The sequence below is a fragment of the uncultured Lacinutrix sp. genome (genome assembly GCF_947500605.1).
GTDB lineage: Bacteria > Bacteroidota > Bacteroidia > Flavobacteriales > Flavobacteriaceae > Lacinutrix.
The window spans coordinates 57,672-101,841 of the sequence record NZ_CANMSJ010000012.1 but is presented as its reverse complement, the minus strand read 5'-3'; the positions used below and the strand labels follow the sequence as shown (position 1 = coordinate 101,841).

Here is a 44,170-nt window from a genome sequence, read left to right as displayed (position 1 = left end):
TCAACAATAGCAACCGATTGTGCAACATTTGTAGACTTGGTACTTATTGTCAATCCAACACCACAAATCACAACAGCAGCAGTATTAACACCACTAGAAGTTTGTGATGATAATGCCGATGGTTTTGCAACGTTCGATTTACCAACCAAAGAACCAGAAATTCTAAACCTATTAGATGCAGATGCCACTAACGATTTGGATCCTACATTATATACAATTAGCTATTACACATCTGAAGCTAATGCAGAAACAGCAACCAATGCAATTGCAACACCAAATGCTTATGTAAATACCACAGCAGATGCACAAACCATTTGGGTACTAGTAGAAGATAATGCTACAGCGTGTTACAAAACGGTAGCCTTAGATTTAATTGTAAATCCATTACCAGTATTAGTACAACCAACAGCACTAAATTTATGTGATGTTAATAATCCTGGCGATGAAGTAGAAGCCTTCAACTTAGAAGATGCTAATGCCGAAATACTAGCCGGACAAACAGGAATTACTTTAACTTACTTTAGCACACAAGCTGGAGCAGATACAAACGACGGATCAGTAGAGATTTTCAGTCCATACCTTAATACAAGTAATGCACAAACAGTTTACGTAAGAGCAACAAACAATGTTACAGGTTGTGTAAGCACAATCACGTTAGACTTAAGAGTAAATCCATTACCATCACCAATAGCTTCACCAATGCCATTAGTAGCTTGTGATGATGATAATGATGGTTTCTTTGATATGTTCGATTTAGACAGTCAATCTACAATTATCGAAAATGGAGAACCAAATGTAAGTACAGCATATTACGAAACACAAGCCGATGCTATGAGTGGTACTAACCCATTAGTTAGTCCATATGCAAATATTGTAGAAGACCTACAAACTATTTATGCAGTAGTCACTAACGATTTAACAGGTTGTAGTACAACGGTAACTTTAGATTTAGAAGTATTACCATCACCAGTAGTCCCAATCGCAATCGACGATTATATTATTTGTGATGATGATAATGATGGTATTAATCAGTTTGATTTTGATGCCGTAATCGCACCTCAAATTTTTACAGGAGGACAAACAGCAGCAGATTTTGTATTAACATACCACACCACACAAGCATTAGCCGATTCAGGAAACAATCCAATAGTAAACACCAGTAACTATACTAATGTTTCTAATCCACAAACCATTTACATTCGTTTAGTAAGCGTTGCTAATGGTTGTGTAACAACAGGAAGTTTTGTTATTCGTGTAGAATTTCCACCGGTAATTGATGCTAATTACGATAACATATTAACACAATGTGACGATTTAGATGCCAATTACATGGAAGCTAACGATGGTTTTACATTCTTCGATTTAACAGTTGAAGACATCGAAATCACAGGTGTAACTAATGTGAGCTGGATTGTTACTTATTACGAAACATTCGCCGATGCTCAAGCAGATACTAATGCAATACCAGACCCAACAGCGTATGAAAATACAATGACAGGTCCACAAACACTTTTTGTAAGAGTTACCGATAGTGATACAGGATGCTTTAGTTTTACAACAGTAACTATTAGAGTGATACCAAATCCATCACCAAGTCCAGATCCAGTAGATTTAGAACTGTGTGACGATATAAACATTGTAGGACCAAACGATTTATTAGAAACCTTCGATTTAACACAAAACGAAGCTTTCATTATCAATGGAGAAGTTGGCGTAACAGCAAGTTACTACATTACGCAAGACGATGCTATTATGGGTAACAATGCGATAGTAGATCCAACAATGCATGTTAACGAAGATCCAGCAACACCAGGCGTAGCAGTAACACCGCAAACTATTTTTGTACGTCTTACCAATGGTAGCGATGCTACAGGATTAAATGGTACAGGATGTTACAGTTTAGTAAGTTTCGATGTTATTGTAAACCCACTACCAGTGGTTACACCAGTAAACGATTATGTTATTTGTGAGCTGAATACAGACAACGTTGCAGACTTCGATTTAACAACAATGACTGCAGGAATATTAAACGGACAAGACCCAGCAATATTCACCGTAACCTACCATGAAACGCAAGCAGAAGCAGATGCTTCAATGAACGACTTAGCAGCAAGTGGCGATTACACCAATACTAGCGACCCACAAACTATTTACGTAAACATTACAAACACAATAACAGGATGTGATACCACTGCATTAACCTTCAACTTAGTTGTAGACGAAGCAGCACAAGCAAATCCAGATGGTGTAGCAATCGTTTACGAAGTATGTGATGATACGATGGAGTTTGATAACGATACCACAAACGATATGGTTGAGTTTGATTTAGCAACACAAAATCCAGATGTATTAGATGGTCAAGACCCATTAAATTACACAGTAACGTATTACGGTAATCAAGTAGATGCAGATGCAGGTACAAACCCATTACCATTTATTTATACAAACACTGTAAACCCACAAGTAATAATAGTAAGAGTAGATAATGATATTCCAGGGACATTAAATTTAGATCTTACTACATTAACTGCCGGATTAGATGTTAATGGCGATGGTACAATAGATACTATCGATACAAGTACACCAGCAGATGGCATCTTTGATATTGTAGATATCGATGGTGATGGTGTAGCAGAAGGATTTGATGCTGATGCAGATGGTATTATCGATTATATCGACTTAGATGGCGATGGAAATGGAGATTTAGTAGATTTAGACAATGATGGAGAAGTAGATAATGATACTTCAGCATGTTATGAAACAACAACAATCACATTACAAGTAAACCCAATGCCATCATTTACATTAGATGCAGAATATTTATTATGTATCAATACTAATGGAAGTGAAATTGTAAACTCACCAGTTGTAAACACAGGCTTAGATCCTGCATTATATACTTTTGAATGGAACTTAAACGGTACCGTTCTTCCAGGAGAAACGGCAGAGTTTATAGAACCAACCGAAGGTGGTACTTATGGTGTTGTAGCAACGGATATTGCAACAGGATGTTCAAGTATTGAAGTGAATACTTTAGTAACAGTAAGCGAGCCACCAGTAGTAACATCAGAAATAACAACATTAGCCTTTGCAGACCAACACGATGTCGTAATTACAGCAACAGGAACAACAAGTACTTCAATAGCAGTATACGAGTTTAGTATTGACGGTGGAAGCTGGGAACTAGGAACGTTAAATGCAGCAGGAGAATACACGTATACCTTTACAGATATTGCAGCAGGCGAACATATTGTAACCGTAAGAGACACGGTAGGTTGTGGAGAAACAACACTTCCAGTAATGATTATGGATTACCCATTATACTTTACACCAAATGGAGATGGTTACCACGACACTTGGAATGTTTACGATATTGGAACACAGCCAGACGCAGTGATTTACATCTTCGATCGTTACGGTAAACTATTAAAACAATTAAGTCCATCAGGTGCAGGATGGGATGGTACTTACAACGGTAACCCAATGCCAACAAGTGACTATTGGTTTACTGTAGAATACAGAGAGCCAAGTACGGACGAAAAGAAATCGATACGTGCGCACTTTACTCTTAAGAGATAGATAAAGAGTAATACTTATTAAATAGAAAAAGCCTGAACGAAAGTTCAGGCTTTTTTATGTTTTAATGTAATGGTTGAAATAATTTTGAAAGCTATATAGATGTAATTGTATTTCTTTTAAAGGATTCTGTTTGTTTTGTAACTAAGTAATGGATTACTTGTTTAATATGTCTTTATTATTGAAGTAGGAGTGTGCAATTTGAGTAAGCCCGCGTTAAGGATGGAAACAGCATCCTTTTTTAGTTTTAAGTAAGAACTAAATAAATAAAGAGGCGTTTTCCTGTTTAGAAATATAGCAATAAGGTAATGTGCTATAAAAAAGATATAGTGTACAGCCTGACCAAGACAATGCTTTTTTAAGCATGTCTTGGTAACGCCATTATAATAAGATTATTTAAAAGAAAAATATAAGAATAAGCAATAACCTAAAACAAGTAGTAAGCCTTTGTATCTGCTTATTTGCATGAATTTAGGTATTAGTATTAATACAATAAGAATAGCAGAGAACCCAATCATCCAGAAGATGTCGTTATCTAATATTTTTGCATCCGTTATTGGTATGTCTTTAATTATAGAGGTTAGGCCTAGTACAGAACCAATATTAAAGATGTTTGAACCGATTAAGTTTCCTAATGATAATGCTTTTTCTTGTTTTGCTGCAGCAATAATTGATGCTGCTAATTCTGGTACACTTGTTCCAATGGCAATTACGGTTACTGCTATAACAGCATCGCTAACACCGAGTGATGTTGCTAAGCTTTTTGCGCCATCGACTAACCATACAGATCCAAAGTATAATGCTGTTGCACCAATAAGTAGCCAAATTAGAATTTTGTAATTTGCTACTGTTGCAAGTGTATCGCTAACATCTTCTTGTTCGGCATCTGATTTAGAGTTTTTTATTAATACAATAATAAATACTACTAAGCAGATAAATAGGATTATTCCTTCTATACGTGTTAGGACATTATCGTTTGCTAGAAAATAATAGAGTAGGAATGAAAAGAATAACATTACAGGCCAATTAAGCTTGTAGAAAGATTTATCTACAGCTATTGGTCCTAATAGAGCGGTAATGCCTAGAACGAGTCCTATATTGGCAATATTAGAGCCTACAACGTTGTTAATAGCAATTGCAGGTGATGCATTTAGTGCAGCTTGTAAACTTACTAATAATTCTGGTGCTGAAGTTGCAAAGGATACAACCGTCATACCAATTACCATTTTAGAAATATTTAGTTTAAAAGATAAAGCTATTGATGCTTTTACTAAAAAATCTCCGCCTACTACTAAAAGTATAAGTCCTAAAATAACCCAAAGTATACTCATGAAATAATTTTTTTGTTAAGATACTATTTAACTACAAACTTTTTTGTTTCTGTTTTATCTTGAGAAGTGATTTTTGCAAAATAAACACCGGTTGACAAATCTAAATTAAAAGGTGAATTGTTTTTAAGTGTTTTAGAATCAAGTTTTCTACCTTCGGAAGAATAAATTACAACTTTATACTCGTTATTTTTTCCGGAAATAAAGAGTTGATTATTTACTGGGTTTGGGTAAAGTTTTATAGTTTCTTTTTCAAAATCTGTAACACTTAAGGTATTAGTCCAAGTATCACCAACGTTATCTCCCCAAATGTATTCTACTAAGTCTGGTTGATCTATAAATGGATTTCTATTTATTTGCCATTCGTATACAACGTTGTTTCTATTCATTTCAAAATCATCTGGAGGATCGTTTCTGTGCCAGTCTAATAAAGTAGCTAAATCTCCCATTTGTCCTGTTGTAGTCGGGAATCCGTTTTCAATGCTTAAACCATTATATCTTATTTGCATGTATAAAACACTTCTTGCTACATCTCCTTTAAAGCTTCCTGCTGTTCCTGTTGGTCCATTGTATTGTCCGTAATGGCTATTGTTTCTTGAGCTGTTTTCTGGTCCGTCTGCAGCTCTTAATGCGTGGCCATCACTATTACCATGTCTTAATGAATCGGCTTTTGTTGTCCAGAAAATATCTTTTCCATCTCTTTCATCATCTAAATCAATACTATTATATCCAGCTAAAGATCTTGGGAATGTGTGTTCTCTGTTCCATGTCCCTATATTATTAGAGGTTGTTTGGTAATCTAATTTGGCACGACCTTGCTCTGTGTATACTAACCAAACTTGATTACTATTTGCTGGGTTTTGATCTGCTTCTTGTAAAATATCGATAATATCTGAATAGGTTTGCGCTCTAACAATTGTTGGATCCGCAATAATATCTTGTAAGGCTTGCTCTAATGCTGCTCCAGATAAATTGTTTATGCTATCGTAATAGTCTGCAGGTTGAGTACCTGTTACTATTCCAAAAGTTGGTGATAATGGTGTGCCAAATGGCGCTACAACAAAATCGTTATCTATTACTCTACGCTCTAAATTATTATTTAGAGGTAAATAACTAGTTGGTAAAGGCGATAATACTAATTTAAAGATTTCGTCACCTTCATCGTTAGTATCATCAATAATGGTTATCGATGTTGTTATTGTATTTTGTCCTGTAGGAATTGTAACTTGAGTACTACCTGTAAAATCTGAAGTATCAAATCCTCCATTATTTAATGAGAAATCTAAAACTAAATCTGAATCTACATTTTGTTCTGTTGTAAATGTAACATCAAAAGAATCTCCTTCACTAAAATGAATATCGTTAACCGTAGTTAAAACGCCATTTAAAACCACTCCTGAGCCATCATTTAATGCTCTAGGTGTTGGAGTTGTAGATGTATAGGTTATACTATCAGCATTGCCTAAACCATCATCAAAACGTTGAATTGAGTTCGAGTTATTACCTGACCCTTCATTATATTGTGTAGTTAAACCTAATAAAGCCATTAATCCAGTATCGTCTGAGTCACTAGTGTCATATGCTAAAGCATCAACTAAGTTTGTTTGTGTAGCTAAAGTTCCTTCAGGAAAATCTGTATAGTCACCTAAATATAAAGCAACTGCATCTGCTCCGTTTTGAATAGAATTAGGAGATATTATTAACTGTGGAAAAGGTGTTAGGTTGTTGCTACCTATTAATAATAGTCCATTAATATCTGTAGTATATCCGTCTAAATCTAATGTTAAATAACTAGAGTCATTACCCGAAGTTGAACCATTAAAAAAGACTAATACGTAACCATCTAAATTAAAATTTGGAGTTTCAGATTTCAATTCTACAAACTCATGGTTGTCAATGTTGTTTCCATCAAAAGTTGTATCACAATCTAATTCGTTTATTACAACTGTCTGCGAAAAACAAACTGAAATAAATAAAAAGGACATTAAAACTAATGTTGATTTAATTTTCATATTATATTTTTTTTGCAAATATACGACTATAAGCTAATCAAAATTTGATAGTACAATTAATTAACTATTAAGAATTAATAATAATGGAAACGTAGTTTTTAATGTTTTTTATAACAAAAAGCCTCTTGCTTTTCTTCTTTTACATAAAAAAGACTCTACAGTTGTTTTAAATTGAAATGTTAATTTGGTTTTTGTATTTTAAATTGAAGTTTGTTTTAAGGGAACATGTTTTAAAATGAAATGTTTTTAATCTGTTTAGTTATACAAGTAAAGCGAATAACATTAATTTAGATAGTATTGTTTGGTAGATAGTATTGAAAAAATATATATTCAACAAACAATCATGAAAATGACTGTTTTTATTAACCCTTAAACCAAACTATTATGCTAACACTTGCTGAAATTATTATTGATATTATATTATCAATATTCCTGTAACCATAAAATGTAAAACTTAGTCTAGAATAAGTTTTACTATTTTACAAAGTATTAGGCAAGCATTAATTAATAGTATAATTTTGAGGTCTCAAATAATAATAGATTATTTTTATTGTATTATGAAGAAACAAGTATTTAAAATACTAGCTAGAATTAATAAGGTTGTTTTACCAAGTTATACCAAAAAGAGACTAGACTTATCTAAAGCCACTAAATTACAGATGGCTATTTTTGGTTGGAAACTATACATCACCAAAAATGCATTAGGATAACTATTTGAGTGTTTTTTTGAAATAAAATTATAATTTTCTCTTTTTCCTTTGTCTGTTCTATAAAAAGATATATATTTGCACCCACAAAAAAGGCCTCGTGGCGCAACTGAATAGCGCACTTGATTACGGCTCAAGAGGTTACTGGTTTGAATCCAGTCGAGGTCACGAAAAAAAACCACTTCAATCGAAGTGGTTTTTTTATGCTTAATATTTAAATAATTCTTTTTAGATGATTTCTAGTGCTATTAATACAGTATCGAACAAATAATAGTTTATAAACGAAGATTGTATAAGGCCTAAATTTACTTTTGCTAAATATGTAAATTAGATTCAATTTGTGTTAGCAATCAAAAGCGACATAAAACCAAAGTGTTGTTATAAATATACTAGTATCACTTATTTTTGCATGCTATATGGATTCATTAACACAAATAGTATTAGGAGCAGCTGTAGGAGAAGCTGTTTTAGGTCGAAAGGTTGGGAATAAAGCAATGCTTTATGGAGCTATTGCAGGAACAATTCCTGATTTAGACGTTTTTGCATCATTTTTCACAGACAATGTTACTGCGCTTTATATGCATCGTGGATTTACACATTCTATTGTGTTTTCTGTACTTTTTGCTCCCATATTTTCATGGATTGTTACGCGGTACGAAAATTATAAAAACTTTAAAAACTGGACTTGGTTATTCTTTTTAGCATTTGTAACACATCCTATTTTAGACGCGCATACTACTTGGGGAACACAACTATTTTGGCCTTTTGATTTACGATTAGCCTTCAAAAACATATTTGTAGTCGATCCATTTTACACCGTGCCTTTTCTCGTGTTTTTAATTTTGGCAATGCGCCAGAAACGAACCACAACAAAACGACGTTTTTATAACAAAATGGGATTAATAGTAAGTACCTCTTATTTGGCACTAACCTTATTATTAAAGTGGGCTGCTTACACAAAATTCGAATCTGCTTTAGCAACTCAAAACATAGCTTATTTAGACCTTGACACTAGGCCTTCTGCATTAAATACCATACTTTGGAGTGCTAATGTGCAAACAGAAGATGCTTATTTACTCGGTAATTATTCTTTTTTTGATAGTCAACCTATCACTTTTGAAAGCTACCCGAAAAACCACGACTTATTAAGTAATCTAACTGAAGATGAAAGTGTAAAACGAATGATTGCTATTACTGAAGGTTGGTACACAATAAATAAAAAGAATGATACGCTTTATTTTAATGATTTACGTTTCGGACTTTTAAGTTTAAAACCAAAATCTGATAGTTTTGTTTTTAAATACAGACTAGATGTGGATGCTTCTGGTAAAGTTATATTTACTGAAGAGCCTAAAGATAATAATGATGGTAAAAAACTATTATCAGAATTATGGCAACGATTAAAAGGGAATTAAAATCGATATTAAATTTCAATTCATTATTAGCTTCTATTGAGCTTGAAACAAGAAATCTTTCAAATTTTGAATATCTTGTAAACTAAACTTATAAATTTATGGACATTACTGCAGCATATACGGATCTATATCAAATTACAATGGCGCAAGTCTATTTTGTTACTAAACCAAATGGCAAAGCTGTATTCGACTATTATTACCGTCGTAATCCTTTTGATAATGGGTATGCCATATTTGCAGGGTTAGAAGATGTTTTAGATATACTAGAGTCGCTTAAATTCTCAGAGTCTGATATTTCTTATTTAAAGCAAAAAGGATTTGAGAACGAGTTTTTAGAGTATTTAAAAAACTTTAGCTTTAAAGGTAGTATTCGTTCTAGTAAAGAAGGTGATATTGTTTTTCCTTACCGTCCAATTTTACAGGTTGAAGCCAATATTATAGAAGCACAAATTATAGAAACCCTTTTACTAAATATTCTTAATTTTCAAACCTTAATAGCAACCAAAGCTAGCAGAATACGCTATAGTGCAAAAGATGCCATACTATTAGATATGGGATTACGTCGTGCCCATGCTACAGGTGGTTATTATGCATCAAGAGCTGCTGCTATTGGTGGTTTTGACAGTACTAGTAATGTGAAAGCTGCGGAAGATTACAACATCGCATCAACAGGAACAATGGCACATTCGTTTATACAGAGTTATGATAATGAATTGGACGCTTTTCGTGATTTTGCGCAAGTACGACCTAAAAACTGTGTGCTTTTAATTGATACTTATAATACCCTAAAATTAGGACTTCCAAATGCGATTATTGTTGCAAAAGAAATGGAAGACAAAGGTGAAAAATTATTCGGAATCCGATTGGACAGTGGTGATTTAGCGTATCTATCTAAAAAAGCAAGAGCCATTTTGGATGCTGCTGATTTAAATTATGTAAAAATTGTAGTCTCTAATCAGTTAGATGAATTTGTTATAAAAAGTTTAAAAGAACAACATGCGCCTATTGATGTTTTTGGTGTAGGAACTAATCTGGTTACTGGAAGACCAGATGCAGCGTTAGATGGTGTTTATAAATTATCTGAATACAATGGTGACCCAAGAATTAAACTCTCTGAAAACATTATAAAAGTATCGTTGCCTTTTAAAAAGCAAGTGTACAGAATGACTGATGCCGACGGACAATTTTATGGTGCAGATGCTGTGGCTATTTATGCCGAAGGTGAGATTGATAAAATGGAACACCCTTTTGATATTACCAAGCAAATAGATATTAGTGCACTAAAAAAGGAACCGTTATTGGAGTTAGTCATGGAAGATGGTAAACGTGTCGTTCCGATTAGAACTGTTACCGAAATTGCAGAATATTCGCAATCGCGTTTAGCACAACTTCCGAATGAATATAAACGTTTTCAAAATCCACACACCTATAAAGTTGGATTGAGTAGTCAACTTAAAAAGGAACGAAACGATCTAATTAACAAACATAAAAGCTAAAGTAATACTGCAGATGGTTGGATAGACCGTAGTCTAATTCATTAAAAAATAGTCAAACTATGAAAACACTTTTAGTCATTGATGTACAAAACGATTTTATGCCTAGCGGATCTCTTGCAGTGCCTGAAGGTGACAACATTGTGTCTGTAATAAATAACATACAAGATAAATTCGATTTGATTGTAGCTACGCAAGATTGGCATCCTAAAACGCATTCTAGTTTTGCTATAAACCATGATAATAAATCTGATTTTGATAGCATAGAATGGCGAGGGCAAAGGCAAACGTTATGGCCGGAACATTGTGTACAAGGCAGTAAAGGAGCTGAATTACATCCAGAATTAGATACTACAAAGTATGAGGCTATTTTTAGAAAAGGAACAGATATAAATATTGATAGTTATAGCGCCTTTTATGACAATAACTATTTAAAAGCTACAGGTTTATCAGGTTATCTAAAAGAGAAGAAAGTATCGCAATTGTATTTTTGCGGACTAGCTTCAGATATTTGTGTTTACTTTTCTGTTCGTGATGCTATTAAAGAAGGTTTTGAATGCTATTTTATTGAAGATGCAGCTAAACCTTTAGATACAGAAGCATTTGAAGTTGTTAAGGCCAAGATGATTGCTATGGGTGTACATATTATAACTTCAGAATCTGTATAGTTTTAATAAAGTACAAGACGATAGAGAAGAAGTTCGGGCATAAAAAAAAAGCGCATACATTGCGTTTTTTTTATTTATTCTCTTTTTTTAGAGTTATTAATATGTTGCTGTAATTATATTAATTAAATCATTTTTTTGAAATACACCAGATTGCCTCCACTCTTGTTTTCCTTTTTTGAATAATAATAGTGTTGGTACTCCTCTTACTTGGTATTTTGAGGCTAACTCTTGATTTTTCTCAACGTCAATTTTTATAATAGAAACGCGTTCTTTTAAATTGTCTTTAACGTCTTTTAAAATTGGACTCATAGTTTTACAAGGTCCACACCATTCTGCATAAAAGTCTACTAATACTGGTACATCTTGATTTATTATTTCTGAAAATTTACTCATTTTTATTTTTTTTTTATCAAAAAAGAAATCTAAAAACTCTAACCTTATTAGCTTGTAGTTTTATTTTTAGGATAGAGTATTACTATTTTTTTAGAAACCTTTTTGATGTTTTTTTTTAACAAAATTTGATGCTGAGATTATATAATCTCAGCATCAATTCCTGCTTCTAAAATGCTAGAACAGATAGGTTTTAAGTCTTTTAAATCACCTGTTTTAACTGTGCATTGTCCTTTGTAATGTACTAAAATTGTACATTGTTCTGCTTGTTCCGGAGTGTGTTTACAAGCCTTAATAAGTGTATCTATAACGTGATCGAAAGTATTATAGTCGTCGTTATAAACAACAATTTCGTTGTTTGGTTTTTCTTTTGTAGCAGTATCAAATTGCTCTAATACTTTTTCTTGGGTATTCATTTTTAATATTTTATACTAAAATAAATTATTTAAATATAAATTAAAACAAAAAGAGCATCAAAATTGATGCTCTCATTAGAATTTAACTTTTGGTAAGATTAGTACATGTACTGCAAACCAATAACATCATCATTATCAAATTCGCCATCTTCGTTTGAGCTAAAGCACGCTACCATTATTGAATTAGGATTGTATGCTGAAGAAGTTCCAGGGATTGCATTTGCTCCTACACCTGCGGTTCCTTCATTTGAATTTTGACCACAACTTTGTCTAGTTTGCCAATCTGTGTGCCTAAAACCAACAGAATGCCCTATCTCATGAGTAATTACATGTTCTACTACATTTGTGTCATAATTATCAAGTCCATAAATCTGTACAAATTTATTTGGTAATCCATTTGACGGGAATCCAGCAGATCCACCTGCTCCACTTTGATTTGGATTATGATAAACTACCATGTCTTTACTTTGGTAATCTGTTCCATAAGTAAGCGTGAAAGAAATTGAAACACCACTTAAACGATTAAAATTATTTACTGCCCACTGTAAACCAGTTTGTTCATTTTGAGATAAACCAAATCCACCACCGCCTGTGTAACCAATAATAGAAATATTACTTCCTTGTGAAACTAAACTGTTAGTACTGTAGTTTCGTTCTGCAATGTTTTCAAGGAGATTTAAATCCATAATTTGCTTCTCACTCAATATTATGTCTTCTTCTACTTGGTATCTTTCTATAGTAGAACCGTCTGGTAGCATAAAATCTATTTTCTTAACACCATCTGTATTAATGTAGAAGTCTGCTAGTTTATTAAGTAAAATTTCGGGAACGTCATTTGTTTTGGCTTCTTGAACTTGTTCTAATTCTTCCTTTTGACAAGACTGAATGAAGAAGGATACTGAAAGAATTGCTATTAAAAATATTCTAAATTTTTTCATCTTAAATTTTAGTGTTAGTATTAATATTTAATTAATGTTTACGTAAACTAATGCACAACTTTTTACATCCAGTTTTAAGTGGTTGATAGTTGTAAAATTGTGTTTTAAAATAAATTAATTTATTACTTCAAAGATAAATACTTTAAAATAAGATTTTTACGGTTTTTACCGTAAATCTCATTTATTTAGTGATTTATTGAGATATGTTTATTTTTTTTGCCAAAAAGATGAATATAGTTAATTTTTAAATTGAAGTGCTACCCAGTTATTTCTTTCAAATTTAGAACTAAAAGTAAGGTTGTTCTTGTTGCATTCTTCTTCTATTATTGCAATGTCTTCTTGGTAAAATCCGCTTAAAAATAGAGAACCATTTTCGTTTAAACAGTTAGCATAAGTCTTAATATCGTTTAAAAGAATATTACGGTTTATGTTTGCAATTATAGTGTCGTACTTTTTATTTACTAATAAACTAGCGTCTCCTTCGTAAACAGTAATGTTTTTAGCATTATTACGTTCTGCATTTTCTATACTATTTAAATAGCACCAGTTGTCTATATCTATAGCATCTATTGGGTTTGCTCCTTTCATTTCGGCTAAGATTGCTAAAACGGCTGTACCACATCCCATATCTAAAACAGATTTTCCTTGAAAATCGTTTGCCATTATATGTTGTATCATCATGTGTGTTGTTTCATGATGTCCTGTACCAAAACTCATTTTTGGCTCTATAATAATATCGTATTGCGTGTCTGGCTTTTCGTGAAATGGAGCACGAACAGAGCAAAGGTTATCCACTATAATTGGATTAAAGTTTTTCTCCCATTCGCTATTCCAATTTACTTGTTCTATCTCGTCGAAAGTGTAAGAGATTTCGAATTCATCGCTTGTTAATACGTAAATATCTTGTAAGATATCTTCTCTCCATTCTTCTTTTTGAATGTATGCTGTAACTCCGGTTTCGGTTTCTACAAAGCTTTCGAATCCTGCGTAACCAAGTTCTGCAATTAGAATTTCGGTTGCTGGTTGTAATGGTTTTACTGTAAAATAATAACCTATGTATATTGTATTTGACATTGAATAGTCTTTGTTTCTGGCAGGTAATCCTGCGTTAGCGATTGTAATGGCATCCTTTTTTGCGAATTATTTTAATTTACACTTCTTTTTAAAGGAAGATATAATTTTAAAAAGATCCTAAAGCAAGTTTAGGACTACTTCGCAGAAAAGATATAATGGAAAGCGCGACCCTTGTGGTAACGCCCAAATTATTTAATTAAAATGCGTTAATTATGGCGTAAAAATCTTCGGCTTTTAAAGCTGCACCTCCTATAAGTCCTCCGTCTACGTCTGGCTTACTAAAGATTTCTTTTGCGTTTGCAGGTTTTACACTACCACCATAAAGAATGGTCATGTCTTGAGATATTTGCTCGCCATATTTGCTGTTTAATGTCTCTCTAATAAATTGGTGCATGTCTTGTGCTTGCTCTGGACTAGCTGTTTCTCCAGTTCCAATTGCCCAAACAGGTTCGTAGGCTAAAACGATGTTTTTAAATGCTGAAGTTTCTAAATGAAATAGTGCGTTTTTAATTTGATCACCTACTATTTTTTCTTCGTTACCTGCTTTTCTGTCGGCTAATTCTTCACCAAAACAAAAGATTACTCTCATGTCGTTTTTTAAAGCAGCGTCTACTTTTTTCGCTAGAAGCTCGTCTGTTTCGTTAAAATAAGCACGACGCTCACTATGTCCTAAAATTACAGTTTTTACACCAACGCTTTTTAACATTGAAGCACTAATTTCTCCTGTATAAGCACCATTGTCTGCAAAGTGCATGTTTTGTGCTACAACTTCTATGTTCGAGTTTTTTGTAGAATTGAAGGCTTGAAAAAGATTTACAGATGTTGGTGCAATCATTACTTCGGCATTAGACGTTTGCTTTTGTTTTAAAAGCTCGGTGATTAATACTTCGGTTTGCGATAAATCGTTATTCATTTTCCAGTTTCCGGCTACTATATTTTTTCTCATAATAAATGTTGTTTTATTCTAGTTTTACTTTTGGATCTAACCAAGCGTAGATAATATCTACAAAAATATTAATAATTATAAAGAGTAAGGCTATGATTAACACAGAACCCATAATTACGGGTAAATCTAACGTATTTAATGCGTTTACTATTTCTTTACCAAGTCCGTTCCATCCAAAAATATATTCTACAAAAACGGCTCCGGCTAACATAGAGGCAAACCAGCCAGATATTGCAGTTACTACTGGATTTAATGCGTTTTTTATAGCATGTTTTTTTATAATTTGAAATTCGCTCAAGCCTTTTGCACGTGCTGTACGAATGTAATCTTGATTAAAGACTTCTAATAATGAATTTCGCATTAATTGAATAACCACTGCTAGTGGTCTTATACCTAAAACTAATGCGGGAAGGATTAAGTTTTTAAGTTTGATATTTACGTTTTCGCCAAAGTCGTCAAGTTCGAAAAGACTACCTGTCATTTCTAAATTGGTGTATTTATGAAGCACAAAACCAAAAAACCAAGCGAATAGAATAGCGCTAAAAAACGAAGGAATACTCATGCCAATTGTACTAAGTATTTGTATTGCTTTGTCTAAAAAGGTGTCTTTTTTTAATGCTGAAATTATGCCTAAACTTATACCTAGAAGTAAAGCGATACCTATGGCAGAAATCGCCAATACGAAGGTGTTAGGTAGTGTTTCGGCTAAAACAGTACTTACTTTTTTGCCTTGTTTTGTAAAGGATTCTCTTAAGTATGGAAATTTTAAAACAGTTGTTGTATTACCGATAGTAAAGAGTTTTGCTTCCGAATATTTTTGAGGTCTTAAAAATGTGTAATCGTCTTCTGTATTAGAGTGAAACGAGATAGGAGAGAGATCGTTTAAATAATATAGGTATTGTGTGCCTACAGATTTATCGAAACCATATTTTTTTTTAACTATGGCTAATTGCTCGCTATCTTCGTTTTGTCCCAGCATCATTTGTGCTGGGTCTCCAGGTAAAATATTGAATAAAAAGAATATAACAGTGACTACTCCAAATAAGGTGAGCAGTGCATAAAATGTTTTATTTAAGAGGTAGCTTATCAGGTTATTCTTCTTTTAGTGTTATTTTTATTAACTCCGTATAATTACTTGAGGTCATTGAATTAAGTATTTCTAATTCTGAACCTTCTTTTATAACATTCATGCTTTCAATTGTCTCAGGATCTATAGCTTCAACCTCTTCTTTGGTTACTTCTTCTTCGTTAACAAAGTAAGCAGTACTTACTATAACAACTGGCTCAGGTTTGCGCTCAACTTCAGGTAAGTCTATTTCTTCGGCATCGTTAAAATGCTCTTTTTGCATTACTGTTCCTTTTTCTAATTTTAAAATTCCAGGATTAGAACGCACTACTGTTTTTAATGCTTTTTCATCGCATAAATAGAAGTCGAAATCGAAACCGTATTTTTCTTTTGCATACTGTTTGTCTTCGTCTCCTGAAGATGATAAACCAATTACTGTGTAACCTTTTTCAATAGCTTTATCTGTTACTTTTTTAATGTTTTTTAAACCTTGCTCGTTAGCCTTTTCAAGATTGTAAGCGACTACCATAATAAGGTGATCTTCTGCTAAAAATTTAGTAGTAAAATCTTCATCATCAGTTTCGATAGAAAAATCTTTAACTGGAGGATCGTAAGCTTCTACTAAAATTTTAGTTTCAACACTAACGTATTCTCCATCTACGGTTGGGTAACTTCCATCGGTTACAAAATCTACATTTTCGCCACCAACATTAAAGGTCCAAGTATATTCTTGTTCTGCTTTTTGGGCATCTTCTGGTATAGCCATACCTTCTGCAATGTTTTTACCAACAGCATAGGCTCTAAAATCCCAAGTTGGTAAATGCATTAATACATGGTAACCAAACCATAAACTACCAACAAAGCCTAATAATGCTAGAATAGTAGTTGGGAATTTACCAAATATTGGTTTTATATGTTTTATTCCAGCGACTAAAACAAGTATAAGAATAAGTAGAATTAAATCTTTTGTGAAACTTTCCCATGGTTTTAAAGGAAGGAAATCTCCAAAGCATCCACAGTCTTTTACAACTTCGAAATAAGCTGCGTAGAAAGTTAAGAATGTAAAAAAGACAATCATTCCTAAAAGCATCCAAATGGTGAACTTACGTTTGTAACCAATTAATAGAAAAACGCCTAAAACAACTTCTAGCACAACTACAAATACAGAAATACCCAAAGCGTAAGGATCTAAAGATGGTAGGTTTAATACCTCTGAACTAAAATATTCTTGTAGTTTGTACGAGAAACCTAATGGGTCGTTAAGTTTTATTAATCCCGAAAAGATGAATAATCCTCCAACTAGTAGTCTGCAAATGTGTACTAAGTATTTCATAATCTTCTGTCATTCCAGCGAAAGCAGGAATCTATTTTAATTATTATAGTTTATAAGTGGATTCCTGTTTGGGCAGGAATGACAATTATTTTTCGTTTAAATGAATCATAGCAAAAATGGCATAATTAATCATGTCTTGATAATTAGCGTCTATACCTTCGCTTACAATTGTTTTACCAGCGTTGTCTTCAATTTGTTTAACGCGTAATAGTTTTTGTAAAATTAAATCGGTTAAAGAGCTTACACGCATATCTCGCCAAGCTTCACCATAATCGTGATTTTTGTCTAGCATTAATTGTTTGGTGATGGCTACTTTTTCGTCGTATAAAACGGTAGCGTCTTCTGTAGATAAATCGGGTTGCTCTACAACACCTTTTTCAAGCTGAATAAGTGCCATTAAAGAGTAATTTATAATTCCTATAAATTCACTTTGTTCACCTTCATCAACTTTTCTTACATCGTTTTGTTGCAAACTTCTAATACGTTGTGCTTTTATAAAAATCTGATCTGTTAACGATGGCAATCTTAAAATTCGCCATGCGCTCCCATAGTCACTCATTTTATTAATAAACAGACTGCGACACGTTTCTATAACAGCATCATATTGTTTTGAAGTATCTTGCATATATAATGTACTAATATTGGTTTTTCTTTTCCCTAAAAAATGGCTAAAATGTATTCATTATTTTGTTACTTTTCTTATGCGTAACGTAAGCTATGCCTATTAAAAAGTGCCTCATCTGAATAAATTTTATCTCATTTTCGGTTAAAAACAAAAATCAAGATGAGTACAATGCCAATTTTCCGTAAATTTCGCATAAAATTGTCTAAAAGTCAAGGTTTCACATCTATAGTTTTTAAATGTGTTACAAACAACAAATATAAAGGTATCAATGACCATTAATTGCAGAGGAAAACTTATCGATTTATCTACACCAAAAGTAATGGGTATTCTTAATGTTACTCCCGATTCTTTTTATGATGGCGGAATGTATAAAGAGGAGTCTAATATTATTAATCAAGTACAAAAAATACTTGATGATGGTGCTACTTTTATAGATGTTGGTGCTTATAGCTCTAAGCCAAATGCAAATGAAGTCTCTCAAGAAGAAGAACTCCAACGCATACTTCCAATTATAGAGTTATTGGTTAAACAGTTTCCAGAAATTATTATTTCTGTAGATACGTTTCGTGCAGAAGTCGCTAAGCAATGTATTGAAAAAGGAGCTGCTTTGGTAAACGATATTTCGGCAGGACATTTAGATGATAATATGTTGGAAATAGTTGCTAGCTTAAATGTGCCGTACATAATGATGCATATGCGTGGCACTCCAAAAACAATGCAACAACAAACAGATTATAGTAATATTTTAAAAGATATTATTTTATATTTTTCTGAAAGAATAACAAAAGCTAGAGCTTTAGTAATTAAAGATATTATTATAGATCCAGGTTTTGGATTTGCTAAAACATTAGAACAGAATTTCGAATTATTAAACGTTTTAGAAGGTTTAGGAATAACTGATTTACCTTTGCTAGCTGGACTATCCAGAAAATCTATGATTTACAAAACATTAGAAACTTCTGCATCCGAAGCTCTAAATGGAACAACAGCGTTAAATATGGTTGCCTTGCAAAAAGGAGCTGCTATTTTAAGAGTTCACGATGTTAAAGAAGCAGTAGAATGTGTCACACTTTTTAATCAACTTAAATAAATGAAAAAATTATTAATCGTTTTATCTGTAATCGTTTTATTGGGTTGTAGTGACAAATCTGTATTGCTTCCAGAAATACAAAATGCCACAATTACTGAAATAACAGATGTGTCTCCAGCGTATATTTTTTACGATGAAACCAAACCAGATAGTTTAGAATTAAATAAAGGTAATTTAATAATCTCAACGCATTGGTTAGTAAATGTGGATAAGCGTTTAACACTAAAACAAGTAATTCCGTCAATTATTGAATTGCAAGAGAAAAAGCGAAACTCTAGCCATAAAAATGAAAGTGCTCGTAATTATTATACGTGTAACGATACTAGTATTAAAAATTTAGGGTTTATTGATTTTACAGATGTGGTTTATGTTGGAGGAGATGAAGATGTTGATTTAGAAGTCAATTCAAATTATTATAATGTGTTTGTTTTGGGAAATAATAAAATTGAAATTGTTGATCCTAAAAATAATTCGATTAAAACAAATTTTACAAACTTGATAAGTGAACTTGACAAATTTGAGCCATCAAGCTTACTAGTTTTATCTTTTCTTAATGAAGTTCGTTTTCAAGATTATATAACAATTAAATCAATATTATTAAATGCTGAAATTGATAACTTAAAAATTAGTAATTCAGAATTTATTTCAGATTAACGCAATTTTACTAAATTTACAAAAACCACTTTATATTGGAAATTTTCGACAACATACTAAATTTCGGCATAATAGACTACATAGATGTCTTCTTAGTAGCCTTGCTTTTATATTATATCTATAGATTAGTTAGAGGTACAGTTGCCATTAATATTTTTCTAGGTATTGTAGTTGTCTACTTCATCTATTTAATTGTAGAAGCGCTTAAAATGGTATTGCTAACAAAAATTCTAGGCGGTTTTATTAGTGTCGGGTTTATAGCTTTAATTGTAGTGTTTCAGCAAGAAGTTAGAAAGTTTTTATTAATGATTGGGTCTACAAATTTCGCCTCTAAACGTGGTTTTTTAAAACACATTAAGTTTTTAAAAATGGAAGGTGTCTCTACAGGATCTACAGATATAGAGGTTATTATTGCAGCTTGTAATAAAATGTCGACGTCTAAAACTGGAGCATTAATAGTTTTAGAGCGTGAAAATAATCTCGATTTTTTGGTTACTACAGGAGACGAGATGAATATTAAAGTTACACAACCTATTATTGAGAGTATCTTCTTTAAAAATAGTCCGCTTCATGATGGTGCAATAATTATAGAAAATAATATTGTTAAAGCAACACGTGTAATTTTACCTGTTAATAACGAGAAAACCATTCCGCAACGTTTTGGATTAAGACATAGAGCAGCAGTTGGTATTACAGAACGAACAGATGCTATTGCAATTACAGTTAGTGAAGAAACTGGACAAATTTCTTGTTTTAGAAATGGAACATTTGTTGAATTTAAAGATTCTACAGAGTTAATAGAAATTATAAAAGAAGACTTAATTTAAATATGGTTTGTAAAAATTGTAAACGATTATTGCCACAACAAATTAACTTCTGTAATGGTTGTGGAGGAAAAGTGATAAGGAACAGATTAACAATGCGTAATCTATTAGAAGATTTTGCTTGTCGTTACCTAAACTACGATAATAAGTTTTTTAAAACAATTAAAACCCTATTTACAAAGCCGGAAGAAGTTATAGAAAGCTACATTCATGGTACTAGAAAGAGGTATGTTGATGCAATTGGCTTTTTTACCATTGCACTAACTTTTTCAGGGCTTCAATTATTTATTTTAAATAATTTTTTTCCTAACGCTTTCGATATACCAGATTATATGACAATGTATTCAAATCCTGGAAGTGATGAGGCTCAAAAAGCAACCATGTCTGTTATGCAAAAATATCAATCTTTAGTGATGATGTCTTACATACCTATTTATGCTTTGATGGCAAAAATTGTTTTTTTTAACATAAAGAGATTCAATTTTACAGAATTATTGGTTGTATTTCTCTATACTCAGGGCCAAATATCAATATTTCTAAGTATTATAACAGTTGTGTTAATAGCTATTGGTGTTGACCTCTACATTGTGAGTTTTACAACAATGCCTTTTATGCTTTTATATTTTGCCTATGCCTTAAAACGTTTATATAGAATAAGTACAGCTGGAATAATTTTAAGGTCTATGGGTTTTGCTGCTGTGTTTATAGGTTTAATTATCTTTTTGGGAATAGTTTTCGCTATATGGATGCAGTTTTCTGCTTCAGGTCAAGAAATGATTGAAGCTCAAAAAGCTGCAATTGAGGCTGCAAAAATCAAATACTAAGCCACATCAGCTTTTAGAAACTGAACTTCGTAAAGGTTTCTATAATAACCATCTTTAACTTTAAGTAACTCTTCGTGAGTACCTTGTTCTACAATTTCACCAGCATCCATTACTATAATTTTATCAGCTTTCTGTATCGTCGCTAACCTGTGAGCAATAACAATAGAAGTTCTACCTTTAGTAATTTTATCTGTAGCATTTTGTATTAATTGTTCAGAATACGAATCTACCGAAGAAGTCGCTTCATCTAAAATTAAAATACTAGGATTGGTAACATAAGCTCTCAAGAAAGAGATTAATTGTCTTTGCCCAGAACTTAACATTGCGCCACGTTCTTTTACATTGTAATTGTAGCCATTTGGTAAGCTAGAAATAAAATCGTGTATACCAATATCTTTAGCAGCTTGTATTACTTGTGCTTCAGTAATATCTGGATGATTTAAAGAAATATTTGCCATAATAGTATCGGCAAACAAAAATACATCTTGTAATACTACAGCAATTTGGCTTCTTAACGAAGCTAAAGTAACTGTTTTAATATCTACGTTGTCTACTAAAATTTCTCCACTATTTATTTCGTAAAAACGATTTAGTAAATTTATAATTGTAGATTTTCCAGCTCCAGTAGAGCCTACAATAGCAACAGTTTCTCCTGCCTTTACATCTAGAGAGATCCCTTTTAGTACTTCTTCGTTTTCAACATAACTAAAGTGAACATCTTTAAAGGCAATAGCACCTTTAAAGTTTGAAGCTTCTATAATACCAGTATCATCAATTTGCGATGTAGTATCAATAATTTTAAACACACGTTTAGCAGCTACCATTCCCATTTGTAGTGTGTTAAACTTGTCGGCAATTTGTCTTAAGGGTCTAAACAGTTGAGGAATCATCATAATAAACATAAACAATTCACCAGAAGTTGCTGTGTCACCAACAATAACCATTAATCCTCCAAAATAAACTATCAATCCCGAAGTAATACCCGAAAGGAAATCGGCAATTGGAAAGAAAATAGAGTTATACCATATCGTTTTTAACCATCCTTTTTTATGTCGCTCATTAATAGCTTTAAAGTTTTTGTTCTCGGTATCTTCTCTTGTAAATAATTGCAGAATTTTCATTCCTGTAACACGTTCTTGAACAAAAGAGTTAAGGTTAGAAACTTCTGTTCTTACTTCTTCAAACGCTTTTTTCATATAACGCTGAAAAATCTTTGTAGCATACAAGACAATAGGCATGGTTACAAATACAATTAAGCTTAGCTTAAAATTGGTGTACATCATGAAAACAGAAATAACAAGCATAACCATTAAATCTCGCATAATCATAAATAAACCTTGTCCAAAAATGTCAGCAATACGCTCCATATCTGTAACAGCACGTGTTATCAACATTCCAACCGAAGAATTATCATAATACTTCATCTTGAATTTTAGCATGTGATTAAACAGTAAAACTCTAACATCTTGCACTATATTCTGCCCAAGCCAAGCCGCATAAAACTGAAAGAAAAACTGAAAAACGGTTTGTACTAGAAGTAATGAAATCATTAAAATAATATAATACAAGAAGCCTTCTTCTTGCATTGTTTTTATATGATCGTCAATTACTATTTGTAGTAATTTAGGAGTAGCAATACTTAAGCCTGCAATAATTAAAACGGATAAAAGTACACCGTAAAAAATAGTTTTGTATGGTTTTGTATATTCAAACAAGCGTTTAAATAATGTAATGTCGAATATGTTTTCTTTTTTATTACTCAATGTCTAATTTAATTGTTTGTGGGTATTCAACTTCAGTTAAATATAAAGCGTGAGCAGGAACAGAAAATCCAGCTTCACTTCGGTTTTTAGATTTAATAATATCATGAAGTGTTTCTACTTCAACTTTACCAATACCTATATTAATAAGCGTTCCAACAATAGCGCGAACCATATTTCGTAAAAAACGATCTGCCTTAATTGTAAAATGAAGCTCGTTGTCTATAACCTGCCATTCGGCCTTCATTATATCACAATTATACGTTTTTACATCTGTATTACTTTTAGAAAAGCATTGAAAATCTTTATAGTCTAATAATATTTTGGTAGCTTCTTTTAGCCTTTCAATATCTAATTTCGGCTTTAACAAAAAAGCTTGTTCTGTATTAAATGGGCTTTTTTCTAAAGCGATTCTATATAAATATTGTCTGCTAATGGCATGAAATCTAGCATGCGCATCTTCTTTTACTTTAAAGATATTTTTAATAGCAATATCTACAGGTAAAAACGAATTTAGTTTATAAATAGTTTGCGGAATATCGAAAATTACTTCAGTATTAAAATGTGCAAATAATTGTTTTGCGTGAACTCCAGCATCTGTTCTACCAGCTCCCATTGTAGAAATAGGCTCTCTTAATAAAGTCGACAGTCCTTTTTCTAAAACTTCTTGTACAGAAATAGCATTAGGCTGTATTTGCCATCCGTGATATGCTTTTCCGTTATATGAGAGTTCTATAAAATATCGCAAAGAAACTTGTATTTTTGTTTTCTAAAGAAACAAAGATAATTGTTTTTGTTCCTAAAGAAATGCTAAATAATAATAAAAGCGTAACAATAAAATTAGCGCTTTCGCGGAAGTACTAACAGCTAAAAGCAAGTTCATCATAAATGAAAAAAATCTTACTATTATCAGATACTCATAGTCATATTGATAACGATATACTAAAATACGTTAAGCAAGCAGACGAAGTATGGCATGCAGGAGATATTGGAGATTTAAAAGTAACAGATGAAATTGCAAAACTAAAACCATTAAGAGGTGTTTACGGAAATATTGATGGAGATAAAGTGCGTTTAGAATTCCCAGAAAACAATCGTTTTATGTGCGAAGATGTAGATGTATGGATTACACATATTGGTGGATACCCAAATAAATACAATGTAAGAGTAAGAGAGGAAATATATAAAAACCCACCACGTATTTTTATTTGCGGACATTCACATATTTTAAAAGTGATGCCTGATAAAAAATTAAATTTATTACATATGAATCCTGGAGCAGTAGGAATTCATGGATTTCATAATGTAAGAACGATGCTTCGGTTTACTATAGATGGATCAAAAATTGAGAATTTAGAGGTAATAGAGTTTCCTAAAAAATATTAAGCATAAAAAAGCCCAAGATCTTCACCTTGGGCTCACGCACTAATACTACTAAGATGTTAGGTTTAGCGTAACCTATCTACAGATTTTACAAGATCTTCATCCTTTTTAATCGCTTTGTTGGCCAAAACCAATAATACGATAGACAGAATTGGAAGAAAGATCCCAATACCTTTCTCAGAAACCAAAGCTTCTCCAGATACATTTAGAGATTGATATACAAAAAATCCTAGTAAAATAACGTTCAATATGATGTTAAGTCGTCCCAATACAAATTGCAACTTCCTATTTTTAAACATAAATATAGATAACAAAGATAGAGCTGCTGAACCTAAAAACAGTCCAAAATACAAAAGCTCATCCATTGCAAAGATTTTTACATCTTCGTTAGTTATCCATAAATGAAATACAAAAATCAGTCCAGCCGAAATTCCAGCAGTAAGCAGTAAATAGACAGATTGAATACGTTGTATCATTTATTTTAGTTGAATAATTTCAGCTTCAAAAATATAACTTCTTTTGGTAATTTTAACTAAAAACTTAAAATAAAGTTGTATAATTGCATGAGCGAGTTGCAATAGTCACATTAGCAATACGTTAATTCTTCAGAATCACAATATAATTTTCTCCGGAAATTTTCAACAACATATTTTTCTAAAAATATTCAATTAAACAATTCATGTTTGAAATCTCACAATTAAAAGAAATGAAGCTTCCTGAGTTACAGGACATGGCTAAAAAGCTAAGTATCCCTAAGTTTCGTTCATTAAAAAAATTAGACTTAGTTTATCAAATTTTAGATAAACAAGCAGCTAACCCTAAAGCTGTAGAAGTTGTAAAAGCAGATGTTCCTGCTCCAGCAGTAGAAGAGAAGCCTAAAAGAGAACGTGTTCAACGTCCAAGTGCAAATAAACCAAAACCTAGGCCTAAAGCACAGCCAAAGCCTCAATCTAAAGTAGAAGCAAAAGCGCAACCTAAAGCTGCACAAGAAACTATAGCTTTTAAAGAAGAGGCTAGCAAGGAAGTAAAAGACAATAAAAAAGTAAAAGAGCAGGCTCCGGCTAAGGCACAGCAGCCAAAACCACAACATAAGAAACCTGTTCACAATCATCAAAATAAAAAAGACGACAAAAAGGATAATAATCCAAACCGTCAGAATAAAAACCAAAATAAAAATCAGAATAACCAACGTAATCAAGGTAAAAACGGAAATACGCACGGAAGCAGTGAGACTCGTAACCGTTACCGTGAGCCAGATTTCGAATTTGATGCTATTATTGAAAGCGAAGGTGTGCTAGATGTAATGCAAGATGGTTATGGTTTTTTAAGATCTTCAGATTATAACTACTTATCATCTCCAGATGATATTTATGTATCGCAATCTCAAATTCGTTTATTCGGATTAAAAGTAGGAGATACAGTATTAGGAAATGTAAGGCCTCCAAAAGAAGGTGAAAAATATTTTCCACTTATTAAAGTAAATAAAATTAACGGTCAAAGTCCAGATGTGGTTAGAGACCGTGTGTCTTTCGAGCATTTAACACCATTATTTCCACAAGAGAAATTTAATATTGCTGGAAAGCAGGCTACAATTTCTACTCGTATTATGGATTTGTTTGCTCCTATAGGAAAAGGACAACGTGGTATGATTGTTTCTCAACCAAAAACAGGAAAAACAATGTTACTTAAGGATGTTGCAAATGCAATTGCAGCTAACCATCCAGAAGTATATCAAATGATTTTACTTATCGATGAGCGTCCTGAGGAAGTAACAGATATGCAACGTAATGTACGTGGTGAGGTTATTGCTTCTACTTTTGATAAAGAAGCTCATGAGCACGTAAAAATCGCTAATATAGTATTAGAAAAAGCAAAACGTTTAGTAGAATGTGGACACGATGTAGTAATCTTATTAGATTCTATTACGCGTTTAGCTAGAGCTTACAACTCTGTACAGCCTGCATCTGGGAAAATACTTTCTGGTGGTGTAGATGCAAATGCATTACACAAACCAAAACGTTTCTTTGGTGCTGCTCGTAACATCGAAAATGGAGGTTCGCTTACCATTATTGCAACAGCTTTAACCGAAACAGGTTCTAAAATGGACGAAGTAATTTTCGAAGAATTTAAAGGAACAGGTAACATGGAGCTTCAATTAGATCGTAAGATCTCTAATCGTAGAATATTCCCAGCTATCGATTTAACATCTTCAAGCACACGTCGTGATGATATTTTATTAGATAAGGTTACTATACAAAGAATGTGGGTTATGCGTAAATACCTCGCCGATATGAATCCTGTAGAAGCGATGGAGTTTATTAATGAGCGTTTTAAACAAACAAGAAATAACGAAGAGTTTTTAATTTCAATGAACGGTTAGGTTTATCCTGATTTAGTTTTTAGAACTAATTGTATATAAATAAAAAAGCCTTGATTTTATAATCAAGGCTTTTTTATTTTATAAAGCAAAATTTATATTAAGACAAAAAAAACAAGCATCGACTAAAAAAAAGTCAATGCTTGTTTTTATGATTTAGTTTTTATAAAAAAAACTAATGGAAATTATATAGCTGTAATTATTAATAAGCTAATAATAGCTCTTTGTATTCTTTTAAGTCAGAGATATTATCTTTGTTATTAAGATTTCTTGTAAGCGCTATTAAATATTTAAGACTTTCTACAGGAGATACATCAGCTATGTCATTGTCTTCTTCGGTAAGTTCTTCTTCGTCTTGTTCTAAAGGCTCGTCTTGAGGAATAGGAAGAAGAAACGCTTCATGTTCTTCTATGTGCTCATAGGCAAGTCTAAGTACTTTTACCACTAAAGGAACTTCCTCTTCTATAGCATAAACTCGTAATGCTTTTATGTCATCAATTAGTGTATCTGTATTGATTCCAGATTTATCAAGGTTATTAAGAATTTTATCAATTACTTTAATTGCGTTTGTGTTTTCCAAAAGAGTAAGATTTATGTGAATGGTTGATTTTTGATAATTGCAAATTTATACTTTTAGAAATTAAATCATAGACCTTATTTCGAGTAAATTTACATACTCACTAAAAGAATTTTTATAAAACAAAAAAGCCTATCGAAATTTCGATAGGCTTTTGTTTCTTGTAGAATTAATTCGACTATATCGCAGAAACGAATTTAGTTAAACCAGACTTTAAGTTAGCAGCTTTGTTAAAATGAATAACATTTTTCTTAGCTAATTTATCTAACATAGAGTGTACTGATGGTAATAATGCTTCAGCTTCTTTTTTGTCAGTTAACTCACGTAATTTTTTTATAGCATTACGTGTAGTTTTATGCTGGTACTTATTTCTTAAGCGTTTAGTTTCGTTACTTCTAATTCTTTTTAACGCTGACTTATGATTTGCCATTTGTTTATTTTTTCTTTATTAAAAAATTGTAGCCCGTAGGGGAGTCGAACCCCTCTTACATGGATGAAAACCATGCGTCCTAGCCGATAGACGAACGGGCCATTTATTTTTGAGTTTGCAAATATAAAACCTTTTTATGTTATTGCAAAACTTTTTTGCAATAATTTTAAAATATTTTTTTGTTGCTGCTAAACTTTTCAAATAACTTACACAACGTTTCCATTGCGGGTGCAAAAATACAACTATTTTCTACTTTTGCAAGACCAAACTAATTTTTTTTTCAAAAAAAAATTAATTAATATGCTTTTGCGAACAATACTCTGCGTTTTGAAGGCTTTCCAGAATAGACGCAAATACCATTTTCTATCTTCCCTTCTAATGGAAGACATCTAATAGTCGCTTTTGTAATTTCTTTTATCTTGTCTTCAGTTTCTGCTGTACCGTCCCAGTGTGCAGATATAAACCCTCCTTTTTCTTCTAAAACAGTTTTGAATTCCTCAAAATCTTCAACTTCTGTTGTATGGGTGTCTCTATGATTTAAAGCTTTGTTGAATAAAGATTCTTGAATCTCCACCATTAAGCCTTCAATTTTTTCAGTTAAAGTGTCTAACGAAACTGTTTCTTTAGTCAATGTATCTCTACGTGCTAATTCTACTGTGCCGTTTTCTAGATCTCTTGCTCCAATTGCAATACGAAGAGGAACACCTTGTAGTTCGTGTTGTGCAAATTTTGCGCCTGGACGATAGGTTGTTCTATTATCGTATTTAACAGTAATGTGTTTCGATCTTAAATCCTTTATTATTCCGTTTACAACAGTTGTAATTTCTTCTAGTTGTTCATCAGTTTTATGAATAGGAACTATTACTACTTGATTAGGTGCTAAGTTTGGAGGTAGTACAAGTCCTTTATCATCACTATGTGTCATGATTAAAGCTCCCATTAATCGAGTTGAAACTCCCCAAGAGGTAGCCCAAACATAATCCTGTTTTCCTTCTTTGTTAGTGTACTTAACATCGAAAGCTTTAGCGAAATTTTGTCCTAAAAAGTGAGATGTTCCTGCTTGTAAGGCTTTTCCATCTTGCATTAATGCCTCAATACAGTACGTGGCATCTGCTCCTGCAAAACGTTCGCTTTCCGTTTTTAGACCTTGTACAACTGGTATTGCCATAAAGTTCTCTACAAATGTGGCGTATACGTTGTTCATTGTCTCTGCTTCTGTAATAGCTTCAGCCTTTGTTTCGTGAGCGGTATGTCCTTCCTGCCAAAGAAACTCTGCAGTTCTTAGAAATAAACGAGTACGCATTTCCCAACGAACAACATTAGCCCATTGGTTTATTAGTAATGGTAAATCTCTGTAAGATTGAATCCATCCTTTAAATGTGCTCCAGATAATAGCTTCACTTGTAGGTCTAACAACAAGTTCTTCTTCCAGCTTAGCTTCAGGATCTACTCTTAGTTTTCCTGGATTGTCAGGATCGTTTTGTAATCTGTAATGAGTTACAACTGCACATTCTTTAGCGAAGCCTTCTGCATTTTTTTCTTCAGCTTCAAACAGGCTTTTAGGGACGAATAGTGGAAAATAAGCATTTTGATGTCCTGTTTCTTTAAACATTCTATCTAATTCTGCTTGCATTTTCTCCCATATAGCATAGCCGTATGGTTTTATTACCATGCAACCTCTAACTGCCGAGTTTTCAGCTAGATCAGCCTTTACGACTAGTTCGTTATACCATTTTGAATAGTCTTCTGCTCTCGTTGTGAGTTTTTTGCTCATATATAGTATTTTGGCACAAATTTTGTGATTATGTTAAAAAAAGAAATAGTTTGACAAAACTAACTATTTTTGTTATGTTCAACAATAAAAAACAAACAGTTATGCAATTAAAAAAATACTTATTAAAAAAATTACCAGCTTTTGTTGTCGTTTTATTTGCTTTGGGACTTACATCTTGCGGTTCTTACCAATATGTAGGGCAAGAAAGTGATGGTGTGTATGGAGAAGAAGATATTGTGCAAGCTGATGTTCAGGATAATGCTGATAACACTTATTATAAGAGTTATTTTAAAGAGAAATCCATACAAATGGAGTCTGATATTAGTAATGATGTTTTTGTAGACGTTGATTCTTATCAAGGCAACTATTCGGATGAGGTTGTTCAAGTGGATAATAATAATAATAATTCTGGTTATGGAGCTTGGGGCGAAAATAGTTCTAATGTAACGGTTAATTTGTATTCTGGTTTTAGCTATAGTTTTTTTGATTGGAATAACCCTTTTATTGGTAATGGTTGGTATGGAAATAGAGGTTGGGCATATGGCTATGGTGGTTTTTATAGTAATCTATGGGGGCCTTCTCATGGTGGTTTTTACAATCCTTTTGGATATTCATCATATGGCTACGGCTATGGTTACGGAGGTTATCCGTATTATTCTGGTTACTATGGAAGAAACGGTTATGGAAGAAACGGTGTGGTATACAGTTCTAGAAGAAGAGGAAGTACTTATGGTAGAAGCTCTGCTTTAGGTAGGAGAGTTGAAGCTTCAAGAAGAAGTAATACAACATCTACTCGTACGAGAACATCTTCGACGCCTAGAGTTAGGACTTCGACTCCAAGAACAAGAAGTAGTAATTCTACTCCGCGAGTGAGAACTACAACACCAAGAACGAGAACGTCTACACCACGAGTGAGAACTACTACGCCAAGAACAAGAACATCTACTCCTAAGACATCTTCACCAAGTCGATCTTCTACTAGAAGTTCTTCTGGTTCGTCATCAAGGTCGTCTTCAGGTAGTAGGAGAAGAGGTTAGTACTAAGTTTTAAAGGAAAGTAGAATTAAAAAAATAATATGAAAAAAGGAATATTTTTATTCATAGGTGTTATGTCTATGTTTACAATTAATGCTCAGAATATAAATGATGCCTTGCGTTATAGTAATGGTGAGGTGATTGGTTCTGCTAGATATAGGGCGCTTAGTGGAGCATTTGGAGCTCTTGGAGGAGATTTAAGTGCTGTAAGTGTTAATCCAGCAGGTTCAGCTGTTTATACAAATAGTTTCGGCTCAGTGTCTTTAAATGTTAGTGATGTAGATAATGAAACGGTGTATTTTGGAAAGGAAAAAGCTTCGTCAGATTCAGATATTTCCTTAAATCAAGGAGGTGGTGTTTTTGTTTTTAAGAATACCGGTAATAATTCGCCTTGGAGAAAATTTGCTTTAAGTGTAGCTTTTGATAATACTAAAAACTATGATGATAATTGGGAATCTAGAGGTGTTGGTGACGTATCTATAGGTCAATATTTTTTAAATAATGCACAAGGACTGCGTTTAGATGAGATTTCTGCATTAAGTGGAGAGTCTACGGCAGGTGCTTATTCGGGAATAGGAAGTGCTTACGGTTATGCGAACCAACAAGCTTATTTAGGTTACGACTCTTATATATTAGAGCCAGATAGTGACGCAGATGATAATACAATTTATACTTCAAATATTGCAGATGGTAATTTTGATCAAGAATACGCATATGCTGCAACAGGATATAATGGTAAGTTAGCATTTAATATAGGAGCTCAATATGGTGATGATTTATATTTAGGATTAAATTTGAACTCTCACTTTTTAAATTATGAGCGTTCTACTTTTTTATATGAACAAAATAACAATACCGGTTCTGTTGTAAATCAAGTAGGTTTCGAGAATAATATTATAACGAATGGTTCTGGTTTTTCATTTCAATTAGGAACAATTTATAAGCTCTCTAATGAGTTTAGAGTTGGATTTACGTATGATTCACCTATGTGGATGACAATTACGGAGGAAACAACTCAGTACATTGAAACTGTTAGAGAGGATGGAGGTGAAAACGTTTTGCAAATAGTAGATCCACGAGTAGTTAATTTGTTTCCAGATTATAGTATACAATCTCCTTCTAAAGTAACGGGTAGTTTAGCTTATATTTTTGGTAAACAAGGGTTGATTAGTTTCGATTATTCTAGAAAAGATTATGGTAATACAAAGTTTAAACCGAAGTCTGATGCTTATTTTAGTACACAGAATAATATTATTGCTAATAATTTAACAGCAGCTTCAACATATAAATTGGGTGGAGAGTATAAGGTGAATCAATTTAGTTTTAGAGGAGGTTATCGTTTTGAGGAGAGTCCATATAAAAACGGAGAAACTGTTGGTGATTTAAACGGTTATTCTTTTGGTTTAGGGTATAATTTTGGAAATACAAAGTTAGATTTAACTTACGATGCATATAGTCAATCAAGAGAATATCAATTATATAATACAGGATTAACAAGTGCTACGTCAATAGATTCTAATAATTCTAATGTAACATTAACTTTAGGGTTTTTGTTATAGAGGTTTTAATATTCGTTATTTAAAAGATAAAACAATTCATAAAAAAAAACTCCTTTACGCTAGTAAAGGAGTTTTTTTTATGTTAGAATCTTAGTAAGATTATTTAACAGGTTTAACCGTTTTTATAATTCTTGCTGCAATTTTATATGGGTCTCCATTTGAAGAAGGACGACGATCTTCTAGCCAGCCTTTATATCCCTTTTCTACAGCGATAATTGGAATACGAATAGAAGCTCCTCTGTCTGAAACTCCCCAAGAGAAATCGTTGATAGATGCCGTTTCGTGATCTCCAGTTAAACGTTGTTCGTTATGTTCACCATAAACCTCTATGTGTTCTTTTACTAGTGGGCGGAAAGCTTCACAGATTTCTGCATATTTTTCTTTTGAACCACAAGTTCTTAGGATTGTGTTAGAGAAATTAGCGTGCATACCAGATCCATTCCAATCAGTATTTCCTAATGGTTTTGGATGGTATTCAATATACATACCTTTTCCTTCAGTTAAGCGATCTAATAAATATCTTGATATCCAGATTTCATCTCCGGCTTTTTTAGCTCCTTTAGCAAATAATTGGTATTCCCATTGTCCAGAGGCAACTTCTTGGTTTATACCTTCAAAGTTTAAGCCAGCATCAATACATAAATCGGCATGTTCTTCAACTAAATCACGCCCATGAGTATGTTTTCCACCAACTGAACAGTAATACATTCCTTGTGGAGCTGGGTAGCCGCCTCTTGGAAAGCCTAGAGGTAACTCAGTACTTGTATTCATTATAAAGTATTCTTGTTCGAAACCAAACCAGAAATCATTATCATCATCTTCAATGGTAGCACGTGCATTAGATTTATGCGGTGTTCCGTCAGCATTCATAACTTCGGTCATTACTAAGTATCCATTTCTTCTTGTAGGATCAGGATAGATTGCAACTGGTTTTAAAATACAGTCAGACGCTCCTCCAGAAGCTTGTTTTGTAGAAGAGCCATCAAAAGACCAAAGGCCTAATTCTTCAACTGTTCCTTGGAAATTTTCGTGTTCCTCAACTTTGGTTTTACTTCTCATGTTTTGAGTTGGGTAATAACCATCTAGCCAAATGTATTCTAATTTTATTTTTGCCATAATACTTACAGATTATATTAATAATATGTCTGCAAATATAAAATGAATTTTAATTTACCTCTATAAAAACAGAGGTAAATTTTTAATTTTTATTAATTTGATGTTAAGAGCCCTGTTTTTTTAAGGGTGATTGATTTTTTAAGAGTAAAATGACTTGAAATTAATATATTTGTAAAAAAAAGTCAGAAATATGTCCACTCTAAGATTTTTCGCCATAAAAGAAACATTAAACAGAAAACCAGTTGTTATAACAGAAGAGAAGCGCCGTTCGGAAATTTTTGGACAAAACGTTTACGATTCTAAAAAAATGCGTCAAACACTTACAAGTGGTGCATTTGTAAGTTTAACAAATGCTATTGAAAAAGGTGGTAAGATAGATAGAGCAATTGCAGACCAAATAGCTTCGGCAATGAAAGATTGGGCTTTGTCTAAAGGTGTGACACATTATACGCATTGGTTTCAACCATTAACTGGGGCTACAGCAGAAAAGCATGATGCTTTTTTTGAAACTATTGAAAATAATGGAGCAATAGAAAAATTTGGAGGTACTCAATTAGTGCAGCAAGAGCCAGATGCATCTAGTTTCCCAAATGGAGGTATTCGTAATACATTCGAAGCTAGAGGTTATACTGCTTGGGATCCAACATCTCCAGCCTTTGTATACGGTACAACATTATGTATACCAACAGTATTTGTTGCTTATACAGGAGAGGCTTTAGATTATAAAACACCTTTGTTAAGAGCATTACAAGCTGTGGATAATGCAGCAGTTGCTGTTTGTAAATATTTCGATAAAAATGTAAAAAAGGTAAATGCGTCTTTGGGTTGGGAGCAGGAGTATTTTTTGATAGACAGTGCTTTAGTGTCTTCTCGTCCAGATATTCAATTAACAGGTAGAACGCTATTAGGTCATGCCTCTGCTAAAGGTCAGCAATTAGACGATCATTATTTTGGTACCATCCCAAACCGTGCAATGTCTTACATGCGAGACCTGGAAACCGAATGTATGTTATTAGGTATTCCTGTTAAAACAAGACATAACGAAGTTGCTCCAAATCAATTTGAGCTTGCTCCTATATATGAAGAAGCTAATTTAGCTGTCGACCATAATGCATTACTAATGGATGTTATGGATAAGGTGGCGGAGCGTCATAATTTTAAAGTATTGTTTCATGAAAAGCCTTTTAAAGGTATTAATGGCTCTGGAAAGCATAATAATTGGAGTTTAAGTACAGATACAGGTGTTAATTTATTAAGTCCCGGAAAGACGCCAATGAGTAACCTTCAGTTTCTTACTTTCTTTATAAATACAATAAAAGCGGTTAATGATAATGAAGAGTTACTTCGTGCAGCAATAGCATCTGCAAGTAATGACCATAGGTTGGGAGCAAATGAAGCGCCACCTGCAATTATCTCAGTGTTTATTGGGGAGCAGCTAACTCATGTTTTAAATGAATTAGAAAACGTAACCAACGGAAAATTATCACCTCAAGAAAAAACCGACTTAAAACTTAATGTTGTTGGGAAAATTCCAGAGATATTATTAGATAATACAGATAGAAACAGAACATCACCTTTTGCATTTACAGGAAATAAATTTGAATTTAGAGCAGTAGGTTCTAAAGCTAATTGTGCAAACCCAATGACGTTGCTAAATTCTATTGTTGCAAAGCAATTAATTGATTTTAAAGTTGAGGTAGATGCTTTAATAGCTAAAAAAGATCTTAAAAAGGATGAAGCTGTCTTTAATATATTAAGAGAATATATTAAAAAGAGTAAAGCTGTTTTGTTTGAAGGTAATGGCTATGGAGAGGCTTGGGAGAAAGAAGCTAAAAAAAGAGGGTTAAGCAATAATAAGTCTACACCAGAAGCTTTAAAGGCTAAAGTGTCTAAAAAAGCATTGTCTTTATATAAAGACTTAGGTGTAATGAATGCAACAGAGGTGGAGGCGCGTTACGAAATAGAGTTAGAAGATTATATTATGCGTATTCAAATTGAAGGACGTGTGCTTGGAGATCTGGCTAGAAATCATGTTGTGCCGACTGCAGTTAAGTATCAAAATATATTAATTGAAAATGTAAAAGGCTTAAAGGAGATTTATGAAAAAGACTTTAAAAGGGTTTCTAAAGCACAGTTAGAATTAATAGAGGAGATTTCAAAGCATATAGAGTCAATAAATAAGCTAGTAACTAATATGACGGATGCTAGAAGGAAATCTAACTTAATAAAGTCTCTTGAAGATAAATCTGTAGCCTATTGTGATAAGGTTAAGCCATTATTCGAAGAGATAAGATACCATTGTGATAAGTTAGAGTTATTGGTTGATGATGAGCTTTGGCCGCTTACTAAATATAGAGAGTTGTTGTTTACTACGTAATTGTACGTAGTTACGTGTACGTAGTTCTACGTAGTTAAAAAACAAGTAGTTGAAAGAGGTTGGTAGTTTTTTTCTTACTTATTATTGCATTTCATCGGAGTAAATCAAGTACTAATCGAAAAATCAGTTAATTAGGTCTTTTTTTGCATGTATGTTGAAATTTGTATTGAAATATTTCTCTATATTTACAATGCTATTAATCAATATATATTTAACATGAAAAAAGTAATTTTCGGTGCTACGGCACTATTATTCACAGGCGCAATGTTTGCGCAAGTCGCTCAAAGTGACTTAAAAGATGTAAACGGTACTAATTCTCAAGATGCTAGTTTAGCAACAAGTTTTTCTTCTGGAGGTAATTTTGGAGAAGCCGATCAACAAGGTAACGGAAATCAATTGCAAGTACGTCAAGCAGGAGCATGGCAATCTACTTATTCTGAGCAAGGTGATGGACTTGGTACAGGAGGTAACAAAGCTAGAATATGGCAAACTGGAGAAGTTACTCCTCCACCAAGTGGATTTGCTAACGTTTCAGATGTAAGACAATTAGGTACAGAAAACGAATCTACAACTTATCAAGAAGGAGATTTTAACGAAGCAGTTACTCGTCAAGGTCTTAAAGACGGAGGATTAAGTGGAGGTAACAGAGCTTTAATTCAGCATGGTACAGCTGGGCAAGGTGAGTATAATTTTGCTATGGTAGAGCAAGATGGTCAAGATAACCGTTCTAAAACTATTCAGTCTTTCGATAATAATGAAGCTAGAACAGTACAATTGGGTGATAATAACAGAATGAGTATCAGACAAAAATCTGGACCTAATGGTACATCTGGGAACTCTGCGTTAGCTGAGCAATATGGTGATGATAACCACGCTACTACATATCAAGATGGACATGATCAAGAAGCTCATTTAGTTCAGACAGGAGATGATAATAGAGCGAATCAAATTCAAGAAGGAAATAATAATAGAGGCGTAGTAGATCAAGGTCAAGGTTTAATTGATGATACTATAGCTGGTCTTTCTGGACAAGTTTATTTAGATGTTTTTGCTGATTCTGATTATAGTGTTGGTGCTGGAGGATCAGATTCTCAGGCAGGTAAAGCATTGCAAATACAAGATGGTGATGATAACCAAGCTTATTTAGGTCAATTTGGATCTGATGGTGAAGCTAGCAATTACGGTGAACAAAATCAAGTTGGTGATTCTAACTCTGCATCTATGAACCAAAATGCTTTTGGTACTGCTGCAGGTGGTGCTAACTATGGTCGTCAAGATCAAGATGGTGACGGAAACTTTGCTATATTAGGTCAAAATGGTAGAGATCATAAGGCTTACCAAAGACAGGATGGTGATAGTAACTTTGTTATTTCTTCTCAAAAAGGTAACGCTAACTTAGTAAGTACTTTCCAAGGTGGAGATTTTAATGTTGCAATAACTGGACAAAGAGGTCATGATAACCAAGCTTTAGTTGTACAAATGTCTGATAATGGTGCAGGACACTCTTTTGTGTCTAGACAAAATGTATTAGATGGTGGTATGCCAAATGGAGGTAACACTATCGATGTATTACAATTAGGACCTGATGGAGATTTAAACGGTACATTCCCTGGATGTGATTTCCAACCAGAAGTTGATATTAACAGTCCAACAGGACCAGCATCATTTGATTTAGATGCTCCTTGTGGACCAGGATGTTAATCCTAAAGTAGATATATTATATCAAAATAATATTTAATCAAAACATATTAAAAGGAGGATGTCTATATAGCAAGCATCCTCCTTTTTTTTATTAAATTTAAAATTATTATGAAAACAACACAAAATAAAATTAAAGGTGTAGTGGTAGTAATGTTATTGTGTTTTTCTCTTCAATTAAGCTGGAGTCAAACATATAGTTCAGATGTTAGTTCAGATAGCTCAGAAGCGTCAACAACAGTTAATGGTCAAGAATTCTCGCAAAGTCAGTTTGCTTCATTTTTCGATACAACACCAAATACAAGATTAGAGGTTATACAAAGTAATTCCTTGGTAATTGAGCAAGTTGGTTCTAATAATAATGTTAGTGCTAAAGTAGCTACAAGAGCTAGTGATATTAATGTTTATCAAAATGGATTAAATAATAATATTGGTTTAACTTATAAGGTAGATGCAGTAGTTGCAACACTAGAACAGAATGGAAACGAAAATACTATTCTTGATTATGTTATAGATCCTACAGCAAAAGTGTCTCTAGAATTACAGCAAAATGGAAACAACTTAACCTTCGATAAATTTGGGACAAATAATATTACTAAAAACATTAAATTTAACCAAACAGAAGCTTCTCCTACTATAATTATAAGAAGCTTTAATTAATATTATGCTCCCAAAAAAAAGATTAGTTTTAACTTTGGTTTATGTGCTAACAAGCATGTTTGTCTGTGCTCAGAAATTTTACAATAAAGATGTTAATGCGCTTATTAAATTCGATAAAACAAGTGAGTTTACAATTTTTAGTGCGACAGCAGAAAATCTAACTTATTCAGATCTTAGTTTAAGATATGAATTTATGGTGTTTAAAAAAGACTCTGCTGATAATACAGCTAAGTCTTTACAAGGAAATCGCTTCTTTTTAGAGGCAAATGAAAAAAAAATATTATCTTCCATTACATTAAATAATGTAATAGCAGGGAAAGTAACCTTATTATTACTTGTATATCCTGTTCTTGATGGAGAAGAAAATACTGGAGCAATTAGTAAAGATCGAATAGAAGTAACAAGTAATAAAAATGGTCAATTACAATTAAAACTAGACCCTAATAGAAAAGAATTATTAAGAGAAGAAGCACAGGATGGTATTTTTTTACAAGGTTTAGTTGTTAAGAAAGTATTAACTAAGTCGGGTAGAGATTTTTATAAATATTTTTATGCTGAATACTTTAATAAACAAATAAAAACTGAAAAACATATTGTTATAGAGGAGGTTCCAGGACAGCGACGTAGTACTAGAATATCTGTAAAAGTAGATGGGCAGTTAGTTTGGCAATTTTTTTCGCAACCAAAAAAAGATTATTTAACTAAAATGGCAAATACTGCTTTGGATAGGAGTATTAGATATTTACAACAATTACAAAAACAAAAACAAACCCTAACACGCTATTGATTATGAAATATAAACTTTTTATAGTAATGTTCTTTGGATTACTATCTTACACTTTTGCACAACAATTTAGTTATAAACCATTAAATCCAGCTTTTGGTGGAGATACATTTAATTATAGCTGGTTATTAAGTTCTGCTACGGCTCAAAATGGACTTACGGCAGAAAGAACTGTAACCGAGGAGCAATCAGAATTGGAAAGATTTGGAGATCAATTAAATCAACAAGTGCTTAGTCAAATTTCAAGAACCTTATTGGCTCAACAAGTAGATGCTGTGGGTGATTTTAATCAAGAAGGGACTTTTACTTTTGGATCCTTAAATGTTGAGGTTTTTGAGTCTGATGAAGGCTTGGTGATAAATATATTAGATACCTTAAATGGTGAGCAAACCCAAGTTATAGTTCCAAATCCGTAAATTTTTTTGCCTCTTATGATGAATTTTAAAAAGCTAATAGCCATTTTGGCTATTTATTTGTGTTTAAGTTCCTGTGGAACTTATTTTAACCAGCCTTTCTCTCAGGAGCCTGCAAGAATAGGTGAATTTTCGAAATCTACAAACAAACTATTAGATCTTCCGCCTTCTAAAGTACCAATGGAAGTCGCTGTTTATAATTTTAGTGATCAAACAGGTCAGTATAAGGCAGTTGAGAACGGAAGTACTTTTAGTACAGCAGTTACCCAAGGTGCAACATCAATGTTAATAAAAGCATTAAGTGATTCTGGATATTTTGTTCCGCTTGAAAGAGAAAACTTTGTTAATTTATCTACAGAAAGGAATATTATAAGTAACACTAAACAGCAGTATATTAAAGGATTAAACCCTAATGAGCCGCAAATAGATCCGTTATTATATGCTGGATTAATTCTAGAAGGAGGTATTATTTCTTATGATACTAATATAGTAACAGGTGGAGCAGGAGCGCGTTATTTTGGTGTTGGAGGATCAGCAAGATATAGGCAAGATCGCATTACTATTTATTTAAGAGCTGTGTCTACTAAAACTGGTGAAATAATTAATAACATATATGTTTCAAAAACCATTTTGTCTCAAGCTGTAGATGTTAGTTTGTTTCGATTTGTGAAATTTCAGAAATTACTTGAAGCTGAAACAGGTTTTACTCAAAATGAGCCTGTGCAGCTAGCTGTAAAAGATGCGATCGAGAAAGCTGTTCACGATTTAATTCTAGAAGGAATTGCAGATGGATATTGGTCAACTAAGGCAGGAGTAGATGTCGATAAAGAGTTGGTTAAGGAATATAATGAAGAAAAGGAAGCAGCAAATGTAACCGAGTTATTTAATAGGTTTACTTTTAAAAGAAGAACAGATAATGTGTTACACGCATCAATTGGTGCAGCCAAAATAAATGGCGATTACATTAATCCTAAATATAAATTGAACTCTAGAGTTGGTTATAAAAGGCATCTTAATTCTCACTTTAATTTAAATCTAAATGCAAATAAATTTAGTTTAGCAAACGAAGATATTTTTGAAAAAAGCTTTGTTTCAATAGATGCAAATGTAGAGTATACAGTGTTGCCATCAGATAAGTTTACACCATTTGTATATGCAGGAGGAGGTACAAATATTTCTAACGATTTTAATAATATTAATCCAAAACTTCAAGTTGGAGGAGGAGTAGAGTATTTAGTTACAGAAAGAATAGGTATTGTTGGTTATCTAGAAAACAGTTTTGTTTTTAGTGATCTTGTAGATGATATTGCTAATGGCTCTAAAGATGATATGTATTTAAGATTAGGAGTTGGTTTAAATTTTTATATCGGTAATTATAATACTAAAAAAGATAAAGAAAGGGAGATTAAGAAAGCAAGGAATAAGGAGTTAAAAGAGATCAGGAAAGAAAATATCAATAAAGAATTATTGCAAAAAAGAACTCTTAAAGAGGCTGAGAAAAATAAAAAAGAAGAGGATCAAAATGAAGAAGGGAATTAATAAAACTACTATAATGAAAACGTTAAATTATATAACAAGTCTAATCGTAGTGATGTTATTCATGACTACGTGTAGCGAGGATCAAATAGACGGAGTGAGAATAGGAACCATTAATGGTAAAGTAGTAGCAGAAGGTACTAATTCTCCTTTGCAAAACGTTAAGGTGTCTACAAATCCTGTTACGAGTACTGTGTTTTCAGATGCAGATGGTAATTTTGTAATTGAGAATGCTTTAGTCGAAACTTATGCCGTTCAAGCAGAGTTAGATGGTTTTGTTACTGCTTTTGAGTCTGTTACTGTATTAGAAAATACAGCAACAGTTGTAGCTTTTGAGTTGATAACATCTAATGCAAACAACCAACCTCCTGCCGTACCTAATTTGGCTTTTCCTGAGGACTTGGCAGAAGCAGTAGATTTGGATGTGCAGTTTACTTGGGAGTCAAGTGATTCAGATGCAAATGACGAATTATCCTATACTTTAGAGTTGAGAAATGGTAATACAAATGAGATTGAATTGTTTGAGACAGCTCAGGATACTTTTTATATTGCTAGTAATCTACAATTATCTACAACCTATTTTTGGCAGGTTACTGTAAGCGATGGTACTAATGACGATGTTAGTTCTGCAATTAGTCAGTTTTCTACAATAACAACACCTAATAATCCGTATGTTTTTGTAAAAGAAGAAAATGGTAATAGTGTTATTTATTCTGGAGATGAAGATCCAGAAGGAGGTTCAGATTCAGAACTAGATTTTAATTTATTAAAGTTAACAAGTGAAACAAATAACAGTTTTAGGCCAAGAACAAATATCGCTCTAAATAAAATAGCATATTTAAGGACAGTAGGAGGTAATGCACAAATTTTTACAATGAATACCGATGGGTCCAGTAAAGTACAAGTAACCAATACTATTCCAGTGGCAGGTTTTAGATTAGAACATATAGATTTTTGTTGGGCGCAAAATGGAAGTAAACTTTATTATCCAAATTTTGATAAATTATATTCAATTAACACAGATGGAAGTGGCCTTAGTAGTCCTCCCATTTTTACAACAGCAGATGGTTCGTTTATTTCTGAAGTAGAAAGTGTTGCTTTCGATAATGATTTGGTTGTATTAAAAACAAACACAGCAAATGGTTATAATGCTAGAATTTTTACAGTAAGGTTATCTACAGCAATGGAAGAGGATGTTATTGTAGAAGGATTGGCAGGCGCATTAGGAGGGATAGATGTCACTGCAAATGGAAACCAAGTTATTTATACACGCGATTTGTCTGGAAACGAAAATTTAAGTTATAGACAATTTCAAAGTAGAGTGTTTGTTTATGATATTAATACTTCTACAAATACACAAATTATTACAGATGCTTTAATTGGACAGAACGATTTAGATGTCAAATTTGCGCCAAATGAAGGTGGTTTTATATTTACAAGAGTAGACAGTAATTTAGAAGCAATACCACGTGTGTTTAAATATCAATTTGGAGCTGCAACTAATGAAACTGAATTATTTACAGAAGCCTCAATGCCAGATTGGGACTAATTATCTAGAAAAACAATACTCAATATCAAAATACTTAAATATATTAAAAGCACATAAATTCGTTTGTGTGCTTTTTTTATTTCAATTTATTTAATATGTTATTTTAATCTTCATTTGGTATAACTACTAATAAAACTATCTTTGTGTTTTAATACAATATTATGAGCTCAGAAATAAGTAAACGTTACAGTCAAAGAGGTGTTTCAGCATCAAAAGAAGATGTGCATAATGCTATAAAAAACATAGACAAAGGCTTGTTTCCTAAAGCGTTTTGCAAAATTGTACCAGATTATCTAACAAATGATGATGATTACTGCTTAATCATGCATGCTGATGGAGCAGGTACAAAAAGTGCTTTAGCATATATGTATTGGAAAGAAACCGGAGATGTTTCAGTTTGGAAAGGCATCGCTCAAGATGCTTTAATAATGAATATCGACGATCTACTTTGTGTTGGTGCTACAGACAATATTATGCTGTCGTCTACTATTGGTAGAAATAAAAATTTAATTACAGGAGAAGTACTTTCTGCAATTATTAATGGAACTGAAGAGCTTATTCAAGATTTAAAAACATTTGGAGTAACCATCCATTCTACTGGAGGAGAAACTGCAGATGTTGGAGATTTAGTAAGAACAATAATTGTAGACTCTACAGTTACTGCTAGAATGAAAAGAAGCGATGTTATAGATAATGCTAACATTAAAGCAGGAGATGTAATTGTTGGATTAGAAAGTTTTGGCCAAGCTACATACGAGAAAGAGTACAATGGAGGTATGGGTAGTAATGGTTTAACATCTGCAAGACATGATGTTTTTAATAACTATTTAGCAAAAAAATACCCAGAAAGTTTTGATGCAGCTGTACCGGAGGATTTAGTGTATTCTGGACAAGTAAAGTTAACAGATGAGGTTGAAGATAGCCCTATAGATGCAGGGAAATTAGTATTGTCTCCAACAAGAACTTATGCTCCAATTATAAAAGAGATTTTATCTAAGTTTACTTCTGAAACTTTACACGGTATGGTACATTGCTCTGGTGGTGCACAAACTAAAATCCTTCATTTTATAGATAATTTGCATATTATAAAAGATAACTTATTTCCAGTGCCACCTTTATTTAAATTAATACAAGAACAATCTAAAACAGATTGGAAAGAAATGTATCAAGTATTTAATTGTGGACATAGAATGGAATTATATGTCTCTCCAGAAATAGCAGAAGATATTATTTCTATTTCTAAATCTTACAATGTTAATGCTCAGATAGTTGGTAAGGTAGAGGATTCTGACGCTAAAAAATTGACAATAAATAGCCCTTTCGGAACGTTTAATTATTAATCATTTTCTAATTCTAAGTTTTAAATTAAAATAATATGAGATTTTGTCTTATAATCCTTACTATACTTTCTTTTCAAATATCTAAAGCACAAGATTCGATTGTAAAAACGCAAGATTCAGTTGTAAAAGTTTTAGATACATTAGCGTGGGTTCAAACAAACAGAGCAGGTTTAGATATTAATGAAGTTACTTTTGTGAATTGGAATGCAGGTGGAAGTAATTCAGTTTCTGCACTTTTTAATATTGTTTCTAGTTTAAGTTATAAAAAAGAAAACCTTATTTGGAAAAGCTCAGTAAGAACACGTTATGGAGTTAATAAACAGGAAAATCAGAAATTAAGAAAAACGGAAGACGAATTAGAGTTAATTTCGACTATAGGTTACAGAAAAGATACTTTAACTAACTGGTATTATTCTGGACGTTT

General features: G+C 32.7%; 39 protein-coding genes and 2 tRNA genes (1 of these 41 running past the window's edge). 23 read left to right on the top strand and 18 right to left on the bottom strand.

Going from position 1 to position 44,170, the window contains the following annotated elements:
- Window positions 1-3,579, top strand: a 3,579-nt coding sequence (locus Q0935_RS14825; protein ID WP_299387869.1) for a T9SS type B sorting domain-containing protein, incomplete at its 5' end; no start/stop codon positions are given.
- Window positions 3,580-3,968: 389 nt separating this feature from the next.
- Here Q0935_RS14825 and Q0935_RS14820 read toward each other — a convergent pair.
- Window positions 3,969-4,907 carry a calcium/sodium antiporter gene (locus Q0935_RS14820; protein WP_299387866.1) on the bottom strand — a complete coding sequence of 313 codons (939 nt, stop codon included), beginning with the start codon at window positions 4,905-4,907 and terminating at the stop codon, window positions 3,969-3,971.
- 23 nt (window positions 4,908-4,930) lie between these two features.
- Window positions 4,931-6,916: an endonuclease gene (locus tag Q0935_RS14815; RefSeq protein ID WP_299387862.1), complete on the bottom strand. Its 1,986-nt coding sequence runs from the start codon at window positions 6,914-6,916 to the stop codon at window positions 4,931-4,933.
- A gap of 557 nt (window positions 6,917-7,473) precedes the next feature.
- Between Q0935_RS14815 and Q0935_RS14810 the strand changes: the two genes are divergently transcribed.
- From Q0935_RS14810 to pncA, 5 genes are all read left to right on the top strand, one after another.
- On the top strand, window positions 7,474-7,626 hold the full coding sequence (locus tag Q0935_RS14810) for an SsrA-binding protein (protein ID WP_299254561.1): 153 nt from the start codon (window positions 7,474-7,476) through the stop codon (window positions 7,624-7,626).
- Between the two features lie 91 nt (window positions 7,627-7,717).
- Window positions 7,718-7,791: transfer RNA gene (locus Q0935_RS14805), tRNA-Arg, on the top strand.
- 248 nt (window positions 7,792-8,039) lie between these two features.
- Window positions 8,040-9,038 carry a metal-dependent hydrolase gene (locus Q0935_RS14800; protein ID WP_299387858.1) on the top strand — a complete coding sequence of 333 codons (999 nt, stop codon included), beginning with the start codon at window positions 8,040-8,042 and terminating at the stop codon, window positions 9,036-9,038.
- 98 nt (window positions 9,039-9,136) lie between these two features.
- Entirely contained in the window at window positions 9,137-10,534 is a 1,398-nt protein-coding gene (locus Q0935_RS14795) for a nicotinate phosphoribosyltransferase (RefSeq protein WP_299387856.1), read from the top strand.
- Between the two features lie 59 nt (window positions 10,535-10,593).
- A complete protein-coding gene (gene pncA / locus Q0935_RS14790) occupies window positions 10,594-11,199 on the top strand; it encodes a bifunctional nicotinamidase/pyrazinamidase (RefSeq protein ID WP_299387852.1) in 606 nt (201 codons plus the stop codon).
- A gap of 96 nt (window positions 11,200-11,295) precedes the next feature.
- On the opposite strand, the gene trxA is transcribed toward pncA, so the two are convergent.
- From trxA to Q0935_RS14750, 8 genes are all read right to left on the bottom strand, one after another.
- A complete protein-coding gene (gene trxA, locus Q0935_RS14785) occupies window positions 11,296-11,640 on the bottom strand; it encodes a thioredoxin (RefSeq protein ID WP_367275036.1) in 345 nt (114 codons plus the stop codon).
- Between the two features lie 89 nt (window positions 11,641-11,729).
- The gene (locus Q0935_RS14780) at window positions 11,730-12,005 is read right to left on the bottom strand and encodes an ATP-dependent Clp protease adaptor ClpS (RefSeq protein ID WP_299254576.1); all 276 of its coding nucleotides are present in this window, start codon (window positions 12,003-12,005) and stop codon (window positions 11,730-11,732) included.
- Window positions 12,006-12,103: 98 nt separating this feature from the next.
- The gene (locus tag Q0935_RS14775) at window positions 12,104-12,943 is read right to left on the bottom strand and encodes a M57 family metalloprotease (protein ID WP_299254578.1); all 840 of its coding nucleotides are present in this window, start codon (window positions 12,941-12,943) and stop codon (window positions 12,104-12,106) included.
- Window positions 12,944-13,180: 237 nt separating this feature from the next.
- The gene (gene prmA, locus Q0935_RS14770; protein WP_299254580.1) at window positions 13,181-14,017 is read right to left on the bottom strand and encodes a 50S ribosomal protein L11 methyltransferase; all 837 of its coding nucleotides are present in this window, start codon (window positions 14,015-14,017) and stop codon (window positions 13,181-13,183) included.
- Window positions 14,018-14,213: 196 nt separating this feature from the next.
- Window positions 14,214-14,963, bottom strand: a complete 750-nt coding sequence (gene tpiA / locus Q0935_RS14765; RefSeq protein WP_299387848.1) for a triose-phosphate isomerase — start codon at window positions 14,961-14,963, stop codon at window positions 14,214-14,216.
- Between the two features lie 13 nt (window positions 14,964-14,976).
- Window positions 14,977-16,053 carry an ABC transporter permease gene (locus tag Q0935_RS14760; protein WP_299387876.1) on the bottom strand — a complete coding sequence of 359 codons (1,077 nt, stop codon included), beginning with the start codon at window positions 16,051-16,053 and terminating at the stop codon, window positions 14,977-14,979.
- Between the two features lies 1 nt (window position 16,054).
- Window positions 16,055-17,362, bottom strand: a complete 1,308-nt coding sequence (locus Q0935_RS14755) for a BT_3928 family protein (protein ID WP_299387845.1) — start codon at window positions 17,360-17,362, stop codon at window positions 16,055-16,057.
- Between the two features lie 85 nt (window positions 17,363-17,447).
- Window positions 17,448-17,987, bottom strand: coding sequence for a DUF1599 domain-containing protein (locus Q0935_RS14750; protein WP_299254589.1), 540 nt, complete (start codon window positions 17,985-17,987; stop codon window positions 17,448-17,450).
- 268 nt (window positions 17,988-18,255) lie between these two features.
- Between Q0935_RS14750 and folP the strand changes: the two genes are divergently transcribed.
- From folP to Q0935_RS14730, 4 genes are all read left to right on the top strand, one after another.
- Window positions 18,256-19,077 carry a dihydropteroate synthase gene (gene folP, locus Q0935_RS14745; RefSeq protein WP_299387840.1) on the top strand — a complete coding sequence of 274 codons (822 nt, stop codon included), beginning with the start codon at window positions 18,256-18,258 and terminating at the stop codon, window positions 19,075-19,077.
- Window positions 19,078-19,731, top strand: coding sequence for a hypothetical protein (locus Q0935_RS14740; RefSeq protein WP_299254595.1), 654 nt, complete (start codon window positions 19,078-19,080; stop codon window positions 19,729-19,731). It abuts the gene before it with no gap.
- A 35-nt stretch (window positions 19,732-19,766) separates the two neighbouring features.
- Entirely contained in the window at window positions 19,767-20,558 is a 792-nt protein-coding gene (gene cdaA, locus Q0935_RS14735; RefSeq protein ID WP_299254598.1) for a diadenylate cyclase CdaA, read from the top strand.
- A gap of 92 nt (window positions 20,559-20,650) precedes the next feature.
- A complete protein-coding gene (locus Q0935_RS14730) occupies window positions 20,651-21,379 on the top strand; it encodes a DUF3667 domain-containing protein (RefSeq protein ID WP_299387836.1) in 729 nt (242 codons plus the stop codon).
- On the opposite strand, the gene Q0935_RS14725 is transcribed toward Q0935_RS14730, so the two are convergent.
- Together Q0935_RS14725 and truA are read right to left on the bottom strand one after the other, a co-directional pair.
- Window positions 21,376-23,142, bottom strand: coding sequence for an ABC transporter ATP-binding protein (locus Q0935_RS14725; protein ID WP_299254604.1), 1,767 nt, complete (start codon window positions 23,140-23,142; stop codon window positions 21,376-21,378). The two genes, Q0935_RS14730 and Q0935_RS14725, sit on opposite strands and share 4 nt — an antisense overlap.
- A complete protein-coding gene (gene truA / locus Q0935_RS14720) occupies window positions 23,135-23,887 on the bottom strand; it encodes a tRNA pseudouridine(38-40) synthase TruA (RefSeq protein ID WP_299387831.1) in 753 nt (250 codons plus the stop codon). The genes Q0935_RS14725 and truA overlap by 8 nt, the downstream gene beginning before the upstream one ends.
- 140 nt (window positions 23,888-24,027) lie before the next feature.
- On the opposite strand from truA, the gene Q0935_RS14715 reads away from it, so the two are divergent.
- Complete coding sequence (locus tag Q0935_RS14715) at window positions 24,028-24,525, top strand: metallophosphoesterase family protein (protein ID WP_299387827.1); 498 nt, start codon at window positions 24,028-24,030, stop codon at window positions 24,523-24,525.
- A 62-nt stretch (window positions 24,526-24,587) separates the two neighbouring features.
- Here Q0935_RS14715 and Q0935_RS14710 read toward each other — a convergent pair whose 3' ends face one another.
- Window positions 24,588-24,998: a DUF4293 domain-containing protein gene (locus Q0935_RS14710; RefSeq protein ID WP_055435831.1), complete on the bottom strand. Its 411-nt coding sequence runs from the start codon at window positions 24,996-24,998 to the stop codon at window positions 24,588-24,590.
- A 203-nt stretch (window positions 24,999-25,201) separates the two neighbouring features.
- Between Q0935_RS14710 and rho the strand changes: the two genes are divergently transcribed.
- Window positions 25,202-26,902, top strand: a complete 1,701-nt coding sequence (gene rho / locus Q0935_RS14705) for a transcription termination factor Rho (RefSeq protein WP_299387822.1) — start codon at window positions 25,202-25,204, stop codon at window positions 26,900-26,902.
- A gap of 199 nt (window positions 26,903-27,101) precedes the next feature.
- Here rho and Q0935_RS14700 read toward each other — a convergent pair whose 3' ends face one another.
- The 4 genes from Q0935_RS14700 to proS all read right to left on the bottom strand — a co-directional run bounded on the left by Q0935_RS14700 (window position 27,102) and on the right by proS (window position 29,680).
- Complete coding sequence (locus Q0935_RS14700; RefSeq protein WP_299254617.1) at window positions 27,102-27,479, bottom strand: hypothetical protein; 378 nt, start codon at window positions 27,477-27,479, stop codon at window positions 27,102-27,104.
- A 175-nt stretch (window positions 27,480-27,654) separates the two neighbouring features.
- On the bottom strand, window positions 27,655-27,906 hold the full coding sequence (rpsT, locus tag Q0935_RS14695; protein WP_055446654.1) for a 30S ribosomal protein S20: 252 nt from the start codon (window positions 27,904-27,906) through the stop codon (window positions 27,655-27,657).
- 29 nt (window positions 27,907-27,935) lie between these two features.
- Window positions 27,936-28,007, bottom strand: a tRNA-Glu gene (locus Q0935_RS14690).
- 194 nt (window positions 28,008-28,201) lie between these two features.
- A complete protein-coding gene (proS, locus tag Q0935_RS14685; RefSeq protein ID WP_299254621.1) occupies window positions 28,202-29,680 on the bottom strand; it encodes a proline--tRNA ligase in 1,479 nt (492 codons plus the stop codon).
- Between the two features lie 101 nt (window positions 29,681-29,781).
- Between proS and Q0935_RS14680 the strand changes: the two genes are divergently transcribed.
- Both Q0935_RS14680 and Q0935_RS14675 read left to right on the top strand, forming a co-directional pair.
- Complete coding sequence (locus tag Q0935_RS14680; RefSeq protein ID WP_299387818.1) at window positions 29,782-30,717, top strand: hypothetical protein; 936 nt, start codon at window positions 29,782-29,784, stop codon at window positions 30,715-30,717.
- A 38-nt stretch (window positions 30,718-30,755) separates the two neighbouring features.
- A complete protein-coding gene (locus tag Q0935_RS14675) occupies window positions 30,756-32,273 on the top strand; it encodes an OmpP1/FadL family transporter (RefSeq protein WP_299387815.1) in 1,518 nt (505 codons plus the stop codon).
- Between the two features lie 99 nt (window positions 32,274-32,372).
- Here Q0935_RS14675 and Q0935_RS14670 read toward each other — a convergent pair whose 3' ends face one another.
- Window positions 32,373-33,389: a glutamine synthetase beta-grasp domain-containing protein gene (locus Q0935_RS14670; protein ID WP_299254629.1), complete on the bottom strand. Its 1,017-nt coding sequence runs from the start codon at window positions 33,387-33,389 to the stop codon at window positions 32,373-32,375.
- A gap of 190 nt (window positions 33,390-33,579) precedes the next feature.
- Here Q0935_RS14670 and Q0935_RS14665 point away from each other — a divergent pair, with 190 nt between their 5' ends.
- The 9 genes from Q0935_RS14665 to Q0935_RS14625 form a co-directional block, all read left to right on the top strand.
- On the top strand, window positions 33,580-35,766 hold the full coding sequence (locus Q0935_RS14665; RefSeq protein ID WP_299254632.1) for a glutamine synthetase III: 2,187 nt from the start codon (window positions 33,580-33,582) through the stop codon (window positions 35,764-35,766).
- Between the two features lie 216 nt (window positions 35,767-35,982).
- A complete protein-coding gene (locus tag Q0935_RS14660) occupies window positions 35,983-37,467 on the top strand; it encodes a curlin (RefSeq protein WP_299254635.1) in 1,485 nt (494 codons plus the stop codon).
- 108 nt (window positions 37,468-37,575) lie between these two features.
- Entirely contained in the window at window positions 37,576-38,124 is a 549-nt protein-coding gene (locus Q0935_RS14655; protein WP_299387811.1) for a hypothetical protein, read from the top strand.
- A gap of 4 nt (window positions 38,125-38,128) precedes the next feature.
- Window positions 38,129-38,911: a CsgE family curli-type amyloid fiber assembly protein gene (locus tag Q0935_RS14650; RefSeq protein ID WP_299387808.1), complete on the top strand. Its 783-nt coding sequence runs from the start codon at window positions 38,129-38,131 to the stop codon at window positions 38,909-38,911.
- Between the two features lie 2 nt (window positions 38,912-38,913).
- A complete protein-coding gene (locus Q0935_RS14645; protein ID WP_299254644.1) occupies window positions 38,914-39,324 on the top strand; it encodes a curli production assembly/transport component CsgF in 411 nt (136 codons plus the stop codon).
- A gap of 15 nt (window positions 39,325-39,339) precedes the next feature.
- Window positions 39,340-40,860, top strand: a complete 1,521-nt coding sequence (locus tag Q0935_RS14640) for a CsgG/HfaB family protein (protein ID WP_299254647.1) — start codon at window positions 39,340-39,342, stop codon at window positions 40,858-40,860.
- A gap of 13 nt (window positions 40,861-40,873) precedes the next feature.
- Window positions 40,874-42,406 (top strand): carboxypeptidase regulatory-like domain-containing protein, encoded by a 1,533-nt coding sequence (locus Q0935_RS14635; protein WP_299387803.1) that lies wholly within the window; start codon window positions 40,874-40,876, stop codon window positions 42,404-42,406.
- 161 nt (window positions 42,407-42,567) lie between these two features.
- Window positions 42,568-43,746 carry an AIR synthase related protein gene (locus Q0935_RS14630; protein ID WP_299387799.1) on the top strand — a complete coding sequence of 393 codons (1,179 nt, stop codon included), beginning with the start codon at window positions 42,568-42,570 and terminating at the stop codon, window positions 43,744-43,746.
- Window positions 43,747-43,781: 35 nt separating this feature from the next.
- Window positions 43,782-44,170: the 5' end (the start) of a DUF3078 domain-containing protein gene (locus tag Q0935_RS14625; RefSeq protein WP_299254656.1), read on the top strand. Its footprint extends 574 nt past the window's final position; 389 of the gene's 963 nt are visible here — the first part of the coding sequence; its start codon is at window positions 43,782-43,784; the stop codon falls past the right edge of the window.

Bases quoted from the DNA above. Each gene is read 5' to 3' on its own strand.
- Q0935_RS14715 (WP_299387827.1), top strand. From the start codon at position 24,028: ATGAAAAAAATCTTACTATTATCAGATACTCATAGTCATATTGATAAC.
- Q0935_RS14750 (WP_299254589.1), bottom strand. From the start codon at position 17,987: ATGCAAGATACTTCAAAACAATATGATGCTGTTATAGAAACGTGTCGC.
- Q0935_RS14635 (WP_299387803.1), top strand. From the start codon at position 40,874: ATGAAAACGTTAAATTATATAACAAGTCTAATCGTAGTGATGTTATTC.
- Q0935_RS14730 (WP_299387836.1), top strand. From the start codon at position 20,651: ATGCGTAATCTATTAGAAGATTTTGCTTGTCGTTACCTAAACTACGAT.
- Q0935_RS14775 (WP_299254578.1), bottom strand. From the start codon at position 12,943: ATGAAAAAATTTAGAATATTTTTAATAGCAATTCTTTCAGTATCCTTC.
- rho (WP_299387822.1), top strand. From the start codon at position 25,202: ATGTTTGAAATCTCACAATTAAAAGAAATGAAGCTTCCTGAGTTACAG.
- tpiA (WP_299387848.1), bottom strand. From the start codon at position 14,963: ATGAGAAAAAATATAGTAGCCGGAAACTGGAAAATGAATAACGATTTA.
- Q0935_RS14640 (WP_299254647.1), top strand. From the start codon at position 39,340: ATGATGAATTTTAAAAAGCTAATAGCCATTTTGGCTATTTATTTGTGT.
- Q0935_RS14800 (WP_299387858.1), top strand. From the start codon at position 8,040: ATGGATTCATTAACACAAATAGTATTAGGAGCAGCTGTAGGAGAAGCT.
- folP (WP_299387840.1), top strand. From the start codon at position 18,256: ATGACCATTAATTGCAGAGGAAAACTTATCGATTTATCTACACCAAAA.
- Q0935_RS14665 (WP_299254632.1), top strand. From the start codon at position 33,580: ATGTCCACTCTAAGATTTTTCGCCATAAAAGAAACATTAAACAGAAAA.
- Q0935_RS14710 (WP_055435831.1), bottom strand. From the start codon at position 24,998: ATGATACAACGTATTCAATCTGTCTATTTACTGCTTACTGCTGGAATT.
- Q0935_RS14820 (WP_299387866.1), bottom strand. From the start codon at position 4,907: ATGAGTATACTTTGGGTTATTTTAGGACTTATACTTTTAGTAGTAGGC.
- Q0935_RS14780 (WP_299254576.1), bottom strand. From the start codon at position 12,005: ATGAATACCCAAGAAAAAGTATTAGAGCAATTTGATACTGCTACAAAA.
- Q0935_RS14660 (WP_299254635.1), top strand. From the start codon at position 35,983: ATGAAAAAAGTAATTTTCGGTGCTACGGCACTATTATTCACAGGCGCA.
- Q0935_RS14655 (WP_299387811.1), top strand. From the start codon at position 37,576: ATGAAAACAACACAAAATAAAATTAAAGGTGTAGTGGTAGTAATGTTA.
- proS (WP_299254621.1), bottom strand. From the start codon at position 29,680: ATGAGCAAAAAACTCACAACGAGAGCAGAAGACTATTCAAAATGGTAT.
- Q0935_RS14815 (WP_299387862.1), bottom strand. From the start codon at position 6,916: ATGAAAATTAAATCAACATTAGTTTTAATGTCCTTTTTATTTATTTCA.
- Q0935_RS14650 (WP_299387808.1), top strand. From the start codon at position 38,129: ATGCTCCCAAAAAAAAGATTAGTTTTAACTTTGGTTTATGTGCTAACA.
- Q0935_RS14680 (WP_299387818.1), top strand. From the start codon at position 29,782: ATGCAATTAAAAAAATACTTATTAAAAAAATTACCAGCTTTTGTTGTC.
- Q0935_RS14675 (WP_299387815.1), top strand. From the start codon at position 30,756: ATGAAAAAAGGAATATTTTTATTCATAGGTGTTATGTCTATGTTTACA.
- Q0935_RS14670 (WP_299254629.1), bottom strand. From the start codon at position 33,389: ATGGCAAAAATAAAATTAGAATACATTTGGCTAGATGGTTATTACCCA.
- Q0935_RS14755 (WP_299387845.1), bottom strand. From the start codon at position 17,362: ATGAAATACTTAGTACACATTTGCAGACTACTAGTTGGAGGATTATTC.
- rpsT (WP_055446654.1), bottom strand. From the start codon at position 27,906: ATGGCAAATCATAAGTCAGCGTTAAAAAGAATTAGAAGTAACGAAACT.
- Q0935_RS14630 (WP_299387799.1), top strand. From the start codon at position 42,568: ATGAGCTCAGAAATAAGTAAACGTTACAGTCAAAGAGGTGTTTCAGCA.
- Q0935_RS14645 (WP_299254644.1), top strand. From the start codon at position 38,914: ATGAAATATAAACTTTTTATAGTAATGTTCTTTGGATTACTATCTTAC.
- pncA (WP_299387852.1), top strand. From the start codon at position 10,594: ATGAAAACACTTTTAGTCATTGATGTACAAAACGATTTTATGCCTAGC.
- Q0935_RS14740 (WP_299254595.1), top strand. From the start codon at position 19,078: ATGAAAAAATTATTAATCGTTTTATCTGTAATCGTTTTATTGGGTTGT.
- prmA (WP_299254580.1), bottom strand. From the start codon at position 14,017: ATGTCAAATACAATATACATAGGTTATTATTTTACAGTAAAACCATTA.
- Q0935_RS14810 (WP_299254561.1), top strand. From the start codon at position 7,474: ATGAAGAAACAAGTATTTAAAATACTAGCTAGAATTAATAAGGTTGTT.
- Q0935_RS14795 (WP_299387856.1), top strand. From the start codon at position 9,137: ATGGACATTACTGCAGCATATACGGATCTATATCAAATTACAATGGCG.